This is a genomic window from Paenibacillus sp. SAFN-117, assembly GCF_051966115.1.
GTDB classification, from domain to species: Bacteria; Bacillota; Bacilli; order Paenibacillales; family NBRC-103111; genus Paenibacillus_L; species Paenibacillus_L residui.
Genome location: NZ_JBQCLK010000019.1, coordinates 57,672 through 111,641, shown reverse-complemented (window position 1 = coordinate 111,641; position 53,970 = coordinate 57,672). Strand labels below are relative to the sequence as shown.

The 53,970-nt window shown below is 49.5% G+C and carries 38 protein-coding genes (1 of these 38 cut by a window edge); 8 read left to right on the top strand and 30 right to left on the bottom strand.

Going from position 1 to position 53,970, the window contains the following annotated elements; translation table 11 throughout:
* Nucleotides 1–970 precede the first annotated feature (970 nt).
* From ACTHRH_RS14100 to ACTHRH_RS14075, 6 genes are all read right to left on the bottom strand, one after another.
* Entirely contained in the window at nucleotides 971–1,855 is an 885-nt protein-coding gene (locus ACTHRH_RS14100) for a carbohydrate ABC transporter permease (RefSeq protein WP_379287793.1), read from the bottom strand.
* 18 nt (nucleotides 1,856–1,873) lie between these two features.
* Nucleotides 1,874–2,824 (bottom strand): ABC transporter permease, encoded by a 951-nt coding sequence (locus tag ACTHRH_RS14095; RefSeq protein WP_379287797.1) that lies wholly within the window; start codon nucleotides 2,822–2,824, stop codon nucleotides 1,874–1,876.
* An 84-nt stretch (nucleotides 2,825–2,908) separates the two neighbouring features.
* Nucleotides 2,909–4,558 (bottom strand): extracellular solute-binding protein, encoded by a 1,650-nt coding sequence (locus tag ACTHRH_RS14090; protein ID WP_440416122.1) that lies wholly within the window; start codon nucleotides 4,556–4,558, stop codon nucleotides 2,909–2,911.
* A gap of 239 nt (nucleotides 4,559–4,797) precedes the next feature.
* Nucleotides 4,798–6,381 (bottom strand): stalk domain-containing protein, encoded by a 1,584-nt coding sequence (locus tag ACTHRH_RS14085; protein WP_440416120.1) that lies wholly within the window; start codon nucleotides 6,379–6,381, stop codon nucleotides 4,798–4,800.
* Nucleotides 6,382–6,476: 95 nt separating this feature from the next.
* Entirely contained in the window at nucleotides 6,477–7,073 is a 597-nt protein-coding gene (locus tag ACTHRH_RS14080; RefSeq protein ID WP_440416118.1) for a hypothetical protein, read from the bottom strand.
* A gap of 17 nt (nucleotides 7,074–7,090) precedes the next feature.
* Nucleotides 7,091–8,281 carry a S8 family serine peptidase gene (locus ACTHRH_RS14075; protein ID WP_440416116.1) on the bottom strand — a complete coding sequence of 397 codons (1,191 nt, stop codon included), beginning with the start codon at nucleotides 8,279–8,281 and terminating at the stop codon, nucleotides 7,091–7,093.
* A 1,058-nt stretch (nucleotides 8,282–9,339) separates the two neighbouring features.
* Between ACTHRH_RS14075 and ACTHRH_RS14070 the strand changes: the two genes are divergently transcribed.
* From ACTHRH_RS14070 to ACTHRH_RS14060, 3 genes are all read left to right on the top strand, one after another.
* Nucleotides 9,340–13,440: an FIMAH domain-containing protein gene (locus ACTHRH_RS14070; protein WP_440416114.1), complete on the top strand. Its 4,101-nt coding sequence runs from the start codon at nucleotides 9,340–9,342 to the stop codon at nucleotides 13,438–13,440.
* A gap of 347 nt (nucleotides 13,441–13,787) precedes the next feature.
* A complete protein-coding gene (locus tag ACTHRH_RS14065) occupies nucleotides 13,788–16,154 on the top strand; it encodes a twin-arginine translocation signal domain-containing protein (RefSeq protein WP_440416112.1) in 2,367 nt (788 codons plus the stop codon).
* Nucleotides 16,155–16,194: 40 nt separating this feature from the next.
* Nucleotides 16,195–17,595, top strand: coding sequence for an extracellular solute-binding protein (locus tag ACTHRH_RS14060; RefSeq protein ID WP_440416110.1), 1,401 nt, complete (start codon nucleotides 16,195–16,197; stop codon nucleotides 17,593–17,595).
* Nucleotides 17,596–17,638: 43 nt separating this feature from the next.
* Here ACTHRH_RS14060 and ACTHRH_RS14055 read toward each other — a convergent pair whose 3' ends face one another.
* From ACTHRH_RS14055 to ACTHRH_RS13995, 13 genes are all read right to left on the bottom strand, one after another.
* The gene (locus ACTHRH_RS14055; protein ID WP_440416108.1) at nucleotides 17,639–18,412 is read right to left on the bottom strand and encodes an SDR family NAD(P)-dependent oxidoreductase; all 774 of its coding nucleotides are present in this window, start codon (nucleotides 18,410–18,412) and stop codon (nucleotides 17,639–17,641) included.
* Nucleotides 18,396–19,661, bottom strand: coding sequence for a M20 family metallopeptidase (locus ACTHRH_RS14050; RefSeq protein WP_440416106.1), 1,266 nt, complete (start codon nucleotides 19,659–19,661; stop codon nucleotides 18,396–18,398). The genes ACTHRH_RS14055 and ACTHRH_RS14050 overlap by 17 nt, the downstream gene beginning before the upstream one ends.
* Nucleotides 19,662–19,745: 84 nt before the next feature.
* The gene (locus ACTHRH_RS14045) at nucleotides 19,746–20,903 is read right to left on the bottom strand and encodes a mandelate racemase/muconate lactonizing enzyme family protein (RefSeq protein WP_440416104.1); all 1,158 of its coding nucleotides are present in this window, start codon (nucleotides 20,901–20,903) and stop codon (nucleotides 19,746–19,748) included.
* Entirely contained in the window at nucleotides 20,900–22,234 is a 1,335-nt protein-coding gene (locus ACTHRH_RS14040) for an aspartate aminotransferase family protein (RefSeq protein WP_440416102.1), read from the bottom strand. The genes ACTHRH_RS14045 and ACTHRH_RS14040 overlap by 4 nt, the downstream gene beginning before the upstream one ends.
* Nucleotides 22,235–22,395: 161 nt before the next feature.
* Entirely contained in the window at nucleotides 22,396–22,545 is a 150-nt protein-coding gene (locus tag ACTHRH_RS14035; protein WP_440416100.1) for a hypothetical protein, read from the bottom strand.
* Between the two features lie 382 nt (nucleotides 22,546–22,927).
* A complete protein-coding gene (locus ACTHRH_RS14030; protein WP_379287817.1) occupies nucleotides 22,928–23,980 on the bottom strand; it encodes a zinc-dependent alcohol dehydrogenase in 1,053 nt (350 codons plus the stop codon).
* 168 nt (nucleotides 23,981–24,148) lie between these two features.
* Nucleotides 24,149–25,027, bottom strand: coding sequence for a carbohydrate ABC transporter permease (locus tag ACTHRH_RS14025; protein WP_379287818.1), 879 nt, complete (start codon nucleotides 25,025–25,027; stop codon nucleotides 24,149–24,151).
* A gap of 12 nt (nucleotides 25,028–25,039) precedes the next feature.
* On the bottom strand, nucleotides 25,040–26,011 hold the full coding sequence (locus tag ACTHRH_RS14020) for an ABC transporter permease (protein WP_440416097.1): 972 nt from the start codon (nucleotides 26,009–26,011) through the stop codon (nucleotides 25,040–25,042).
* Nucleotides 26,012–26,099: 88 nt separating this feature from the next.
* A complete protein-coding gene (locus ACTHRH_RS14015) occupies nucleotides 26,100–27,752 on the bottom strand; it encodes an extracellular solute-binding protein (protein ID WP_440416095.1) in 1,653 nt (550 codons plus the stop codon).
* Between the two features lie 453 nt (nucleotides 27,753–28,205).
* The gene (locus ACTHRH_RS14010; protein ID WP_440416093.1) at nucleotides 28,206–29,603 is read right to left on the bottom strand and encodes an extracellular solute-binding protein; all 1,398 of its coding nucleotides are present in this window, start codon (nucleotides 29,601–29,603) and stop codon (nucleotides 28,206–28,208) included.
* A gap of 926 nt (nucleotides 29,604–30,529) precedes the next feature.
* The gene (locus tag ACTHRH_RS14005) at nucleotides 30,530–30,700 is read right to left on the bottom strand and encodes a hypothetical protein (RefSeq protein WP_186328446.1); all 171 of its coding nucleotides are present in this window, start codon (nucleotides 30,698–30,700) and stop codon (nucleotides 30,530–30,532) included.
* On the bottom strand, nucleotides 30,697–31,713 hold the full coding sequence (locus ACTHRH_RS14000) for a TIR domain-containing protein (RefSeq protein ID WP_440416090.1): 1,017 nt from the start codon (nucleotides 31,711–31,713) through the stop codon (nucleotides 30,697–30,699). Before ACTHRH_RS14000 ends, ACTHRH_RS14005 begins: the two co-directional genes overlap by 4 nt.
* Nucleotides 31,714–32,162: 449 nt before the next feature.
* The gene (locus tag ACTHRH_RS13995) at nucleotides 32,163–33,671 is read right to left on the bottom strand and encodes a LysM peptidoglycan-binding domain-containing protein (RefSeq protein WP_440416088.1); all 1,509 of its coding nucleotides are present in this window, start codon (nucleotides 33,669–33,671) and stop codon (nucleotides 32,163–32,165) included.
* A gap of 261 nt (nucleotides 33,672–33,932) precedes the next feature.
* On the opposite strand from ACTHRH_RS13995, the gene ACTHRH_RS13990 reads away from it, so the two are divergent.
* Nucleotides 33,933–34,946 (top strand): NAD(P)H-dependent amine dehydrogenase family protein, encoded by a 1,014-nt coding sequence (locus ACTHRH_RS13990; protein ID WP_440416086.1) that lies wholly within the window; start codon nucleotides 33,933–33,935, stop codon nucleotides 34,944–34,946.
* Between the two features lie 247 nt (nucleotides 34,947–35,193).
* Here the strand turns inward: ACTHRH_RS13990 and ACTHRH_RS13985 are convergent, their stop codons facing one another.
* The 8 genes from ACTHRH_RS13985 to ACTHRH_RS13950 all read right to left on the bottom strand — a co-directional run bounded on the left by ACTHRH_RS13985 (nucleotide 35,194) and on the right by ACTHRH_RS13950 (nucleotide 45,340).
* Nucleotides 35,194–35,682, bottom strand: a complete 489-nt coding sequence (locus tag ACTHRH_RS13985; protein WP_440416084.1) for an NUDIX hydrolase — start codon at nucleotides 35,680–35,682, stop codon at nucleotides 35,194–35,196.
* A gap of 344 nt (nucleotides 35,683–36,026) precedes the next feature.
* Complete coding sequence (locus ACTHRH_RS13980; RefSeq protein WP_440416082.1) at nucleotides 36,027–36,395, bottom strand: YxeA family protein; 369 nt, start codon at nucleotides 36,393–36,395, stop codon at nucleotides 36,027–36,029.
* A 328-nt stretch (nucleotides 36,396–36,723) separates the two neighbouring features.
* The gene (locus tag ACTHRH_RS13975; RefSeq protein WP_440416080.1) at nucleotides 36,724–37,029 is read right to left on the bottom strand and encodes a hypothetical protein; all 306 of its coding nucleotides are present in this window, start codon (nucleotides 37,027–37,029) and stop codon (nucleotides 36,724–36,726) included.
* A gap of 138 nt (nucleotides 37,030–37,167) precedes the next feature.
* On the bottom strand, nucleotides 37,168–39,069 hold the full coding sequence (locus ACTHRH_RS13970; RefSeq protein WP_440416078.1) for a 3'-5' exonuclease: 1,902 nt from the start codon (nucleotides 39,067–39,069) through the stop codon (nucleotides 37,168–37,170).
* Nucleotides 39,070–39,297: 228 nt separating this feature from the next.
* Nucleotides 39,298–41,730 carry a TOTE conflict system archaeo-eukaryotic primase domain-containing protein gene (locus ACTHRH_RS13965; protein WP_379287830.1) on the bottom strand — a complete coding sequence of 811 codons (2,433 nt, stop codon included), beginning with the start codon at nucleotides 41,728–41,730 and terminating at the stop codon, nucleotides 39,298–39,300.
* 547 nt (nucleotides 41,731–42,277) lie between these two features.
* Complete coding sequence (locus tag ACTHRH_RS13960; RefSeq protein ID WP_440416076.1) at nucleotides 42,278–43,465, bottom strand: SLC45 family MFS transporter; 1,188 nt, start codon at nucleotides 43,463–43,465, stop codon at nucleotides 42,278–42,280.
* Nucleotides 43,466–43,469: 4 nt separating this feature from the next.
* Complete coding sequence (locus tag ACTHRH_RS13955) at nucleotides 43,470–44,207, bottom strand: glycerophosphodiester phosphodiesterase (RefSeq protein ID WP_379287834.1); 738 nt, start codon at nucleotides 44,205–44,207, stop codon at nucleotides 43,470–43,472.
* A 269-nt stretch (nucleotides 44,208–44,476) separates the two neighbouring features.
* The gene (locus ACTHRH_RS13950; protein ID WP_440416073.1) at nucleotides 44,477–45,340 is read right to left on the bottom strand and encodes a GNAT family N-acetyltransferase; all 864 of its coding nucleotides are present in this window, start codon (nucleotides 45,338–45,340) and stop codon (nucleotides 44,477–44,479) included.
* Between the two features lie 259 nt (nucleotides 45,341–45,599).
* Here ACTHRH_RS13950 and ACTHRH_RS13945 point away from each other — a divergent pair, with 259 nt between their 5' ends.
* The gene (locus ACTHRH_RS13945) at nucleotides 45,600–46,130 is read left to right on the top strand and encodes a nitroreductase family protein (protein ID WP_440416071.1); all 531 of its coding nucleotides are present in this window, start codon (nucleotides 45,600–45,602) and stop codon (nucleotides 46,128–46,130) included.
* Nucleotides 46,131–46,729: 599 nt separating this feature from the next.
* On the opposite strand, the gene htpG is transcribed toward ACTHRH_RS13945, so the two are convergent.
* Nucleotides 46,730–48,622: a molecular chaperone HtpG gene (gene htpG, locus ACTHRH_RS13940; RefSeq protein ID WP_440416069.1), complete on the bottom strand. Its 1,893-nt coding sequence runs from the start codon at nucleotides 48,620–48,622 to the stop codon at nucleotides 46,730–46,732.
* Nucleotides 48,623–48,740: 118 nt separating this feature from the next.
* Nucleotides 48,741–49,766: a PTS transporter subunit IIC gene (locus ACTHRH_RS13935; protein WP_440416067.1), complete on the bottom strand. Its 1,026-nt coding sequence runs from the start codon at nucleotides 49,764–49,766 to the stop codon at nucleotides 48,741–48,743.
* A gap of 802 nt (nucleotides 49,767–50,568) precedes the next feature.
* Here ACTHRH_RS13935 and ACTHRH_RS13930 point away from each other — a divergent pair.
* Nucleotides 50,569–50,949, top strand: a complete 381-nt coding sequence (locus ACTHRH_RS13930) for an ATP-binding protein (RefSeq protein WP_440416065.1) — start codon at nucleotides 50,569–50,571, stop codon at nucleotides 50,947–50,949.
* Nucleotides 50,950–50,968: 19 nt separating this feature from the next.
* Complete coding sequence (locus ACTHRH_RS13925; RefSeq protein ID WP_440416063.1) at nucleotides 50,969–52,495, top strand: ATP-binding protein; 1,527 nt, start codon at nucleotides 50,969–50,971, stop codon at nucleotides 52,493–52,495.
* A gap of 117 nt (nucleotides 52,496–52,612) precedes the next feature.
* On the opposite strand, the gene ACTHRH_RS13920 is transcribed toward ACTHRH_RS13925, so the two are convergent.
* Nucleotides 52,613–52,768: a hypothetical protein gene (locus ACTHRH_RS13920; RefSeq protein ID WP_440416061.1), complete on the bottom strand. Its 156-nt coding sequence runs from the start codon at nucleotides 52,766–52,768 to the stop codon at nucleotides 52,613–52,615.
* Nucleotides 52,769–52,958: 190 nt separating this feature from the next.
* Between ACTHRH_RS13920 and ACTHRH_RS13915 the strand changes: the two genes are divergently transcribed.
* Nucleotides 52,959–53,970, top strand: the start of a protein-coding gene (locus ACTHRH_RS13915; RefSeq protein WP_440416059.1) for a PAS domain S-box protein. It continues 1,847 nt past the right edge of the window; 1,012 of the gene's 2,859 nt are visible here — the first part of the coding sequence; the start codon lies at nucleotides 52,959–52,961; its stop codon lies off the right edge, out of view.

Below are 53,970 nucleotides of genomic sequence, written 5' to 3'. Positions count from 1 at the left end.
TACGACCTACCTTCGCCAGCCGTAAAATAATTATAGCGTACAACCCTATTTTCATCATCTGATGGTGCCGCGGTCAGCAGCATGGGGGTCTACCTTGAAAATCCATCCATTTTCATCATCTGATGGTGCCGCGGTCAGCGGCATGGGGGGCTAAATGGATTTCATCCAGCTAGAATGCTCCTTTAGAGCGTTATATGAAAACTAACAGGAAAATATCTCCACTTAGTTTCGTTATTTTTACAGTTTGGCTCATTTTACCTGCATAAAATCCAGCTAGATCATCAGCAATAAAGATCACTTGGTTGTAAATGTGGTAAAACTTTTCCGCACCGCGCGAGATCCCATTGCGCGGTGTATGGCGTCGCATAACGGTGGTCAACCACCTTATGGAGCCACTTTTCCCTGTGTTAGGAGGCAGCTATGCCGTTAGGAATCTTTGGTTACTCACCCTGTGGTAAAAAAGACTGCACAGTCCAAGCAAACCGCTTAGACTGTGCAGTTCATTTTGAACGTGATACCTTCGCGGAATCCCCACAGGCGACTCAGCGTGGAAGGCAATGCATCCGACACCGCGTGGACGAAAGTGCGAGGCAATGTACCCGACACCGTGTGGACGAAAGTGCGAGGCAATTCATCTGACGCCGTGAGGACGAAAGTGCGAGAAATTGCAGTGCTTCCGAAGAAGTTGAGGACGAAGATGCGAGACCTATGCTGTGCAAGCGAAGAAATGCGACAATGAGTGCGGCCTCTATCCAACTTGGCCATGCCGTGTAACCGAAGAAGTGTGCCGAGAAGTGCAGACAATAAGCGCAGTATCCGGTCTAGCCATTGTAATGCACCCGCAGGAGCGTGGCCGATGAAATGTGGACCATAAATCGAAGGCTATCCAGCCAATCCAGTGCGACCGAAGGAGCGTGCAGAGAAGTGTTGACGATCAACGAAGCCGATACACATGCCGTGCCTATTACGCTTATCCTTTCACCGCTCCGACCAGCTGACCGTGTATGAAGTATTTTTGCACGAAGGGATAGACAATGATAATAGGCAGGACGGTCAGCATTAGCGCTGCCATTTTGATATTCTCCGGATGAACACGCGGTTCGCCTCCGATGAGGGCCTCCTGGGTTTGCTGATCGATAAATTGAGAAGCACTGATCAGAATTTCCCGCAATTGCAGCTGAAGTGTCCATAGTTGGCGGTCACGGATATAAATCAACGCATTGAACCATTCGTTCCAATATGCGACAGCGCTGAACACGACGAAGGCCATCGTCATCGGCAGAACAAGCGGCAGAATGATATTCCACAATATACGCCATTCACTGGCCCCGTCTATTTCCGCCGATTCCATCAGCTCCTGGGGCAGTTGATTGATCTGGTTGCGAAAGACGATGATATAGAAGATGCTGATGATTTGCGGCAGCACAAGGGCGGCGTATGTATTGGTCATCCCCAGACCATTGACAAGAAGATAAGTCGGAATCAAGCCGCCGCTGAAATACATCGGAATAATCAAATAAATGAACAGCGCCGATCTTCCCAGCAGATGCTTGTGAGCCATCACATAACCTGCCGCAAGCGATAAAGCAATCGTCAACACGGTATTCACCACAGTCAAGCCGACGGTATTAAGGAAGGTCCGCAAAAACTGCTTGCTGTAAGCGAGCTCGTGATAAGCTTTCAGCGAAAAGCCTTTAGGCCACAAGCCTATTTTTCCAGTGGCGAGGGCTTCGTAGTTACTCAACGAAATAGCTATCGCGTTGATAAACGGAACGAGAATCGAAATAGAAAAAGCAATGAACAGCAAGTAATTAAAAATAATAAAAATTTTGCGCACCGGTGATAGATAGCTCATCGCTTAGCCCCCGCCTTTCTAATATAGTCCCAATCCGACGAGCTTCTTGGAAATCCGATTTGCGGAAATAAGCAGAATGAACCCGAGCAAGCTCTGTACTAAGCCAATGGCTGTCGTCAAGCTGTACTGCGCCTCCACCAGACCGATCCGGTAAATATACGTGCTCGTTACATCGGAGACATCCAGAACCAGCGGATTCTGCAGTGTAAAAATCCGGTCAAACCCTACGGAGAATATGCCGGAAAGCCGGAGCAGCAGCAGTAGTACAATCATCGGCACCATCGCCGGAAGAGTGATATGCCAGATTTGACGAATGCGGCTCGCCCCGTCCATCATTGCGGCCTCGTACAAGCTTGTATCGATTCCCGCAATAACCGCAAAATACAGGATGGCGGACCAACCGACATTTTTCCAAATTTCCGCAAATACGGCGATTCCCCGAAACAACCCCGGCTCCGTCATGAAGAAGATCGGTTCGATACCGAACCATCCCAGAAGGGTGTTCACCATCCCCGCCTCCGGAGACAGCATTTGGTAAAATACGCCGGAAACAACGATCCACGACAGGAAGTGCGGCAGATATGAGATGGTTTGAATGATTTTTTTGAACCGCATGTGGATAATTTCGTTCGCCAATAAAGCAAACAGGATCGGTGCGGTAAAGCCGAAAGCAAGATCGTAAAAGCTGATGATCAGCGTATTTTTCAGTACCTTCCAGAACGTATCATCCTGCAAAAAATAGACGAAATGCTTGAAGCCCACCCAGGGGCTGCCCAAGATCCCTTTGTAGGGTGAAAAATCTTTAAACGAAATAATGATGCCATAGAGAGGAATGTAATGGAAAACAAATAATAGAAGGATAGTCGGAGCCAGAAGCAAATATAGCGCAAAAAGCGTTTTTTTATACACCCTCTTTTTCCGTATCGGAACGGGCGTGGCGGAAGATTGCGGTGTGGAATTGATAGCCATGATCCCACCTCCAATAGAGAATTCAGTCCGCAGAGCAGGCAGGAGACACTTGCCATGCGGATAAGCTTAGGATTTCGTCTGCCGTTACCAGTCTACCTCTTTCACGCCAAACCCTCTTAGTTTTTCTTTGTGATCATTCATGTATTTGGTATATTCCTCATAAATAAACCCGTACTTATTGCCGAATTCAGCCACCTTCTGGTCAAACTGCTCCATCGTAATGCGACCCATGATCGCCTCGAACGTCGCCTGTGAGATGAAATTATTCGCTTCACCCCTTTTTCGGTTGGCCTCGTCGGACAATTGGGCGAAATGGCTTAATCGGCGCCCCTTATCTTTGGCATAGCCTTCCCAGGTTTTCAAGCCTTCCATCCTTCTGTCAAACTCTTTTTTATTCATGACCTGTTGAGCAGCGGCTATACTGGAATCCTTGCGGTCGCTGAAACCGAAGAGAATGGCGAGATGCAGCTTATAATACTGGGTCTTGTCGGATAGACCCTTGCCTTCAATCGGCACCTTCTTATCCCCCTGGACTGTATAGTCCTCGCCTTCCATGCCCCAGAAGATCATGTCGTGGAGTTCCTCTGAAGCCAATGCCTCTATAACCTTCCAGGCTTCGTCAGGATGCTTGGATTGGCTGGAAATGTAGATCCCGTGATCGGTAATAGGAAGTCCTTCGTAAGGTTGAGCATATTTCGGGTCCTTCAATACGGCCGGGTATTGCTTGAGGGCCGGGGATAACTGCCATTCCATATGCTGCTCCTGCGGCAGTTTCGCCTGTCCGGTCGGAATAAATTGATCTGCCTGATTGTATTCAAACAGAACGTCCCTGTTTCTTTTCTTGTCTCCATATTTCACGTTATCGTTCGTTGCAAATTCTTTATCGAGAATACCTTCTTCATACAACATCTTCATGGTTTGTACAGCTTCACGATATTCCGGAAGCATAAAATTGCTGATCACCTTGCCATCCTGTACGCGATAATCATACGGAAGCGCACCGTACCAGAAGAAAATAGGCAATCCGCCAAAGCCGAGCGCGGTGTCGGTATTGGCCACGCGATTGGAGAGGATTAACGCGTTCGGTTCAGCCTTATGCACCTTCCTCATAAACTCTATCCAACCATCCACTGATTCCGGATATTCACCGTCATTGTATTTAACCAGCATGTCATAGCGTACAGCGACTCCTGCGCCTTGGGGCGAGCTTGTATTGCGCATCGGTATACGGTAGTAATGTCCGCTCGGTGATTTGGCCAGCTCCATCATTTCCGGTGTAATCACTTTTTTCACAGCCTCGGATTGGTCGTAATATTTCTTCAAGTCGATAAGACCGCCCTGATCCGCTGTCCGGTAAGCTTCCGTCGGATACCAGCTATGAACGAGATCGGGCAAGGAACCGGAAGATAGCATCAGATTATACTTGGTTTTGAAATCCTGATATCCGGGCACCTCGAGCTCCAGATCAACCCCCGATTTTTCCTTGATCAGGTTGATATACGGATTATCGCTCGGATTGACGCCATCGGGATGTGCCATTCCGGAATTGCCCATGAAGAGCTTCAGCTTGACGGGTGCCGACGTTTTCGTCTGGGGGCTGGCTCCCGGCTTGGATTCGTCCGGTGTCGATGTAGCGCTCGGGCTGCCGGAATCCGAACATCCGGAAATCGTCATACTGCACACCAGGGCCGCCGCGGTCAACAGAACATTGGAATGCTTTTTGAATTTTGCCATGCTCAATAGACCTCTCCTCTCGTCTGTTACATGAATGTTTGCGCTTTCATAATATAGATAGAGGAATGTTATGCTATTCCAAGTACTATTATGACTGAATATGAAAGAAGGAACTGCTATGGCGAATCGTTAGGACCAGGTAATCATTTTGGTTTTCGCTCTGCGAATTTGGCAAAAAATAACTGCACAACCTAAGCTAACCGCTTAGACCGTGCAGTATTCTTTGAACACTTACGTTGCTATTTGGGCGACTCAATCTGATATCGATCGATTTCATACCCGACCTCGTCATACAAAATCACTTCGTCGTCTTCGCCGTCCCATATGCTCTCGGTAGTCCAGATAAAATATCGATTGCTAAATACCGTCCCGCTGCTCTCCCTTATCCCGCGAACAGCACTTTCTCCGGTCATGATAATCATTCGACTGGCTGAACCTATTACAGTACCTTCAGGAAACTGAAACGTTGCTCCTCCCTTGGAACTGACCAATGTCCAGCCGGAAAGGTCTTTTTCGTCCATTTCGGGGAAGTTGGAGATGATGACTGCCCCATCGGCATCTATTCGCGAGATTCCTACCGGATGATACATAGAATGTACCCCATCCAAGAGCTTTTCGCCATTCACACCTATTTTTCTATCTATCGCTTGCCAGTTCAGTTCATCCAAGAAGGAATACCAGATAGAGCTGCAGCAGACTGAACTCGCATACCCGCTGGAGATCATGGACGCATCGAAAAATGTGCCGTCTTCCAGAAAGACAAAGCCTCGGGGGATATCCAACGGCTCCTCCTTCGATTCTACCCATTGGACCCAAACCACTTGATTATCTAAATGCTCTTTGGTGTATTGATAAGCCTTCTGGATAGCGATCTCTCCGTAACTACTTTCCATCGATCCGACATCGACACCGGCTAACCTAAGCTTTTGTTCTTCCCCGTTCCAATCCACCAGCAATGTAATTCCGTCTATAACCTCTTTCACCTTGACTTTGGTTTTAGGAGCGCAGCTTCCTACCACTTTATAAGCCTTGTCTTCCCAGCCTACCAAACAGCCTAACGCATCCCCCAGCTTCCTGACCGGAATATAGGAAACTCCATCTCGTATTTCTATCGGAAAATCCATAGGCTGACCGTTTCGAATCGCCAAACCTTGCTCTATGGAATAACGGATGACGCTTTCTCCCTTAGTTATTTCGATCTCATGAGTCGATGCTTCCCATGTCACGGTGGCTCCCATGGATTCTCCCGCCTGTTTCAGAGGAACATAGGTCGTTCCGTTCTCAAGAAACGGAGAGCGTTCGAACTCAACTTGTTTACCGTCCACATACACAGTCGGAGGCCTTACAGTCCCATAATCGTTCGGGTTATACAAGGGCGCCTCGAAATCAACCGGGCTGATGAGAATCATTTCCTCCCAGGTTAGAAGCTGGTCCATCATCTCCTTGGTTAACCGTGTATGGAAACGGATAGGATGTACTTTGGCCAATGCAGGCGAATCCCCGAAGACCTCTCTGAATTTTCGCTCAAATTCCGAAGCCTTCGCTTCTCTTACGATCATGGCGGCTTCGATGGACTCTTCATCTTCTGCTGATTCCGCCCATTTTCTTAATTCCTGGCTAAGGAAAGGCTTCGAGTAATATTCGGGGTCCGCCCATCTGAATTGATCTATTGGAGTCACCTCGAGCTTATCCGAAGGAATAATTTTGCCGTAATCTTCAATGATGATTGATTGTAACGGCCCTTCTTTCGCCGATGATGCTTCGGGCATAAAGGCAAGGCCGAACAAAAGGGTGACTAAAAAAAACCTAAACTTGAAGAACAATTCTATCTCGTCCTTTCTATATGAACTTGCTCGAATCCTGGGAAATGTTTAAAACAACCTGCCCCGTTTTTCCTCAAGGCAGGTTGTCTTATCTATTAAGGACGTACTTTTCCAACGATATCCAGGGAAATATGGGAATCGGTCCTAACTTTCACCCCAATGGTATAAATCCCAGGTTTAGGATTGGGAATGCTGACATGTCCATAAGGGTTTTCACGCGATTGTTCTTCATTTTCCGTGAACTTTGGATCTTGGAATATATCTTGGCCAGGTTCCCATACAACCAAATCAGCATCTCCTGTATATTCTGTAGAATTTAACATGGTAATATTTAATGGAACGGAAGTATCCGTAACTTGCATTTGAAGGGTATAGCGATATCCAGATTGCCCCATAAACTCCAATTTATATAAATCCCGGTTATCGTCAAAAGACCCAAATGAATATCCACCGGATTCTTTTACGGAATCATATACGAGTAGATTGCCGTTTCCATAAAACACATCGAATCCAGATGGTCCCATATCTCCTACAACCAATTGGGGGATCGTTCCTCGCTTTATTGCTGCGGATTTCATAAGTGCATATGTCCCGGCTACCGCTGGTGCAGACAGGGATGTTCCGCTTCGAGAAAAGTATCTGTTGCCAGATCCGGCAAGTGCAGCTTGGATATTTTCTCCGGGTGCAACCAATAATGGCCCCTCCGACCCTATGCCTTTGCCCGAAAATTCACTTCCCCCCATCCCCCAGCACTTGGGTCTTTAATACTTCCAATAATGTAGCGAGTTGTTTTGGCTATCGGGTTGATAGTGTTAAAAAATTTGCGCCCATCTACGGATCCCTTCTCGCCACCGAAATTACCGGCTATCACGAAAACAGGAATTCCCATATCATTAAGTTCATTGATAAGAGTACGAGTATATCCTAGATTAGGATCCGTATAATCTGTGTGTATACTAACGTTAACTGCGTCGATACTGTATCTGTCTGCATTATCTCTTACCCATCTTAATCCAGAATCAAGATGAATAGTGGAGGTTAATTTATTCTCTTCATTTAACACTTTCACACCCACTAACGCCGCGCCTGGCGCATATCCGGCCGCATTTGAATTACCCTTGCCCGTACCGGCAATGATACTTGCTACCGCTGTTCCATGACCGTGTTTATCGTTCGGGGAGCCTGAATTACCGACGGGATCAAACCAACCAATAACTTTTCCGTTACCTAGATCAACATGGGTTGTGTCAATTCCCGTATCAAGCACAGCTATGACGATATCTCGGTTAGAATAAGAATTTTCGTTTCCATCCAAATTTCCAGTAACACCAAAATCCGTACGTGCTTGTCTTGCTCCTGTAAAAAATGTTGATTCGTACAGTTGCATATCAATTGAATCTTGTTCAAAACCAGTACCATCCACCATGCCGTAGTTTTGAGATGGAATGTTGTCTCCAATGAGCAAAACCTCGGACCACGTCAAAAGCTCCTTGATCTGTTTCTTATTTAACGTAACATTATATTGTAAATCATGTACTTTTTCGAATGTAGGCAAGTCCCCGAATGTTTCCTTAAATTTTTTCTCGAAATCTTGTGTGCTCGCATCATAGTCCCAATGCAGCATAATGATGGATTCGATGGTATCTTCGTCAGATGCATGTTTAAACCATTCCACCAGCATTCCGCTTAACGCGGGGTCAGTTGAACCCGTAATGTGCAATTCATCAGTAAATTTGTTCCATGATTTTATCGGAATCGTCTTGTTTTCTACCTTCTTCAGGCTATCTTTATCGATCATGATTACATTTGAATGCATGTCTTGAGCTGTTGCGGCTGTTGGCAAAATAGTAGCGCTAAACAAAATGACAGATAGTAATAGAGCTTTTAGCTTATTCAACAATTAATCTCACCCACCTACTAGAATTTATCAATTTGATTATTTGAATGCTGGCCAGCAGTTCAAACAAATAAAATTGAAAAAATAGTAAGTACATGCAAGGCAAGAAAATAATAAGCACTATGCGTTCATTGGCAAGTTAATTCATATCCCACTTAATTGGAATATACCATATATATTGAAAATTATCCCACAAATTTGACAAATTTGTTACAGTTTTTATCAGAACTTTCTAGAAAATTCTACAAATATATTCTATATCAAAATGCTTTTCCTTACGAAACCTGGAAAGGTTATTCGGGCAAAACAAGCTATTCCACTTTCTAACGAAACTGCATATCGCTATTCATCAAAATTGAAGATCATAGAGCAGGTTTTCGCCCAAATAAGGATTGTGAGTTTCGTTATATTTGAAATGGTATCGTTTTTAAGGCAAATAACGTTACCCAGATTCGTTAGCGAGATTGAAACCGGATGGGAGCCGGGCAGATGACCACCATGCCCCCGGCCGCGGCACCATCAGATGATGAAAATAGATGGATTTTCAAGGAAGTTATTCCGGAGATAGAAAATCAGGCACTGATTTCCAGGTTGAGCCTTAAAGCCTTGCCACTCAATGATCGGCAATGCTGTCCATGCTGCGGGTCCGATCAAGCGGTCAGCCTTTTCAAAAGATAACCCCCCCTAATCCCTATCAACGCTATAGATTAGGCCTTTCGAAACAAAACCAGAAGACTATCTTTGTAAAGATTTGTTATATTTCCATCAACAATGGTTGACGGAAGCCCGATCCAATAATATATTAAAGGTAACCAAGCACAAGCCTAATTTGTGGTAATATAGTAAATGACTGCACTACTAATTGCATAATTCGAAGGTGGAGACCATGAGAAAACCTTTGAAGCCAGCTTCTTCTCTTTTGGATGGAGACGGTTTCTTTGAATTTCTTATGGTCTTTTTTGTAATGCCTTTCCTATGGACGACCAAGCTTCGAAAGGGGGTGACGGCAAGATCAAGCAATACCGTTAGCAGTAAGAACCATTAAGCCGAGGAGGTAGAAAATGATAAGAACAAAATTCAATCGATGGCTGTCTTCCGCACTTGTATTGTGCATGGTATTTTCCCTTCTGTTTTCTTTTTCCCCTGCCGGCTATGCATCCGCACAGCAGGTTCAGCCTGCAGCTCAGACCACGGTCGACCATGATCAACTGCCGCACTTTCTGATTACGGAGATCGTCCCCGATTCATCGAATATTGACGGGGCCGACGGCTATGAATTTGTTGAAATTTACAACAACACGGATCAGCCTATCAACTACAAAGATTGTAAGCTCATCTATCGCTACCCGAACGGCCTGGAGTATGACCAGGTATGGAAGACTATCCCCGAAGAAGCGATCATTGAACCGGGAGCCACCCTGGTCCTGTGGATTACGAACAATGCCAATCAGAATGCGACAGTAGCCGATTTTAATGCCAACTATGGAACCAATCTGGTTGAGAACAAGGACATCGTCAGGACTGAAGTGAGCGGCGGAATGCACAACAGCCGCGAGAGGACAATGATCATCGCCACCAATACCGGTTACGAGCTTGTCCAAGCCAGCTATAACGTAGGAGTGAAGGATACGGCGCCGGATAAAGGAATTTTCTACAAATATCCGGAAGACGGCTCCACCACCATGCAGTTGATCGGCAGCGCGACAGATCCGGCCACTCCCGGATCCGTCAGTCCGGAACAAATTCCGCCTGAACCAGTCAAGATCAAGCCAGATAATGTACCTCCGGTCATCGAAAATCTCACTGACCAGACGGGGATCGGAGACGCCCAAGACATTCAGATCGTTGCGAATACCCGTGACGATGTCATGGTTCTAACTTTTACCCTGCATTACAGAAGCGAGAAGCAGAGCGAATATACCAGCGTCAATCTGAAAGTGAGCCGGGAAGACTCCCTGTTCCACCATACCATTGATTTCCTGGATTTCCTAGGAAGCAGCTATGTAGAGTATTATTTCACGGCTTTCGACGGAACGAACGAAACGGTTAGCGATATTTACAGAATAGATATTGTTCAGGAGCTTCCCAGCCCGAGATTGAATTGGCAGGACGGGGACATTCTGACGGGCCGCTCCACCATTGTAGCTTCCGCCGACGGGGTCAGCCCGGATGATTTGAAGCTGTTCATTGACGGGACGGAAGCGAACGATACTTACCGGTCCTTGGAGAAAAACGCCTATTTCGCATTTGAAGCCGACGGCATAAATGCCGGTTACAAAAACTCGGTCAGCTTGGGAAGCGACATCATCCGCCTCGTTGACACGGATATTAACGGCTTTGAAACGGTCATTGTCCCGGTGGCCCCGATCAAGTTTCATCAGAATAATAACACCGTGACGCTTCGCGCCGGCTCTACCAAATCCGCCATCGAAGAAGATCCGCAAGAAAATCTCGATGATTTCGATGTGCGCAATGTCCGGCTTATTCTAAGCGATGGAACCGTTGTCAGAGACCCCCGATACAGCGATCCTAACGAAATTCTGGATATGGGGGACAATGGAAGATACCTGCCGGTGGTCGACTTCACCTTCGACATTCCGCAGGACAAGCTGACTTCCAAAGCTTATGTATGGGATACCTCTGCCATATCGGAAGGCGGTCATCTGATCCGGGTCACGACTCCGGAGCAAGGCGAAGCGACAGCCCGCATCCGGGTTGATAATTCCGCTCCTTTCATCCAGACGACTCTGGAAGAGGGCAAGCTGTACAAAGGCGCCTTTACTATCGACGTCACCGTGACGGATAAAGTGGCCGGGGTCGACAAGGTAGAGATTCTGCTGGACGGCCAACCGATCGAAGTTCCTTACGCGACCTCCTCGGCGGCTATGAAGCCTGGCGAGCATTACCTGCAAGTTTCCGCCCTGGACAAAATAGGCTTGAAGAGCGAAAAGAACGTTCGGTTCTCGACGGTAGAGGAAACCCCGCATCAGCCTGAACTGATCAGTCCGCAGGACGGGGCCGCGAATGTAGATCCTCGCCCGACTTTAAGTGTTAAAGTATCCGATCCGACGGATGACGAGTTGGACGTAACCTTCTATCAAGGTTATAAATACAATGCAGTCACCCCAGGCAAGGTCCGGGTATATAAAAATGCTACCGATACGGAGCCTCCCCGCTCAGCCGCTCCAGACGGCGAAGTAGCCTTGACGGAAGCGGAGCTCGCGACCCTGGCGTCCGTGGATCAGCAATATGTCACTCTGGACTCGACTACCCAGTTTCCTTACCTGCGCTTTGAAGTCGAGTTGGACGGCAATATGACTGCACAGGATACGGTAGAGGTGGTCTGGAAAGGAAATTCCTTGGCCAACCGCAAAGTGACGATGTATGCCTGGAATTACACGGAAAACCGCTGGAAAGCCGTCGATTCCTTCGTGACCAAGTCCGAGGACGATTTTACGCTAAGCGGCACCGTTGACGTTAACGATTACGTGCGTGAACAGAAGGTCAACGTCATCGTTCAGGATCAGATTCCGACGCCGGACGAGTACGATTATACCTTCGTGTGGATGACGGATACCCAGTTCTATACAGAGGTATTCCCGGGGATTTACGAATCCCAGGTTAACTGGATCGCCGAGCAGGTGGACAACATGAAGATCGATTATGTGATCCATACCGGAGACATCGTCAACGTGCACGATTACGAAATCCAATGGCAGCGTGCCGATCAGTATATGAAAGTGCTGGATCAGGCCGATATTCCGTACGGAGTGCTGGCCGGTAATCATGACGTCAAGGATTTGGGTAACAACGAGTTCGACTATTCGAACTATTATCGTTACTTCGGGGAGGATCGTTTCCAAGATCGGCCTTATTATGGAGAGTCGTACAAAAATAACCGCGGTCACTACGATCTGATTTCCTCTCACGGCAATGACTACATTATTGTCTACATGGGCTGGGGAATCGGAGAGGAAGAAATCGCTTGGATGAATCGGGTGCTCGCGGAACATCCGGACCGCAAAGCCATCCTTTGTTTCCACGATTATTTGACGGCTAACGGCAGCCGGGCGGAGATTGGCGACATTCTGTACGACAGGGTGGTTGTACCGAATGAGAACGTCGTGCTGGTGCTGAACGGCCATCGCACCGGCAGCACGCTACGAACGGACGAAATCGACGATAACGGAGACGGAATTACAGACCGTAAAGTGTATCAAATTTTGACGGATTATCAAGGGCATGGCGAAGGCGGCGACGGCTTCATGAAGCTGTTCCATTTTGACACGGCCACGGATACCATCTATGTCAATACGTACTCTCCTTATAAGGAAAAGTATAACTACTATGACCCGATAGAATTTCCGGGTAAGGACGAATTCACACTGGCTCTTAGCCTGGAGCCGCAAATCAAGCGGGTAGCCACCGATTACTTCGAAGTCAACCTTTACTCCGATACGGTAATCGGAACGGCGAACGGAATACCGAGCGGACAGACGGCCAGCATCGAATGGGATGGACTGGCTGCCGATCAAACCTATCAATGGTATGTAATCGCGGCGGATGCATTCGGAGGCCGGATCGTTTCCGACATCTGGAGCTTCACCACCGGAGCCGGTTCGGAGCTTCCCGCCCCAAGCCACCTGAGGGCAACCGGAACGACAAGCACCACCATCGATCTGGCTTGGGACCCGGTAAGCAGCAGCGGCCGGAACATCCATTATGAATTATATAAAGATAATCAGCTGCACGCTGCGGTCACAGAAGCTGTATATACGGTGACCGGGCTGGCTCCGAATACGGAATACCGTTTCTACGTGGTGGCTGCGGATGACCAAGGATATAAATCCGCGCCCAGCGAGGCGATTTCGGTGAAGACTTCTCCTGCCGCACCGGCTGACGGACTGCCTGCTATACGCCGGTTAGTAGACGACTATATCGCTTCCGGCGATTTAAGCGGCCCGTTGGCCAAGCAGTTGAGCAATACTCTGGACCAGGCCCGGCAGCAGTATGATAAGGGACGGTTGGAGCAAGCCGCCAGAGATCTGGAGAAATTCCTGAAGCATTTGAATAACAAAGCCATGCAGCGTCACATTTCAGAGGAAGCGAAGGAGCATCTGGAGCGGCAGGTCAACTCGTTGCTGCAGCAGTGGCGTTCATAGTACGTTTGAAAAAGCCGGGGAAGCAAAGCTGCTTCTCTGGCTTTTTTGTTGAGTGCGGCATCAGATTCTGATTGTTGTGGTGTCCGTTTCTAGCTACGTTTTCTTGTATCTCGATTGTTTAACACAAGTTCGAAAGTCCCATTGACAACGCTTTCAAACAGTCCGTATACTAAATTGTAAACCAGAACTAAATCAGGGACATTTTCCGATTGACGGTTATTGCATCATTCAAGAAGAGACGGCTGTCGCCCCTTGTCCAAGGACGTACGGTTTCTCGAGGAAGTATAAGAACTTTAAAAAAGCTCCTGACGGAGCTCTATAAATATCCACTGGGAGGTATTCAAAGAATGGATAAAGAACAGCTTCCACATGGCTTGGAAAAAGATACTAACCCGCAGGAAATCCCCTCTCCCTCCATCAGCCGAAGAAAGGTGCTGAAGGCCCTCGGCATGGGAGGTGCCTTGTTGGCGGGAAGCGCCGCACTCCGTCCGGGACTCGTATTCGCGGATAATCCGGATTCGTCCGGCAATTCCGATGCCGCCGCTCTGTCCGGAGGCAATCAGGCCCGTTCGGTGCTTCATGTGCCGAATGTAAAAACGCTTCTTGAGCTTCCCAAGGGGCAGCTCAAGGATGGCGTGAAGGTGCATGTAGGAGGATATTATTCAGACGGTGATGGAGGGGCCAAGCTGGTTCGCTGGGCGGCCTCGAGCACCAAGGCCGATAACGGGGGAACCGTTCACGCGCCAACCGGCACAGGACAACAGCCCGGACGCTGGGAAACCGTGCATAACGGAGTGGCGGATTTCCGCTGGTTCGGTCTGTTCGGCGCGGACAAGAATGCCGATGCGGCCTTGGATGCCATGGTGAACGACGCTTCCATTCACCGGATCGAAGCTCATACCGATCTGAATTTCGCCAAGCGCCATATTTTTCACCGCAGCGGCGTTGAAATCGACTTCCATGGACATACGATCACGACGGAAGGAATCGAGCTGAATACGAGGGATAATCCGTTCGGAGCCGTTCTCTTCTTCCAGGGCACGGCAACCGGAGAAACCCAGACGGTAACGCTGAGTACGGATCTGGCCGAAGGAACGGACGTGCTGGAAGTAGCCAATGCCTCTGCCTTCCAAGTGGAGGACTGGTGGCATGTCCAGGTGAAGAATCTTCCGCAGGGCAGCGCGCAGCGCGAACTGGATTATTTGCTCAAGGTTACCGAAATCATAGACGGCACCCACATTCGGGTCAATTACAAGCTGGGTTGGGCCATTGCGTCCGGCCGGCAGGTTACTTACCGGAAGATGGCCCCGGTCTTCCGCTGCAATGTGAGAAACATGAGGTTCGTTGGCATCGCCGTCCCTCCTAATGGATCGACTAACCAGAGACCGTTCGATACCTGGGACCAAATCGGCTCCAATCCGGTCGCCTACGAATTTGCAGTGGAATGTGATGTATCCGGTATTCGGGCCACCAAGGTGTTCTGGCCGGTGATTATGCGGCGATACTGCTCCCACTATGTGACAGAACGCTGTGAGCTAATCAACCCGGAAGAGAGAGACTGGGGAGGAACCGGCTATCTGACCCAGCAGATCAATGTGCTGTATGGGCACGTCAGAGATTGCAATACAAGTAATGCCCGTCACTTGAACGATTTTACCTGCGCCGCGTACTGCCTCGTAGAGAACTGCCATGGGGACGGCGATGATTACGGGCCGTTCGTTACTCACGGACAGTTTGAACACGATCTGTTTTACATAGGCAATTCCGGGCTGCTCTCTTTCGCCAATAGCGGCACGACCTGGGGAGACAGCGCCAAGCGGATCACCGTCAAGAAGCATATCGCATCGAGAATCGTAGCTAATAAAAGACTGACCGACCTCACCCTGGAAGACTGCCATGCCGTAATCAAGGAAGGCCTGTCCAATTCCGGTTCCATATGGGTAAATGTCGATGGCCTGAATATGAGGGGCTGCACAGCCGAGGCTATGATTACCCTTTCCAAGGGCTCCTCCCGTTCAAAGAGGAAAAATATATTGGACAGCTGCGGTTTCGGCATGCTGAAAGGGTACGAAATTGCCCGTCCTATCCGTAAAGGAACCGAGTCTGTCGGCTATACGCCGATCAATGGAGACCTTCTGATCCAGAATTGCGAATTTTACAATGTGGAGGAGGTCAATATCGGCAGTATTAACCGCCTTACCCTGATCAACACCTGGTTCAAGGGCCTGCCCCAGACTCAGGGCATCATCAACATCGGCAGCAGGGAAATCGTCATATCCGGCGGCGGATTGATCGATTGCGGCTTCGTGCTGACCGGCGCCTGGGACAAAACAAACCGGGACGGAACCAACCCGGAACACAAAACCGACCAGTCCATTACTATCGGCGGAGGGGCCGTGTTCAGCGGGACGAATGGGGAGAAGGCTTTTCTGAAGAGTATTGATCCGACCAATGTCATCCGTTGGAGCTTGGGCGATTACACCAGCAAATCCTCCGACCCGGATACGGCGCACTTCCATATACAGGGCGGCAGGCATCAGTTCAAAGCGGTAGGCTCCAGCTATATAGGCGGCAAATATGTCATTCTCGAAAGCTCCTTCAGCCGCGATCAATATTTCTTCATGACATCCTGCATTGAGCAAAATGTCATCCGTGCATTGCTTCCTGCGGAAACGGAGAGAGTGAAGCACACCGAGGGAAATATGATATTATAGGCTGGAGATCGATCGGCTAGAGAAGGGTGTTTTCATACTTATGGAAAAACAGAACCAGCGCGAGCAGTCGCGCATGCGGTTGAACAACTTTATCCGGAGCTTGAGGGAGGATATTGTTTCCGGCAAGCGGCAGCCCGGCGAGCATTTGCCTTCCGAGAAGACTCTCTCGCAGCAATACGGATTAAGCAATATAACCATTCGCAAAGGGCTGGATAAGCTTGTTTCGGAGGGGCTGATCGCCAAGATTCCGCGGGTCGGCAATGTCGTCATCGGCTCCTCCGGGAGCCCCCTCGTTACCGTCAAGCTGGGAACCCATTCCTCGGTTGCCGCCGAAGCCAGGCTGGAGCATCTGTTAGAGCTGTTTCATGAGAGGTTTCCGCACATCCGGGTTCAGACGGTACCGATTTCCAGCGAGAGCTATAGACAGCTTCCCGACTATTTGACGGGCGGCATTGCAGATGCCGTCATGATAAACTACACGAGCTTCCAGATGCTTATGGAAAAAGGCCACGGCGATCTGCTGGCCCCGCTGGAGCGTGAGGAGGACATCTATCCCTTCTTGTCCGACGGCTTCACGTACGACGGGGCTCTGCTGGCTCAGCCGTTTATTTTTTCGCCGCTTATTCTTTGCTATAACAGGCAGCACTTCGCGGAGAAGAACATTCCGGAGCCGGACGGCCGTTGGCAGTGGACGGATATCATCGCTAATTCCACCCGTCTAAGCGAGCCCGGCGAACGAATCGGATTCCATTGCGACCTGCTTTCCCTTCACAGATGGCCCCTGCTTCTGCTACAGACCGGCGCAACCTTCGAACGCTACGGGGATGGAAGGATTAAGCTGGCCGGAACCGCCATGATGGAGGCGATCCGCTTCTGCCGGACCCTGATCCGGGAGCTCCCCTTGTTATCGGCGGGGGTAGTGACGGGAGAATCGGAACTTCTGCTGGCCCAAGGCAAGGCATCCATGATTATGACGAGCTACTTTTATTTAAACTATTTGCGTGAAAAGTCCCTGCCGTTCGATATCGCCCCCGTCCCTCACCAGGGCATGCCGGGGACTCTGCTGCTTAGTACCGGCCTGGCGGTCAACAGCCGCTCCCCGGTGAAGGAAGCGGCTGTCCAATTGGTTAAGTTCCTTATTTCACATTCATCCCAGCTTATCATCCGGCAGCATACATACAGTTTGCCGGCCCGGATAACGGCTGCGGAATGGTCCGGCCGGGAAACGCTCTATCGGCCCTCCCGCTTTGCTCTGTTCCGCGAAACGATCCCGGAATCCCGTTATTTCTCGGCCTTGCGCATCCGTGCATCAGAGCTTGCCGCCATCCATCAGGAAGCCAAGCTGTACTGGGCCGGTCTCGAAAGCGAGGAAGCCTTCTGCAAGCGGGTGGAGCAAATGCCGGTGCCGCCTGGGCAGCATTGGAGTCCAATGGATTTTTAATCCCGGAAGGAACTCCTTTTTTGTATAATTAGGCACCGCAGTCTTAGAAGTCCGCGGCATTGGCCAAATGGCCTCCATCCACTAAAATGGTTGTACCTGTGACATAAGAGGCTTCGTCAGAAGCCAAGAACAGGAAGACGTTGGCCACCTCCCGGGGCGTTCCCAGCCGCTTCATCGGAGTGCGGGCCGCCAATTCACCGAGATTCAAGGCCTGTTCCCCATCCTTCTTCAGATCGTCATTGATGGAGGTATCGATAAAACCGGGGGCGACCGCGTTCACGCGGATCCCATACGGGGCCAGCTCCGCCGCCATCGAGCGGGTAAGCAGTTCCACCGCACCTTTGGATGCATTGTAATGCGCAAGATAAGTACTCCCGGCCAGACCGTTCTTGGAGGACATATTAATGATGACTCCTCCCTTTTCCTGATGTGCCATTATGTTGGAAGCCCATTGGCTCAACCGGAACATGGCGCCGACGTTGACATTCATAATCCGGTCCCAGTGATCTGCCGGAATTTGCAGGAAGGGCTCGCGCACGGCAATTCCCGCGTTGTTGACGAGAATATCGAGTGTTCCCCATTCCTGCTCGATGGCATTCGTCACACTGTCGACCGAAGCTTCATCCGTCAAATCGCAGACGGCCGTTCGGCTGCCGCCTGCCGTAAATCCGGGAATCGCCTGCAGAGAGGACAGCTCTTCCTCCCTGCAGTCCAGGACGTATACCCTCGCCCCCTCACTGACAAAAAGCTCCGCGATCGCCCGCCCGATTCCCCTGGCACCGCCGGTTATGACCGCTTTTTTATTGCATAGCCGCATCGTTGTCCCCTCCGGTCCACCCAACATATTTGCCGATGAGCGTCATATATACCTGGGCGGTCATTTCAAGCTCCCGAAGCTCCACATACTCCGTCTCTCCATGAGCGGACGTTTGGTCCGGGCCATGGCACAAGGCGGGGATTCCCCATGCGTTTACGAAAATTCCCGCATCGGTCACCAGCTTCTTGCCCACCTTGGGAGCTTCTGCGCCTCTGACTTCACGGATCGCTTCGACCAGCGCCTCGACAGCCGGACTCTCCCGGTCTATCCGGTAACCGTCACGCACCTTCTCGATAGCGAGCCGGATATCCACCTGATGCCGGTCGGCTACCTGCTTGACCATCTCGCTAAGCTCCCGTTCGATTTCCTCGAACCGCTCCTCCGGGCCATAGCGTCTGACGCCTTCCATGACGGCCCGATTAGGCATCTGGTTATAGAATTCCCCGCTGTGAAACGAGCCTACGAAATAAGATGCCGTCCCAATGTCCGCTATTTCCCGTTCCGCCAATTCCGCGTTACGCCGGTTCAGCGCCAGGATCATCTCCGCCGCTACGGTGATCGGATGGGGAGTTCCCGCCGGCGTATGAAGCTGGTGGCTGGGCTCTCCCTCCCGAACCACTTCGATACGGAAGGTGGCAGAGCCCATCTGGGCGACGGTGCATTCGGTGGTGGCCCCTTCCATCACTACAACCGCATCCGCCTGCCAGTTGAACCGGCGGGTCAGCTCCGTCAAGTCTTCCCCTCTGCCTCCGGGACTCTCGTGCAGGCTGTTGGCAATGACCATCAGTTGTCCGTTCAACTGAAGCTTGTTGACATGGAGGACTCGCAGCACTTCGACAATGGCGGCCAGAGAGCCTTTCATATCGCAGCTCCCTCGGCCGTACAGGCGACCATTCTCGATTTTGGCCGGCGTATGCGGCAGCGGCACGACATCCATGTGACCGTTGAAGACCAGCTTGCGCCCCTTACCCGGGCTGCCAAATTCAGCGACCAGGGTAGGGTTTCCGGGATACAGCTCGTGACGCTCCACCCGGCAGCCGACAGCTTCCAGCAGGCTTTGATAAAATTCGGATATAGCCACTGTATTTCCCGTAATGCTATCGATATTGACCAGATCCAGTGTATTTTGAACGATCCGGTCTACTTGGATCTGCGACAGCAACGATGCCATCCGTGAGGTGTCACACTTGCTCTGTTCGTTGCCGGGATTTCCTTCGCGGTGATTCCCTTCCGGCGATTCCGGTTTCATCCTGCAGCCTCCTCTCCATTCCGGCTTCTCTTAGGCTTTTCCAATTTGAAGAAGCTAGGCAAATTCTCTTAATCAGCCGGTATTTTAAGCTTCTTCCGGTACAGCCAATCTTTTCTCCCAACCATCCCTGAACAACGGCAGAAAATGACCCGGATTATACGGATGCTGCTCCGCCAGCTCGATATTCAGCTCCGCTCCCCAGCCCGGTCGATCGCTCAGCTCGATATAGCCGTCCTTCACTTCTACCGGATGGCTGATGATCTGCTGCGTCCAGTCGCTATTGAAGTCGTCGAAGATTTCATGGATAAAAAAGTTCGGCGTCGCCGTATTCAAATGAGCGCAAACCAGGGAGCATAGCGGACCTTGCGCGCTGTGAGGTGCAATTACGCCGTTATTCGCATGCGTCATGGCACAGATTTGCTTGGCGGCTGTAATGCCTAAATACTGGGGCTCCAGTTGGATGATATGCACGGCATTATGCGCCAGCAGCTCGGAGAACTGCTCCCGGCAGTAGTAATCCTCTCCGCAAGCAATCGGAACCGGGCTGCGCTTGGCCACTTCCACCATGGACGAAATTTTCTGCGGAGGAACCGGCGCTTCGAACCAGGTCGGCTCGTATTTCTTCATCGCATCGGCGAACTGGAGCGCAGTATGCACGCTAAACCGGTTATGGCCTTCGATCAAAATATCGGTATGCGGCCCTACCGCTTCGCGTACGGCCGCGATGATTTCCAGAGCAAGCTGAAAATCTTTGCGGTCGACGACTCTCCACGCCGAACCGAACGGGTCGAATTTCAGGGCGGTGTAGCCTTTGGCCACCACCTTCTTCGCCTGTTCGTAGAAGCCTTCGGGGGTGCGAGCCGTACGGTACCAGCCATTGGCGTATACGCGAAGCCGCTCGTGGCATTTGCCCCCCAGCAGCTTGTAGACCGGAACATTCAGTGCCTTGCCCATAATATCCCAGCAAGCATACTCGATGCCGGACAGTGCCGCCCCATGAATTTGGCCTCCGTCGGAATAGAAATCCCGGAACAGCTTCAGGGAATGCTGCTCTACGTCGAAAGGGTCCTTGCCAATAACAAAACGCTTCAATTCATGAATAGCCGCTTCCGTCGTTTTGGCAAATCCGTTCAATGTCGCTTCTCCGAGCCCGGTGATGCCCTCGTCTGTTTCTACCTGAGTGAAGACCCAGTTCTTCCATTCGTTTCCGACAATATAAGTTTTGACGTCCGTGATTTTCATGCTTTTCCGGCCTCCGTTCCTTGCTTGTAAGAAGATTTCAATTCTTTCAGCACGGTCTCGATCATTTCCAATGTATAGTCGATGTCCGCTTGCGTATGACTGTAGCTGATATGATTGCGTTTCAGATTCATCGGCAGCTTGAAAATGCCTTTCTCCATCAATTTCTTGCGGTAAGCAACATAGAACTCGGCATCGTTATGCTGCAGCTCTGCGTAATGCTTGGGCTCGAAATCCATGAAGTAAGTGGTCCATACCGAGCCGAAGCCGCTGACCACACCCTGGATGCCCAAGCGGTCCAGAATGCCTCTAATTTCCGAGCGGACATGATCGCCCAGCCTGAAAATAGTCTCATGAACCGGCTCCTGCTCCATCAGCTCAATAGTAGCTATCGCCGCTGCAGTCCCAACCGCATGACCGTTATAAGTTCCGGCGAACCATACGTCTCCGCCCGGCTTCGTGTTGAAGCGTTCCATATACTTTCGCTTGCCGGCGACAGCGGCGATCGGAAAACCGTTGGCCATCGCCTTGCCCATCGTTGTCAAATCCGGAGTAACCCCGGCCACCTTCTGGAAGCCGCCGATATCATGCCTGAAGCCGGTAATGACTTCATCGAAAATAAGCAGCGCGCCGTGGGCTTCGCACAGCTTCTTCAATCCCGCCAGGAAGCCTTCGCGCGGCAGGATGCAGCCAATGTTATGAGGAATCGGCTCGACGATAATGGCCGCCACGCTGCCCTCTTCCCGCTGCAGCGTCTGCTCAACATCCGCCAGATCGTTGTAGGTGCAGATCAGCGTATTGTCCAGCGCTTCCTCAAGCATTCCGGCCGAACCCGGATCCCGCTTGCCGACCATATCCCAGGCGCTTAACATATTTCTGGCTACATAGTCATGCCAGCCGTGATAGCAGCCCTGGAACTTGATCAGCTTGGGCCGACCGGTTACCGCCCGGGCAAGGCGGATCGCATGGTAGGTCGCCTCTGAGCCGGAATTGCAGAACAGCACCTGCTCGGCGGAGGGCACATGCTTGCAAATTTTCTTGGCAAGCTCAATCTCCAGGTCTGTCGTTCCGTTGCCGAACAGATCGGTTCTCTGCAGCGCCTCCATAACCTTCCCGTTAACATACGGGTGGTTATGGCCGAGGATATACGGCCCGAAAGCCGCCTGATAATCGATATATTTATTGCCGTCCGCATCATAAATGTAGGCCCCTTCGGCTCTGGTGAAGACCAGGTGGGGCTCCACATTGCGGATGGAGGTGTGGACTCCCCCCGGCGTATAAAGGTTTGCTTCTTCGTACAATGCCTGACTGGCTTCGGTTTTCAACTGGATCACCGCTTGTTCCTCTCCATTCATCCTAAATTTTTTTTAACCAGGGCGTGGCGGTAGTTCACAATATTTGTTCGTATTATCGTACCGTACCGGCACATTCTTAGGCTTCCATCGCTCTAGTCATGTAAAATCCGGTTCCCCGAGACCGCCGCTGGCGCAATGCCTTAAAGACCGTCTTTTTGCCCGAATTCGATCAATCCCGGAAAAGACGAGCAAAACTGCAGGTCTTTCACCGCAAAAAACGGAAAATCAGCAAAATGGCGAAAAAGACCTGCATATTTGTTTGTCTCTGGCCGATTTTTACTAAAATCCATCTGAAGACCTGCATTATCGCTGGTCTTTTGGAGCTATGGGCGCTTTGGACACTTTGAGCGACGAGCTTTACAAGGGTACCTCATGCTTTAGGCACTTTAGGTACTGCTACAGGTGCTTTTGGTGCTTTAGGCACTTTAGGTACTGCTACAGGTGCTTTTGGTGCTTTTGGTGCTTTTGGTGCTTTTGGTGCTTTTGGTGCTTTTGGTGCTTTAGGTACCTCATAATGCTCCAGGAGCTTTAGGCGCTTTAGAAGCCTTTGGAGCGTTATAAGCTTTATTTGCTTTAGTAGATTTAGTAGCTTTATCAGCTTTAGAAGCTCTTCCAGACAGTCCCGTCACAATTGCAGGTACTTGTCGCGGTGTACCCCAAGCCTAATCACCGTCATCTCTTCCCGCCGGCTGACGCTTCTTCCTTGCCGCCTTCCTGTTGAGCGGCCGCCGGATACTCCAGCACTGCGCCCAGTATATCGTGGGGTGCCTCGGCATACCGCCGAAAAGCGGCCGAGCATTGTTCGATCGGATAAACATCCGTAATCAGCGGCTCTACCCGGATATCTCCTTCAGCCATAAGACGAATATATTCCGCCATGTTCCTGCCTTCCGTCCAACGAACGTAGCCGATCGGGTAATCCAAGCCCCCCTTTTCATACAGCGGGTCATAACGCCCCGGCCCTCCCGCACGAGAGATGAGCACCTGAGCCTCCTTGGCAAACAGCCGCTCGCGGGAGAAATCCATCTTCAAGTCGCCCACCACCAGCACCTTGCCGCGATCCCGGATCCACTCCAGCGACTGATCCATCAGTTCGCCGGTCTTGCCTCCGGCACAGAGAAGCACCGCATCGACGCCTTGGCCGTCTGTAAGCAAGCCTATCGTCTTCTCGACTTCCTCCGCACTCCGGCATACATGCCGGATGCCCAGTTCCTCCGCCTTCCGGCAACGAGCCTCCAGCAGATCGTGAACAATGACGCGATATCCGGCCGCCCGGGCAATCTGGGCCGTCAGTTGTCCGAGGATTCCCGCGCCGATCAAGAGCACGCTTTCTCCAAACTGGAGAGATGCTTGTCTAAGCGCATGCACCGCAATAGCACCCAAGCCGACCGTAGAGGCTTCCTTGAGGGTGACGGAATCGGGAACCGGAACGGCCAAATGCTTGGGAACCGCCAGCCATTCCGCATGCTTGACATAGGGGGCTCCATAACAGGCGACTCTCTGTCCGACCTCCAAGCGGGCATCCTTCCCGACCTTCCGGACAACTCCCGACGCACTATAGCCTAATATGGTAGGTGCAGCGTAATTATGCCCGTTCATCATCAGCTCCGTTCCCGGACTGATTGCTGAATATTCCGTCTGAACCAGCACGAACCCTTCTTCCAGCAACGGATCGGGAACGTCTGCCATGCGGATGCTTCCTTCGTGTGATACAACAGCTTTCATGTGGTTCTCCCCTTTCCTTTTCTGGACGAAAAGCTACCTGCACGAGTCTTTATCGGATTTGAGTTAAATCTAATCAGACTGTTGAAAAAGTTCCTTCGGGACAAGACTATGCCTGAAAATGCAAATAAATACAGGTTCACTGCCGTCATTTTTACGGAAATTCTCGATCTATTCCTTGAGCGCCCCGATCATCACTCCCTTGACGAAATATCTTTGCAGGAAAGGATAGATCATCAGGATAGGCACGGTGGCCACAATGATGGTGGCGTATTTAATCGATTCACTTATGCGGTGGACCTCATCCTGCGTCGCATTGGTCAGCATGTTCTGGGCCGATGACTGAATGAGAATCTCCCTGAGAATGAGCTGAAGCGGAAATAAAGATCGGTCCTGCAAGTAAATCATGGCCGAGAACCAGCTGTTCCAATGTCCTACCGCATAGAACAGCGTCATCACCGCCAGCACGGGCATCGACAGCGGGAGAACAATTTTCCACAGTACTTTGAAATCATGCGCTCCGTCTATCTTCGCCGATTCGATCAAGCTGTCCGGAATGGACTGGAAGAAGGTTCTCATGACGATCAGGTTAAAGGCATTGACCGCCCCGGGCAGAATCAAGGCCCAGCGAGTGTCGAACAAGCCCAATTCACGAATATTGAGGTAAGCCGGAATAAGCCCCCCGCTGAAAAACATCGTAAATACGATAAAAGCCATCACGAAATTTCTTCCGTGTAAATTTCTTCTGGATAACGGGTATGCGCCCAGAGTGGTCATAATCAGGTTAATGATCGTTCCAACAACCACATAGAAAATGGTATTTCCGTAAGAAGACCATATATTTTGATCGGAGAACACCAGCTTGTAAGCATTCAGATTGAAGCCTACAGGCAGCAGCTTGACCTGGCCCGAAGCGATCGCGTATGCATCGCTGAAAGAGGAGACCAGCACATACCACATCGGATATAGAAATAAAATGGAGCACAAAAGCAAAAACAGCAGATTAAAACCGTCAAACAACTTTTCTCCCCAGCTTTTTTTAACAACCAATGGAATGCCCCCTCACCATAAACTGCTCTCGGTCGTTTTTCTGCTGATGCGATTGGCGATCACTAACAGTGAAAAATTGATGACGGAGTTAAAAAGTCCGACGGCCGCCGAGAAGCTGTAGTCCGCCTCCATGATCCCTCTCCGGTAGACAAAGGTGGAAATGACATCCGCCGTATCGTAGGTGGCCGGGTTGTACAGCAGAATGATTTTGTCCCAGCCGACATTCAACAGCGTTCCCACATTCAGAATCAGCAGGATCAGCACGGTAGGCATAATGCCCGGAATCGTAATATGAATCAATTGCTTCCAGCGCCCCGCGCCATCCACGACGGCCGCTTCATACAAGCTCGGATTGATGCCGGACAGAGCCGCCAGATAAATGATCGAGTTCCAGCCCACGCTCTGCCACAAACCGGAGCCGACATAAATCGTCCGGAACCATTCGGGAAGAATCAGGAACTGAATGGGCTCCTGAATGACACCGATCGCCTGGAGCATCCCGTTAATAATCCCGTCCGGCTTGGTAAAATCGATAATCATTCCGCATATGACGATTAGCGATATGAAGTGCGGCAGATAGGAAATCGTCTGTACCACCGATTTGAACGCTTTGATTCGGATTTCATTTAGCAGTAAAGCAAAAGTGATTGAGGCCGGAAATATAACGATTAGGGAATAGAAGCTCATCAAGAACGTATTTTTCAACAGACGCCAAAAATAATAGCTTTCAAAAAAGCGCTGAAAATGCTTAAATCCCGCCCACGGACTGTCCCATATTCCCTGATATGGATTGAAGTCCTTAAAGGCGATGATGGCGCCATACATCGGTTTATATTCAAAAATAATGAAATAAAGGATAACCGGAAGAAGCATCAGGTATAAATATCGATTCGCAATCAGCGGCTTCATTCGGCTAAGCATCGGCTTTTTCCTCATTGCAGGCTTGGCGCTTCCGATTTTCTCCACTTCCGTCGGTGATGCCATGAAGATGGTCTCCTTTCCCGGCAGTACTTCTTAATGAAGGAGGAGGACCCCCCGGATTCGGGGAGCGCCTCTGTTGCCAACTCTCGTCTTATTTTCCTCTGAACCGGTCATAGGCCGACTGATACTGCTCCAGCACCTTCGTAATCCCCATTTTCTCCAGTTGGCTGATGACATTGTCGTAGCTGTCCACCGGAATCCGGCCCATAATGATCCCGTTGATCGTTTCGTTCACATAAGTATCAATGTCGGCCATCATCGGCACGATCACGTCATTCTCCTGCGGAGTGAATTGAACGGGCGGCAGCTTGGCGTCGAAATCGATATACTTTCCGTAGAGCTCAAGCGGATTTTCCGTCTGGCCGTTCGCTATACGGATCTGCTCGGCATAGCGGGGATCCGCTATCGTCGCCCACGTTCCTCCACCGATCGTATGATTCAGCAGCGCTTGGGTGTTGGTCAATCCGTCCTCCGGATGAGTGACCTCTTTCTTGTAAACGGGCTCCCCATTAACCAAATCGTAGGATTTCCCCTCTACTCCGAAGTTGTTGAGAAGAACGCCTTCCTCCGAGTATTGATAATCGAGCCATCGGATCACTTCCTCCGGATGCTTGGTCTGGGAGGAAACCGCCAGACCCACTCCGGCAGCAGGCCAACGGAAGGAGACGTGTCTTTGGTCCCCGCGAGGCCCCTTGGGAGGCAGTGCGGGAGCGATTTCAAAGGTCGGATGCTTGCCTTCCATCAGAGTGGTGAAGTTGCCCATATAGGAGCCGGACCATCCGAACCAGGCCCCTGCCAGATCGGTGGTGACTTTCTCGGTCAAGGTCTGGAAGGTGGTATCCACCAAATAGTTGGGATCGAGCAGCTTCTCGTTGTACAGCTTGTTAAGGAATTCGACGACTTCCTTAAAGCGGGGGTCATGCGGACCGTATTTCACCTTGCCGTCCTCGACGAAGAATCCGAATTCCACCCCGAAGGCCGGAGCGAAGGTCATCATGACATTGTTGAGATTGACGGTGACGAACGGAATTTCATCCTGCTTGCCATTTCCGTTAGGGTCCTGCTCGCGGAACGCCTTCAGCATTTCGTACCAATCATCGATCGTTTCCGGCATCTTCAGCCCCAGCTTATCGATCCAGTCCTTCCTTACCTGCGGGAACATCTGGGTCAAATTCTCCGAATCCAGAACGAGGTTGGGAAGATAGAAGATATGTCCGTCCGGAGAAGTGATCTGCCCGCGGATCTCCGGATTCTCGTCCAGAATTCTCTTAATATTGGGAGCATGCTTGTCGATCAGGTCCTCCAACGGAAGCAGGGCTCCCTTCTGACCGTACTTGCCGGCTTCCCTGTCCCATGCTTCATTGAAGATCATGTCGGGAAGCTGGCCGGAGGACATTAACAGGCTGAACGCTTCCGCACTGGCTTCGGTAGAGTGCTGGAACTGAATGTGAATGTTGGTGTTTTCCTCCATCTTCTGAAAGGACAGCTTCTCGTTAAAATCCTTCCCCCTGAAGTTGCCACCGCTTGGCGCCCACAAGGACAATTCCAGCTTCTTATCTGCTATCGGCAGTTTAAGTCCGCCTACATCCCTTTTTTCGCTCGCGTTTTCCTGGCTGTTCCCCTGATTAGGTGTCTCTTCTTTAACCGATTCAGCCTTGCCGCCCGAACATGCGGATAATATAAGTACGAATACTAACAGGACAGCAATACTTAGATGGCTCTTGCTCCTTCTTCCGGTGCTCATCTGTTGACCTCCCTTAATCCTTATGTGGATGGTAATTCACACAAACATCAGTAAACATTAGAAATACATTAGGTCTGTTTTAAAGCGCTTACCTGATTGGCAGTTCCTTCTCTTCCCCGACCAACGACATCGCTCCCCGCTCTAAGCGGCAGCAGGCTGGTTCCAGCCGTCTAGGAAGCGTATCAATCGTTCTCAAACCAGACACAACGTCTGGAGAAGAACACCTCCCCTACTCAAAAAGTCAGCAAGTTGTATACAGAAAGAGAAATATTGATTCCAATTTGATTCCCACAATCGTTATTTTTGGGCAATATTATCCCATATCTGATATACAACTGATTTACATTGATTATATTTTGATAAGTAAGCGTTGTCAACGAAAACATCCAAGTCCCCGGCGCAAAAAAAAGAAGCGATAGCGGTCTTCCTTCACCGCTATCGCTTCGTCATCTGTCAAATTAATTGCTTCGATTTCCTCATCCACTTACTCAATTCCCGATGCAGCTCTTCTTCATCAATCATATTGGACCAATAGGCGTTCAGGCTTTTCCGGAAGCTTTTCAACGCATGAATGGGCAGGCCCAGCTCCCGGTGATAGTAAAACGTCGGAAACATTTCCCGGTACATCAAGTAGCGGGAAGGACGGTTGATATCGTTGTCGACATTCATTTCGGCCATGCTTTTCCGTGCGGGAATGCTGACCGTTCTTTCCCTTATTAACCTCTGCGCTTCCGGAGAGATGAGGAAATCAACTAATTTCCGGGCGGCTTCCTTCTCCCGCGAATTCGCGGCAACGGCCGCTCCTATCGTAATGATGAGCGTCTTCTGGGGGTCCCGGTGCTTCAGGGTCGGCAGAGGCGCCAAATCATAGTCCAGCGGCAAATGCTTGATTTCGTTCAGGTTAAAGTAAGTGGTCAGAATCATCGAGACCTGCTCCTGCTCAAACAAAGGGATGGTCGCATCCTCGTAATCTCCGGCCAAATATTTAGGAAAAATCGTATGATTGTTGACCAGCTTGCTGTAAATTCTGAGGCTGTTCGCTGTTTGGGCAGCCAACTCCCCGTCCTTGACCTCTTCCGCGCAGTCCAGCCCGCTTTGAAGCAGGAAGACGGAATAGCGGTTTTCCGAGGCGGGGACGAAATAAATCGCATGCCTCCCCCGCTTCTCGGACAGCTTAACGGCGGCATCGATCAGATCCTCCCACGTCCAGTAGCTGTCAGGCTCAGGCAGGCCCGCTTCCCGGAAGTGCGCCCGGTTATAACAGAGCACCACGGGCGAGAAGGAGATCGGGTAGGCCAGCAGCTGGTCTTGATGGATAAAGGCTTCATTGGCGATCGGATAAAGGGACGTGTCCTTCTCCAGCGGCTCGAGCAATGAATCGAACCCGCTCTCCACCATTTCCTGAAACTGCAGACTGTTGAAGGAAACCACATCGAGGAGCCCGTTATCCATCAGCTCGCCTGCCGATTGAACGTGATCGAACCGGTTCAAGGTGATGGGCCGAACATGAATACCGGGATTCAACCGGTGGAATTCCACAAGCAGCTCGTCCAGCATGAAGTCGCTGGTCAATGAGGAGTTGCAGCCGAAATTAATTCTGATCCTCTCGCGCGCCGTTTCCATCACCATACTGCCTACCCGGTCGATTTTGACAATCAGGCCCTCTTCCACAAGCTGCTCCAACCCTCTGCGGACCGATTTATTGCTTAATTGGAACTGCTTGGCCAACGCGCTCTCGGAAGGCAAATAGGTTCCAGGCTGACGAATGCCGCTCAATATGTCCGTCCGCAGCTTGCCCACCATACGGTCCAACCGTTCCTGGAACGATTGGCGTCCTGATTTACTATTCATGTATGAAAACTCCCAACGGTTAATAGTTTTACATCAGATACCCTTATTTTCTACAAACGAAGATAACCTGTCAACTGATGGGGAGCGGTGGCGTATAGAAGGAGCTTGCCCCCCTTAACCAGAAGCCGATCGCTTTCCCCCAGGGAGCGGTGGCGTATAGAAGGGGCTTGCCCCCCTTAACCAGAAGCCGATCACTTTCCCCCAGAGAGCGGTGGCGAATAGAAGGAGCTTGCCTCCCTTAACCAGAAGCCGATCACTCTTCCCCAGGGAGCGGTGAGACGATTCCGCCCGTAACCGACATTGATCTTCACGCCGCCCGCAGCACCACCCGTTGATGCAAATTATGGCTGATTAATGGGAGCGATATTTTCCATTTTCGCATGAGGGGAGTTGAGGGGAGCCATCGGGCTGGATCTAACTGGATTTTATACAGGTAGAATAAAGTGAATGGTAGAAAAGGATTAAACTAAGTGGAAAATATACAGTTAGAATCGAGAATTTTAGCCAATTTGCCACTTTTTATAGAAAATAGATGGAGGTTTTCCAGTTAGTTTTCGAATTTCACCCTAAAAGAGTAAAACTAACTGGATGAAATCCATTTAGACACCTACGCCGATTCCCCTGGCACTCCGACCTGTCAGATAAAGTGCACGTCCCGAAAAAGGTTACTAGAAAAATCGCTGCCTCCGCCGGAAAAATTAAAAAAGCTCCAAACGGAGCCCTGGAAAAAACCCCACAAGTGACGTATGACCTTCGAAGCTTATTCCGGGTACTTTGCGGGAAGCCCCTCTCGAAGATGAGTAACCCGGTATTAGCGGAAGCTTTTTATGCCAATAAGTTTGTTCTGCATCACACCTACACTGTACAGAACTTAAAGCTTTCCTATGTAGTAAAACACCGCATCCTCGCGGATGCGGCTTGATATCTTACTTGTATATAGGTTTTCCGTATTCCGCTTTCTTCTCAAATAGGACGGTATACATCTCATCGTGTCCGTCTAAGGAAGGTGCAAGGACAATCTTGGTTCCCTCGTCATGCTTGAGCGTGGAAGGCTTAAGTGCAGATTTCCTGAATGCCTGCCTTGGTTTATGGCTCATGTTGATTCCCCTCCTAATAAATCATGGATTGAATCCAACAAAGGTTTATTGAGATAGCAGATTTCTTCAAAATGCCGGGGTGTAACCTGAGTGGTTCCTCTAAGATGAATAGTAAAGACGTATCTCTTAGCTAAAGGATAACATAAGATGTATTCCTTCACAACAGATTTGCGGTTGCGCTGGCTGAACGTGACATTTCCATTCGTATGAACGTCCACAACGTGGATAATTTCATCCCCGGGCTTCTTGTCTTTGTTGGTATTAAGGGAATATTCCAGCCCGATCCGGCCTACCCCGTCGCTTCCGACCTGCCGGATGACGTCCTCGAACGCTTTGAACAGGGCGGCTCCGCTCACGGTATAAGGGCTGGACAAGAAGGAAAGCCGGAGGGCTCTGCACATTTTATTATATAACGCCGTATCCAAGGCTGCCTTATCATTCAATTCTTCAAAAAAACCGATGATTTTCAATAATCGGTCCCTCTCCTCCTCGGATTCCCGAAGAAGCACTAACGGATCAGGCTCTTTGCAGCCGAGCCGTTCGATGATTCCGCCGATTTTCCCGCAGGCTACGCCGACGGCGGCATTCCAATTCTGTGAATGAAAGGGATAAGTGAGAGTGGTCATGCCGAATAAATCGGAAGGCGTTCGGAAGCCTTCAATCCGTGATTCATCACCGTCCTCCTGCTCGGGAATATCTTTAGGGACGAGGAAGAAGACGCGTTCTCTGCCCAGCTTGCTCCAGAACAACCCCATTTCAAAGACCGTGTTATCCCTCGTAGTATAATACAGCTTGCCGCGGAAGTTGGTGACATCGTCGGGATGAAAAACAAACACGGCAAAATCACTCTCTTGCATTTGCTGCTCCAAATCCTGCATCGTATAGCGATTCACTTGAAAGACTCCCCGGTGCCACGGAGTGACAACCGCGAAATGCTCCAGCTCCTCCTGGACGGCATTAACGATAGGAATCGCTTCCTTGGATGATCCTATAAATACGGCCGGTTTGCTCATACGCTCCCCCAGATAAGGTATGATCTACTTTCCACATTATAACATAAAAAGATTGGACAGGACCTTAGAATGAGGGGGAAGCGGCAAAGGCCTGCAAAAGTGCAGGTCTTTACCAAGGTTTGGGTTATTTTGGGCCAAAGACGAGCGAAGTGCAGGTCTTTACCAAGGTTTGGGCTATTTTGGACCAAACACGAGCGAATGTGCAGGTAAATTTGGCCGTTTGGCAGATTTTCCGTATTTGGCGGGAAATGACATGCATTTTTGCGCGTCTTCTGCGAGTTTTACCGGATTTCCGTCAAAAGACATGTACTTCCTCTGCATGTCTTTTAACAATACGCGCCTCTCCCGGCCCTCGTTACGGCTTGGCAAGATGCGGTCTTCTCCAATTTAAGGGGCGACAACCCCTACTTCATTGTGGAAACCGACAGGAGCAAGTTAACCGGCGAACCTTACGGTACGAAGGCCAAGGTGGAAGAAAGCCCGGCGATATGCCCCCTATCCGCCCACAAGATAAAATACGGATAGACAGTCCCTCCGATAACAACCGGTCGCGGGTACCTGGCAATTAGCGCGCTCTGTCCTTTCATCTCCGCAGGCTGGTCTTTGGAGGGAAGGATGAAGCAGGCTTCCTGTCCGCTCACCCGCGCTTTAATGATTCGAGGCTGGGAGCCATAGGGCCTTAAAGGATGAAAGGCTTCCCCGCGGCACACCTGACCCAGATCAGCCTCCGCGGAAATGGCCGACACTTGAAAGAACCCGTCCGGCCCCTCATATCTTTCATCGCTTACCCTATGCCAATGCGAAGGATACAGCAGTCTGATCTTATAGACCGGACTGAAATAAGTGATTTTCTCCGGGCGTTCGACGTCAGCAGACGGCGACCACTGCAGGGCGGTGATCCTGATTCCGTCCAGCCATCGGATAGGCTCGGGGTGCCGAAGGTCGACCACCCACATTTCGTCAGCGAATTCCTGCTCCGTACAACCGGACAAATAAGCGATCTTCCGTCCATTCGGCGACCAGGAGACCGGTGTGGCAAAACAATCGGAGACCGCCCTTACCCGATCATTGTCTCCCCGGCGTCCTACGGTTCGGATCTGCGAGTAATACCCGCGCCCTTCTTCGAATGCGGTGGCGCTGTATGCAATATGCATAGAATCGGGGGACCATTCCGGGAAGTAGTTTTTGGCGAGCGGCCCCCCTTTCACTTCATACACTCGACCGGTCGCTAATTCCACAGTATGAATAATCGAAATACTTACGCCGGGAGTGGTATACAGAGCAAAAGCCCCATCCGGCGAAAGCCGGACATTGTGAAGAGGGCCTTCCGTATTCCGCGTTATCTGCTGCTGACCCGTTCCGTCCGTGCGTATTTGGTATAACTGGCTGATGCCGGAAGCATCCGGAGCCTGAAACAATAGCCAGACGCCGTCAGGGAACCATTGGACGTCCGTTGCCCCGGGCCGCTGAATGCTGTGCGCTTCATGTGTAGCAACGTCATAGATAAGAATGCGGTCCCGCTTAGTGTAGGCCAGCTTCCGGCCGTCTGGCGACCAATCCAATACGCCCCCCTCTCCTTCATCCAACTGATCGATGCCGGCAAGTGAGCCGGTTGTGACTCCAACCACATAGACGACTCCATTCTTGCCCGCGAACGCTATTCTACGGCTGTCCGGCGACCATACCGGAGTGGAGAAGGAAGCCCCCAATCCGTTCGTTAACGGCCTGTTCGCCCCGGTACGGGGATTAAACAACCATAGATCGTCATGCCCGCCGCGACTGGAGAAATAGGCGATCAGCCCTTCGGCTCCAGAAGGAATGGAGAGCCGCTGGCCGACGTAAATCGTGTATGGCGAGCTTAGCAGGTTTGCCGATATAAGAGACTCCACCGGAATCTCCCACCGCTTGGCAATCTTATATAAGGTATCTCCCGAACGAACCCTGTATGATAACTGCATGGATCACATCTCCCGATGGTTTATTTGCCCATATACTATTCGTTCGGTTCGTGTCGGGTTCGAATATTCGGCTCTGTCATATGCAAGTTATATTAACCTATCATTTTTTCATATCGATGGCCGAAGAATAACCGGAAATGATATAATGGGAAAAAATGGGATAAAAATCCTCGTAGCATTAGATTGTGGATACTAAACCATGCGATGAGCCGTTTGCAAACATTGCTGCCGAACGTGCTCTTGGGAAAGGGGAATTAGCGAATGCCGTCTGAACCTATTCAAGTCCTGCCCTACGGCCTGGGACCGATCGGAATCAAGATCGTCGAGAATTGCCTGCTGACTCAATCCGTCCGCCTGATTTCCGCGGTCGATATCGATCCTGTCAAAATCGGGCGGGATGTCGGAGAATTAGCCGGAAGAGAGCATGCCGGCATACCGGTTGTGGCCACGGTAGAAGATGCCGGGACTCCTCTGATTCGCGGCCGGAGGATCGCCCTTCATGCAACCGGTTCGAATCTGGTTAGCGTGTGGCCGCAAATTAAGCAGCTGTTGGACCACGGGTATTCGGTAGTTTCAACCTGTGAGGAATTGTCCTATCCCTGGCATCGTTATCCTGAACTGTCGCGGGAAATCGACCAATACGCCCGCGATCGCCGGCAAATCGTCATTGGGACCGGAGTTAATCCCGGCTTTGTCATGGATTCCCTGGCCCTGTTCATCACTTCAGTCACCCGAGACATTTCCGCAATCCATGTATCCCGCCGGGTGGATGTGGCCAAGCGCCGAATTCCGCTGCAGAAGAAGGTGGGGGCCGGTATGACCCCGGAACAGTTCAAGCAGCTGGCGGAACAAAACCGCATCGGGCATGTCGGTCTGGAAGAATCGCTGAGGCTGATTGCTTACGGATTGAATCTCGGCTTGTCCGATGTGACTAATACTATCGAGCCGGTCATTGCCGAGGAAGACATCGAACTGGCTGCGGGGCCCGTCAAGAAAAATGAGGTGATCGGCCTCCATCAAATATCCCGCGGACTGGCCGCGGGTCATATTCCGATCGAGCTGGATCTGATTATGTGTGCAGGCGCCAAGCAGGAAGACCGGATTACTCTGGAAACTACAGATATGGGCAAGCTGGATATCGTCGTTCCCGGCGGCATCTTTGGCGATACCGCGACGGCCAACATCGTCGTCAGTACCGCAAGAACGATTCATTCGTTCGCGGGAAGCGGGCTGCTGACCATGGCGGATATCCCGATAACGAGGAATGTACGGTAATCTTCTCTTCGCCAAGAAATTTGTGCGTGAAGCCAATGTGAATATTTGGAACTATGAACTGCTATTTTCCTAAGGCTGTGTTGAACTCTTTAATGTTGATTTTCTACCCAAGGATAAACGGTTATCGCTGTCCTTTGGACAGGCGCGTTTACCGATGAAATGTAGAACAGGTATATAAGGTGAAACTTGTACTTTCTTTTTTAAAAAAAGAACCGCCCCATAAGGGCGGTTTGTTCAGTTATCGTTTCTACTTCGATATATATGTTTGGTGTTTTATTATGAATTCCGGGTGCGTTACATACTCCATATAATTTACCGCTCCATTAAAATCCAAATAAGCCTGATAGCGAGTACGAATAGCTGGATGTGTAATGAAATCAAGAACTTTATCTTTCGCCACCCAGCGGCTATCGGTTGTTTCTTCAGAAACGGTCAACTCTCCGCCAACAGGTTTACATACGAAATCAAAAATAACTTGTGTAGGAACTTCAGTCACGCCATCATACCATTTAAAAGTCCCGGTATTCGAATAAACACCAATTAAGTAGCTAACAATGGCGTCAATTCCGCTTTCCTCTTTAATTTCGCGAACCAAAGCATCCATCAGATTTTCTCCAACTTCCACTTGTCCACCAGGGCCAACCCAGCCACCGTCACGAGTTTTTACTAAAAGGATATTTCCTTTCCCATCTTCCACAAATCCACCTGCAGATACGATATGCGTTGGAAATGGCATATATTACGACCCTCCTTATGCGTCAATTTTGTATATTTATTCCACAGCCTTCTCGCACTTTCCTGCCCGATAGGCTCAAAGTAACACAATCGTCGAAGTCTCACGTTAGCATCCTTCACAGAAAACAAGCACGAAGACACCAACATGTTTTCTTATTAACGCACGTTGTGGTTGCTTTACCGATAGTGAAAAACTTGTAAACACAAAAACAGAGCCACCTCAAATCACAGCCTACACGCGGTCAAATATAATCCGAGGAGTTTTTGTCGCCCAATCTAACGGTAACACGGATCCGCTGCGCCATATTTGTAAGCTCATCCTCTCCCCTACATCGCTGCTGCCGATCAGATCGATGAGCTTGTTATTTCTTGAAACTTCTGCTGCACCGCCCCGGGCAGCTCCTCGAAGGCAACCTCTTCCCAGTAAGTGACACCACGAATCCATGTGTAATATAGCCTGATATAAGCTCCTTCTCTCAATGGCTTTCCAGCCGAAAACTCAATGTTCTTTCCCTTACCTTTCTCATTGTAGGCAGTAAGCTCATAATCGTACCGTTCATTCTCATCTTGAACGCCGGGACTGGTTATCCTCGTGTAATAGACGGTTTTTCCCGCTGGATGGTCAGGTGTCAGCTTCTCAGGACTGAAGAAGAACATCCACAAGCCTGCCAAAATTACGATGATGAGCCCCAGCACCAGCCATATTTTTCTCATCAATCATTCCTCCTAAGCTCAAACAGGATGAGACAATATCTTTGTCCAACAATCGCTTTTCTTGGCTCAGCACGCTAATGCCAATGGTTTGCATCCCTGTTTCAAATGTAATGAACCCACCTTTCTCCAGTCTAAAGAGGACCTTACATCAACCTTAAATTAAAAATCACCGTATCCAAACAGAAAAACGATTTGGAAAACAATAAAGCCGATTATTCCCAAGCTAAGGAATGATCGGCTCTTACTTTTATTGATTGACTTCATTTACGAGAAGAGAAACTTTTTTAAATAGCCCTTCTTTCGGAGCTAACGGAACTATGCAGCGCGGCTACAACCCTCCTTCCAGCATCCTTGTCAAATAAACTTCGGGCTGAACCAACAACTCGCCAAAGGTGCACAGGTCCACATATTTCCTATGCTCTTCATCGTAGCAGCCGATGCATCGGGCCTTCGGATTCCAGACAATCGCGATATGGGAGTAGTTGTCGATTTTCGCAGACAGGCGCAGCAGCTTCCGCCGTCCGATTTGCATCTCCACGGTATCGGTTAAGGTGAAGAACTGTACGAATGCGATGTCGTAATCATTGTCCGGCAATTCGAGACGCAGCTTGTCTCCCGTCAGGAAGTCTTTCACTTCTTGGGACAACTTATAGGGTCGCAGAGCAAAACAATCGCTATATCAGGCAGCGTTTCGAAGAGGCCTACATCTTTCAGCTTAATCATGCAGTTCCTCCTATCGCTTTGGGTTTCGGTCCTCGAAGCGCATCATATTTTACCCAGATTGTGTCTTCGACGACGCTTGCTGATTCCGCTGTTGAACCACCTTATCCAAATATTGAGTGAATTTGGATTCGCCGCTGTAAGTCAGAAATAACCATTCCAAAGCCCGGGTCATGCCGATATAAAATAAGGAGACCTCTCTTTCTTCCTCTTCTTCGAGCGGAAAGGGCATGCTCTCCACATTGACGATAAAAACGGCTCGAAAATCAAGCCCTTTAGCACTATCGATAGTGGAAATCTTGATCGTATTTTCCTCACGGACAAAATTCCGCTTGGTCTCCGGATTCTCAGTAATCCACGTATATGGCAAATCATGCTTGGCCAAGCTTTGTTTAATTTCATCAATATATGAAGTATGGTGGCTGTTCTTGACACGATACAGGATAGCTATCTCGTGATACGACATCTTCTTTTCCCTATGGAGGAACTTTATCGATTTGGATACGAAATTCATTTCCTCCTGTATATTTCTAAATTCCTTGATAATCGGGTCAGGACCTTTTCTCTTCGTAGATTGTGGGGGGATGATCTCTACACCCTCTATAGTTCCTTCCCGTACTTTATTCTTTAATAGGGAATATTCCTGGTAAAACTCCCAAGCAAACTGAACAATTTGCGCCGTATTCCGGTAATTGATAGACAGAATTTTAGAACGTCCCCGGAAATCCAGACCAATATCCTGGGCTAAACTCGTCCTTCTCTTGAAAATGGACTGGGCACGATCTTCTACCAAGAGCAGCGATTGCGTGTCCGGATTCAAACAACAGCTTAACAGCTTGAGCCAATCGGGTTCAAAATCCTGTCCTTCATCGATCAGAATGGCATCATAGGTCGGCAGGATCGCTTCTTTCCTATCCACTTTATCCAGCAAAGCGGGGATCTCGCTGTCCTTCAACTGCAGGCTGTTCCTCAACCATTCATGAAAATTATACACTTCTACCTTGGCATGTTTGTCCGCCGAAGAACCGTTTATTAAATCCAGCAGATCATCCGGCTCTTCCATCATTCGCGCGATCATCTGTTTCAAATGCCGGGATAATGGAATTCCGTAGCTTAACACAAGAATTTTCCAGTTTGGATAAGTTTTGGCCAGAATTTTAGCCCGGCTAGCCAGGACAAGAGTCTTGCCGCTTCCGGCGACCCCACGGATGAGCCTATGCTTATCACCAAGCTGTTTCGCCATATTTTCCTGATGGAGGTCCATGGTTTTAATGTTATGCAGCGACAGAAGAAGCTGATCCTGATGAGTCACAGGCGGCTTAAATTCCGCACTAATTCGCACCTCAGGGAAAAGGTGAAAGCGGATGGCTTGAATATCTTCGTTAGTTAAAATATATTTTTTCCGATTCCAGACCGTAAACATATTATGTATCTTGTCGCACAAGGTTTCAGGCGAGAAGGCTTCATCATCGGGATCAATTTCATCTCTGCATAATACAAACTGAGGCTCTATTACTTGATATAGATCGTATTTGATAAAATCCTCCTGCTTAAGTCTGGTAAAAACCGTCCCAAAACCATAGGGAAACTTTAAATAGGAACCGTTATCTTGAACGAGGTTTTGGTCCTTTTTCAGATGGTTTGTTATTAATCGGGCATTATCCCTCGCTTGTTTCAGTGGACTTTTGGCAGTCACCAATTCCCCGGCTTTATTTCGCAAAATCCATTCATCCTGATTGATTTGATAAATCGTACCCTTGGTGTAGTCTTTAACCTCCAAAATGACCAGCCCCAAATCAGGGCCTATAATCACGAAATCCGGTCGTCTCCCCCGAATCTCGGGTTCATAGTAAACGATATAATCACTAGGCAAATGAGCCTTTAGAGTTTCGAATAAAATACGTTCCCCGGAGGTCGCTCCCCTTGGAATGATTTCTGGTACCATGTAAGCCATATCCGTCTCTCCTAGTATTTTTTACCTAGAACCTATTATAGTACTATTGTACTGGAAAAGAGTATACAAATATTTATAAAAATTGCTGCAAAAACAGATTTATGGTTATAGGTTAACGCTGTTTCTCCCGCATTCTATTTCAGAACAAAAAAGAGACCGGGGCTTCATGCCCCAGTCGTTGGATTCTAATGGCGGTTATGAAAGTCTAATACCAAGGGGACTTACGATCTATAACTCCGCCCCTTTATAACCCATCGTACGATATCCTTTAACCCGTTTCTTGTACATGGCCATTAATACAGGAACCTGCATATCGACATAATCATAAATTTGTACTTCGCTCTTGTTGATGTGAGAACGGTGCAATCTGCCTGCATACTGTTCCAGCTTGCCTTTCCATGAGATGGGGTGAACAAGAAACAGTGTATCTAACCTGGCATCATCAAAGCCTTCGCCGATTAGTTTGCCTGTCGCAATAAAGAGACGTTCTTCATGGTCAGGAATACTGTCGATTTGCTTTCGAATATGTTCCCGCTGTTTCTTTCCCATTCCGCCCCGAAGAACGATCACATTTTTAGCAAATTTCATAAGCCGCTTCTCAAAGTACTCCACATGTGCCGTCCGTTCAACAAGTAACAAAGGGGAGCGTCCTTGATCCAAACAATGCAGTAAATCGTTAAAAATCATCGTGTTTCGCTCCTCATCTTCCACAAGCCGCTGAAAAACTTCTTGAATTCCCAGCTTCTCCGAATGGAGTGGCAACCGGAAGGAGGTGTAACGAGGATTGACGGTTAAAGAAAAGCTTCTTGAAGCGGCCTGCATCTTGGTATCTATTCGCATTCGTACAGGCCCCAATTGCATCATTACGATCGCTTCATGGCCATCCTGCCTCTTCGGAGTAGCAGTTAATCCAAATACGTATTTCGCTTTGGCTTTGACCAACACTTGTTCGAAACTGAAAGCAGAGATATGGTGGCATTCATCTACGATTATTTGACCGTAATCGCTAATATAATCCTTTACTACCCCTTTTCGGTTTAAGCTCTGGATAATGGCTATATCCACAATTCCCGTGCGCTTATCCCTGCCGCCTCCAACAACTCCGATGGATTCTTTCGGTAAATCAAGAAAGGTTTGCAATCTCTGTTTCCACTGATCCATCAGTTCCCGACGATGTACCAAGATCAAGGTGTTTACTTTGCGCTTTGCTATAATATTGGCGGCTACAACAGTTTTTCCAAAAGCTGTTCCTGCCGATAGAATCCCAGTATCATGCACCATAATGGACCTTGCAGCGGCATCCTGCAGCGTTGACAGCGTCCCGCAAAACTCCGTTTTTATTAAGGTGCCTCCAAACCTTTCATCCTTAATCTGAGTAAAGACATGATTTTGTTTAAAGAATTCTATAATCTGCTGCAAGCATCCTCTGGGTAACGCTAAATAATTTGGAAGATCCTCAGCACAACAAATAACCCTAGGTTTTCCGAAAGTGGATAGTCGCATCGCTTGTGCTTTATAAAAATCAGGGTTTGCAAAAGAAGCCAGCCTCATTAATCGATTGATCACATTCGGAGAAAGATCCTTTTTGCATATATATACTCGATTAGAAAGAACCAATTCCACCATTTCAGGCATTGACTCATGGAAATGAAAGTTTGCAGGCTTGGCTTCCAACTCCTGCAACCGTGCTTCCTCGTCTGAGTCCACCATGTCTATTTGAAAGAGGTCACCCTCCAAATCGTTCATTCGTAAAAATTTCAATACATCTTTCTCATTCATTTTCTCTAATTCCGCAAGAAATTGCCATTGGTCCTTATAGGGTTGAAAGGCTTCGTCCACAAAAACACTGTTTCCACTTTTCCGTGGTCCTCCTTGGAGCGGAAGGGCAATCAGATTGCCGAATCCTCCTTTCGGAAGCGTATCCTGGTTTGGAAACAATCGATCATAAGAATCTAGTCCCAGTTGATATCTGTAATTCATTGTAAGAGTCAATAGAGCGGTGCCAAGTTTTCTTGCCAAACTTGCAGGAATCGGCTCTTGGAAAAAGATCCAAATATGTCCGCCATTTCCGGAACGTGAACGCTCCAAAGCAGCAGGTATCTGCCTTTCTTTACAGACACGCATTACAGCTGCTGCATCTTCTTGCCAATTATTTTTATCAAAGTCAATGGCCAAAAACCAGCAAGTTTCATCCGGAAGCATAGGGTAGAGCCCTATGGTTCTGTCAGCCCTAGCATCCAGATGATTGGATATTACAGAATCAGTAATGGGCAAGAAATCCTGATGAGGACAAACCGAGCACTTCACTTTTGGCTTTTGGCAAACCGTGGTCCATTCATTACTGCACGCGGGTGAATAACCCGATTTCCCCTGTTTATTCTGCCAGCGTATGGGATAAACATCTTCACGGCCGCGAAAATAACTCCGGAATAACTCTATTTTATCTTCCGCTGGGGAGAACCGATGAACACCCTTTGGCTCTAATTGCTCATAAGAATAATTCATTTGATCAGTCTGGTTTATGTGTACGGTCTGGCTTATATCTTCAGATATCTTCTTCGGTATCATTGCTTTTAATTGACATCTAAGCTCTTCATTTTCCCGTTTAAGCTGTTCGATTTCTAGCCGCGCGAGTCGAAGCTGTTCGTGCAAGTTGTCCAATGCGACTCCCCATCCTTGCAATTCATATAGTAGGTAATTTCATTGTAACGGGAATTTTGAGTAATTGCCAAAGCAGCTGACCACTTATACATTTATTGGAAAAGGGAGGTTTGTTTAAATATGGTCAACCTTTAACTAAAGCTGGGAATACAACACTACTCCACTGCTGCTGGTTCCCAAAGTCATTTCAAAACTTACATGCCGATACTTTTTAGATCGTTCTTTGGCTTTCAGGTTTCCGCTGCCGTTCTCGTTTGCTATGTAAAAAAACTGCGAAAGTGCATCTTTTTGCAGGGAGTCGCTCGCCATTGGCTGAGAACCTGCGAAAGTGCATCTTTTTCTACGGTTCGAGTGATGGAGGGCGGTTATTGGCAAAAATTGCTGCATTTTTGCAGGCTTTGCTTCTTATCCTGCAAATTCTCTTCATAGTTGATGTATTATCGCAGGAATTTGGCTATTACCTGCCGCCTAGCGAGGGACCCGTCCGAAGCCGGGCCCCGTCGGCTTGAATAAATACGAGCCTATGAGTTCATATGGCGAAATGTCGCTAAACAGCCTCGGTCTTGGAAACCGAGGAGCTTCCGTTATGCTTGACGAGCAGCAGGCACAGCAGGGCCAGCAGCATGCTTCCGGAGGCGCATAAGAAGAGAGAGCCGTAACCGAAATGGTCGATGGCGAGACCCAGCAGCGGCGGAGAAGAAATGGCGGCCAGCGACGAGACGAGGTAGTACAAGCCCGTCCGGGTGCCGATGCTTCGTCCGCTGCCGGTGGCTACGACGAACGGATACGAGTTGATATTGATGCAGGCCCAGCAAATCCCGCCGAGCGCCAGCATGACCCGCAGCATAACCAGCGTTTCGATCAGCGGAATGGCGGCGAACACCAGAAATAAGCCGATCACGCCGATGAGGATCATCGTTTTTTTGCCGAACCGGTTGCCCAGCCAGCCGCTTGGAATCGCAAACAGGACGAAGAACAAGGAAAAGAACGTTAACGAGAACGCAGACGCACTCTCTTCCAGCCCCATGTGATGCTTTCCATACAGTGTAAACAGCGCCTCTACCCCCTGATAGGAAACGAACCAGAAGAAAATCGCCGCCAGCAGCAGAACCGTTGTGCGGTCCAATTCCCCGAGCAGCTTGACCCGCTCCGTATCCGCAGCCGCCCATGTAATGGAATCCCGCTTCTCCTTAATAAAACGGTACAAGATCAATAACGACAGCAAAGTAATGGCGGCGGCCGCCACGAAAGGAAACGACGGGTTGGCTTTATACAGCATCGATCCTCCGCCAAAAGCGATAATCGCCCCGACCCCGCCCATGAAATTAATGATTCCATTAGCCTTGGTCCGCTGCGCTTCCGGTGTAATATCCGGCATCAGCGCAATGGTCGGAGAACGGTACAGGCTCATTGCCAGATTCATCAGCACCATGAACAGCACCAATGTAATGAAATTGGTATGAAGCGGAATGAGGATCATAAACAAAGCAGCAAGCGGCATTCCGATCAGCAGATAAGGCATCCGCCGGCCGAATCGGGAGACCGTCTTGTCGCTGCGGTTGCCGATCCATGGCTGCAGGAACAAGGCACAATAATTATCGAGCGTCATCATGAAGCCGATCAAGGCCGTGCTTTGCAGGAACGGATCGAGGAAGAACGGGACGAAAGCATTATACAGCGACCAGGTAATGCTAATGCTGAAAAATCCGAAGCCCAGCAGCCAAGTCTTTTTCATACCCTTAATCCTCCATTGTCTTCAGCAGTTCTGCCAGACGGTCAGGGTAGTCCGTTATGATGCCGGCTACCCCGGCCTGAATCAGCCTGCGCATTTCGGCCGGCTCATTGACCGTAAACGGATGATACGCCATTCCCCGTGCAGCCGCCTGGGAAACCCACTCCGGGATAACCGCATAATGATACGCATGAAGCGCAGACGCACCGAATCGCGCCGCATACTCCCACGGCTCGTATAAGCCTTCCATATAGAGAATGCCGGTCCGGATCTCCGGGGCCAGCCGCTTGCAGTGCGCCAAGGAATAATGGTTAAAGCTCGAGAGGATCACCCGGTCGCTCATTCCAAACCTCCGGGTCGCTTCTATAACGGCCTCCTCTATACCGGGATACTGCACGACCCCGTTCTTCAGCTCGAGATTCACCTGGAGGGAACGGGATTTAACCAGCTCGAACAAATCCTCCAGAGTCGGAACGCGCTCCCCCTTGAATGCCGGACTAAACCAGGAGCCCGCATCCAGCTCCCACAGCTCATCCCCTGTCACATCCTTCACCAGTTTGGGCAAGCCCGTCGTCCGCTGCAGCGATTCATCATGAATCAGAACCAATCGGCCATCCGCCGTCATTTGTACATCGGTTTCGATCGCCGTCGCACCGAGTTCGATACACCGTTCGAAAGCCGCCATAGTGTTCTCCGGACAGTAACCGGATGCTCCCCTGTGGGCAATGTTTAAAACCGCTTTCAATTCACAAGCCTCCATTTCGCCAATACCATTTTCATCCATTATACAACAGATCAAATCGGGAACCAGCCGTAATTTTGTAAAAAAAGCTCCTAACGTAGCCTTGGCGAAGACGAATAACCCGGTATTAGTGGTAGCTTTTTATGCCAATAGGAATCTTTGGTTACATCGTATTATCATGAGGAGGGTGAGCTTCCTCTATCTATACTGCGACCTATTTGAGCTATCCCGATTCGATGCCCCTCTTGGCGGCAATTTAAGTGAAGCCCGATTCAAGCTTGAGAAGTAAGGGGATGCTTGCAATTTTCCGGCCAGCGGTTATTTCCGTTTGCCTTTACGAACAATACCTCATCTCCATTAAACAAGCGGCTTGTTATCCCCATTCCTTGGTCGTCGGGAGTGTAATGGAACACGATTTCTTGAGTGTCTTCATCCGAAATTTGTGCAAGGATGGCTTCCAGATTGATTTCTCTTCTTCCGATCAAGTCGTAAAGATCGATTTGGCCTTCCCTCCTCTGAAGGATAGCCATAATTTCCTCCTGTTCCAAATAATAAATATCGTTATTAAAAATATTTCGGCAATAAAACATTAATATACCATGGGCACGTTCCGTTCCAAACCGCCGGGAAACCGGAATTCTCTCCGAGGTAAAATGAGTAAGTAAACGAACATGTTCGCTATTATTCATATCCAGCTTGCGGATGCCGTTCCCCTTCTTTGGCCCTGCGGAATAATCCAAAGTAAACTGGTGCTCCTCTACGGGCTCAAAACCAAACCTGGGGTAAAAATCCAAAACGTTCCGATTAGCAAATAAATAGATGTAATCGCATTTGTCCCCGTATTCATCCAAAACCCGGTTCATTAAACGGGCAGAAAGCCCCCGCTTCCGATAATCCGGATGGGTCATTACCGTTCCGATTTGCAGTGCGCTTCTTCGCTCGCCTTGGATAATCAGATCGAGCAGATTGATCGATACATTCGCCGCGACGGCCTCTCCATCCACATAAGAAAAAGGAATGTACCGGTTATCCCACTCATTCAGATTTATGCCGAAAATTTGATTGGCAAGCATCGTCAGGCTCTTTCCATAGGGTTCATCCGCCTTGTAGCCTTGGACAAATTTTAAATTATTCATAAATTGATACCCCTTCTTTTATTCAGTTGATCAAAGGTCCCCTATGGACTATATTTCTTGACGCTGGTTGAAGATACCTTCTTGCGTTAAAAAGGTGTCGTTCTATTAGGGTTTTCCGCCATTTTGTTTCTTTTGACATCTTTGCAGAGCGGCAGTAAACTAAAAGGAAATCCGCATCATTCCATAAATATCTATAGGATAACTCGTCATTAAACTCCGAGATTGCCTTAATAAATTTATGTTAGGGAGGAAGTAATGTATGGATGTACTGCAAGCAATCCAGCTTCGCCGGGAAATCACCCGATTCAAACCGGATCCCATTCCCAGCGAGGTGCTGGAGCAGTTGACACAGGCGATGTATTATTCCCCCACCGGCAAAAATTTGCCTTCTCGCGAATTCATTTTGGTGACTGATCCCGCTATGCTTGCCCAGCTAACGCCAGCCACTCCTTACATGAAGTGGCTGGAGCAATCGGCGGCCGCTTATGTTATTCTCGGCCATCCAGGGGAGAGCAAGTATTGGCTGCAGGACGCCACGCTCGCCGGAGGCTATCTGTGGCTTGCCGCCGTTTCCCTCGGATTGGGGGCGGCATGGGGAGCGATCTACCATTCGGAGGACAGCGACGAATCTTCCCGGCGGGAGAACTTCATTCGCGAGAAGCTGGCCATCCCTCCGGAGCTGCGTGTCGTCGCCATTATCGGCCTGGGGTACCCTGCCGTTCAGCCGCCGGCCAAAGAGATGTATCCGTTGGAGCGCGTTTTTCACAAGGGAATCTATAAGGAGAATTAGATAAGAGAAAAGCGGACTGGAGAAACGATAGGGTTGTGCTTCACCCGGTCCAGCTCTCTGTTAGGTGGGGAGGCGGTCCTCCTCACTGCCATGCAGCGCCCCCGGCACACGCCGAAGAAGGTGTCGCCAAGAAAGCAGGAAGCTTTACTGTTGCATATGTAAGCCGACTTGGCTGGCCCGAGACTGTTGCTGTCGTGGAAGTTCAGGACCGGGCCTCCCCTTACAACTCTCGCTCGCTGCAACTCAACGGACCATCACGACATTTACACGGCTGCCCGGATGATTTTCGTACAAAAGCGAGATCATCGTGACATTTACTCAGCCGTTTGTACGATTTTTCATACAAACGCACTCGTTCGCTCCGCCCCTACAAAAAAAGCAGACTCACGCCTAATCGCGTAAGCCTGCCTATCCTTCACCTATTGAAGGAACTTATTGATGATCTCCGGCTTCGTTTCTTCAGCCAGCGAATACACTTCTCCGTCCATTCTTCCGAGGGGTTTTGAACCCCTTTTGCCATCCTAAGGGCTCCAAGGTTCATGGAATCCTGTAAGTCCATGCTTCCCCGCCCCGCGTTGCTGCAGCTATGCCGCTGCCTTTTACTTGGCAGAAGAGACCATGATCTTGCAGATATCATTGGTGAACTGTACAGGGTCCTCTACCGTCAGCCCCTCGATCAACAGAGCTTGATTGTACAGCAGATGGGTGTACAGGTCCAATTTTTCCTTATCGTTGGCAAAGGCATCCTTTAAAGACTGGAACACTTCGTGATTTTTATTGATTTCGAGAATTTTCTCTGCCTGCACATTGGGATTGTTCGGCATCGATTTTAAAATTTTCTCCATCTCAATCGTCACTTCGCCGTCCGTGGAGAGACATACCGGGTGCGATCTCAACCGCTTGGATACTCTAACCTTCTTGACCTTGCCCGCTAGCAGCTTCTCCATATGCTCGAACAGCTCTTTGTCCGCTTCGTCCAGAGAATCCTCTTGCTCCTTGTTATCCTCGGTCTCGATTCCCAAATCACCGCTGGACACCGACCGGAATTCCTTCTCCTTGTAGCTCATGAGCATCTTGACGGCAAACTCGTCGATATCCTCGGTGAAATACAGGATTTCATATCCTTTCTCGGCGACGAGCTCGGTTTGCGGCAGCTTCTCGATCCTTTCGACCGATTCTCCGGAAGCGTAGTAAATATACTTCTGGTCTTCCGGCATGGCGGATACATATTCGTCGAGAGTGACCAGCTTCTTCTCTTTGGAAGAATAGAACATCAGCAGGTCCTGCAGCTCCTCCTTGTGGCTTCCGTACTCGCTGTATACTCCGTACTTTAATTGTCTGCCGAATTGTTTATAGAACTGCTCGTATTTCTCTCTTTCTTCCTTGAGCATGCTTTGCAGCTGATTCTTAATCTTGTTCTTGATATTCTTGGCAATCAGCTTAAGCTGCCGGTCATGCTGAAGCATCTCCCGCGAGATGTTAAGGGATAGATCCTCCGAATCGACCATCCCCTTGACGAAGCTGAAGTAGTCCGGCAGCAGGTCCGGGCATTTGTTCATAATCAGCACGCCGCTGGAATACAGCTCCAGTCCCTTTTCATACTCGGCGGAATAAAAGTCGTAAGGAATGTTCTCGGGAATGAACAGAATCGCATTATAGCTGATGGTGCCCTCCACGCTAAGATGGATATGCTTGAGCGGCTTGTCGAAGCCGTAGCGCTTCTCGGTGTAAAAATTGGCGTAGTCCTCCGGAGTCAGCTCGCTCTTGTTCTTCTTCCAGATCGGAACCATGCTGTTGATCGTCTGCTCTTCCTGATATTCCTCGTACTCGTTCTCGCTGCCCTCTTTAAGCCGGGAGCCGGTTACATCCATGCGGATGGGGTAACGGATGAAGTCGGAATATTTTTTGATAATCGCCCGTAAGCGGTATTCTTCCAAATATTCGTCGTACTGATCATCCTCGGTGTTCTCTTTGATCTTCAGAATAATGTCCGTTCCGACCGTTTCCTTCTCACAAGGTTCAATGGTGTAGCCGTCCGCGCCCTTGGATTCCCACTTATAGGCTTCATCGCAGCCCAGGGCCTTACTGATCACGGTGACGGAGTCCGCTACCATGAAAGCCGAATAGAAGCCGACACCGAACTGCCCGATAATTTCGTGCCCGTCCTTCACTTCGTTCTCTTTCTTGAAGGCGAGGGAACCGCTCTTCGCAATGACGCCAAGGTTGTTCTCCAGCTCTTCCTTCGTCATCCCGATTCCGGTATCGGAAATCGTCAGTGTCCGATTCGCCTTGTCCGGCTTCACCTTTATGTAATAGTTGTCTTTATCGAACACCATTTGCTCATCGGTCAACGCTTTGTAATAAATCTTATCTATGGCATCGCTGGCGTTGGAGATCAATTCCCGCAAAAAGATTTCTCTATGAGTGTAAATAGAGTTGATCATCATTTCCAACAGTCTCTTCGACTCGGCTTTAAATTGCTTTTTGGCCATGGTTCTCTCTCCTTTCATGCTCTTGTACTATGGTCAACCGTTTTTAGCACTCTCATGAATAGAGTGCCAATCACTTGTTTTATAGCATTTCTTCCGTATAAAGTCAATATGGAACAGATTATCCGGACGGACGGTCCCCGGTATAAATCCGCATCTGCCCAGGCTGAATCCAGCCGCGGCTCCGCATCCATTCCGACACGATCAAGCTGATGACCGCCGGGCCGATAAAATGAAGCACGGCTATCTGAATGAAGACCGCCGGGGAGAAGCCCATCGTCGTAAAGGTCATGATCTGGCCGACCAAACCGCTGGTGCCCATGCCCGCCCCTGCGGCATTGTTCGACATGGGCCAGAGTGTGGCTCCGATCGGGGCCAGAATCATTCCCGCCACCGTCGGCGGAATCAGAATAAGCGGAAAGCGAACGATGTTCGGCACCTGCAGCATAGAGGTGCCAAGCCCTTGCGCGAGCAGGCCTCCCACCTTATTCTCCCGGTAGCTGCTGACGGCGAAGCCGATCATCTGCGCACTGCAGCCGATGGTCGCCGCCCCTGCGGCCAACCCGCTTAGATCCAGCATGAACGCAATGGCGGCACTGGAAATAGGCGCGGTCAGCGCAAGCCCCATTAAGGTCGCCACCAGAATGCTCATAAGGATGGGCTTCTGCTCGGTCCCCCATACAATCCAGCTCCCGAACGCGGTCATCGCGCCCGAAATTGCAGGCCCGACAAATTTGGCCGCGAGGAACCCGGTGATGATCGTTACGAAAGGCGTAACGATAATGTCGACCTTCGTCTCCTTGCTGACCAGCTTGCCGAGCTCGACCGATACTAACGCCGCCACGTAGCTTCCGGCGGGTCCGCCGAACTCCGCTCCCGCGGCCCCCGTTGCCACAGCCGCAAAGATCACCAGCGGCGGCGCCCCCAGACCGTAAGCTATCGCCGCTCCAATGGCCGGCCCCATCAAATTCATGGCGAGCTGACCCATCTCCGAGAAGAGCGGCCAGCCCAACTGCTCGCCGATCGTACGCAGAATCAGCCCTATGATTAAAGACGAAAAAAGCCCCAGCGCCATATAGCTAAGCGCATCAATGATATAGGCTTTTGCGGTAAGCTGAATTCCTTTCCGTTTCAAAAAGCTGCTCATTTCGCTTCCTCCAGACGTAACGGATAAATTGCCACCTTTCCTTTTCCACAACCTGGCTGCAAAACCCTTCTTTCGCTATTGAAACAATAGGAAGGCTGTTCAGGCTGTTGAAAAAGCGTTTTTAGGACAAATGCATGAAAAAAAGCATGTAATATTAGGTTTTCGTACCACTTTCTTTGCAGAAAAACGGGGGTTCTCGACAACCTTTTGTTCAGATTCTTTTTTTGATTCAGATTAACTTTCGCAAAGGGTGCGAATCGCTAGATTTACGGCTATCTTAGTTGTCGTTTTCGCGCGAGAGAAGTTGATCTAACTGTATTTTATGCAGGTAGATTGGGGCCTTTTGTAGAAAACGACTAAACCAAATGGAAAAACTGCATTTAGAATGGATGACTTTGGGCGATATCCCCCATTTTGCACAAACTAGCTGGAGGAAATCCAGTTAGTTTTTCGCTTCCCGCACCAAGAGGGCAAACTAACTGGAGGAAATCCAGTTAGACGCGCCATTCCGTTTGAACGGCACCTGCAGAAAATGAAAATAGACGGATTTTCCAGTTAGACCCCCATGCCTCTGGCCGCGGCACCATCAGATGGTGAAAATGGATGGATTTTCAAGGTAGTTTTTCGCTTCCCGCACCAAGGGGGGCAAACTAACTGGAGGAAATCCAGCCACGAGGCTTCCAATAATGGAGCTAGAACTTGACTTTTGGCATCAACATAGAGAGATAGCTTCATAGAAATGCAATGTCGCAGAAGGTTTTCTACATCTTCTTGGCGAATTGTTCCTATAGGTGACAGGAAAATGATGACACAAATAGTGCAGTCCGAAGAAGATATTTGGGACGCAGTCTACAAAATAAAATACTTGTTAAAAGGCCTGCCTTTTTCAGAAAAAGATACGCAGTGCGTCATCGTCAGCCTGCTCGAAATTGCGCACAATGTGTTGGACCATGGAGGAGGTATGGGGACCGTTATTGGCAAGAGAGTAGACGGAGGAATTTGTTTCATTGTATCCGATCAGGGGCCTGGAATCCCTTGTGTAGACACCATCCTGAAGGGACAATATACGTCTCATTCAGGATTGGGCTTAGGATTAAACGGAGCAAAACGATTAATGGATGAACTGAAGATTGAAACATCTACGAAAGGAACGAGAATCATTGCCATTAAACGATATGTCTGATAAACGGGATGAACACAACTTGCGACTGGCTTCTGTAGGACAAATTGCCGCTGGTATTGCTCATGAGGTCCGAAATCCACTGACTGCGGTTAAAGGCTTCTTGCAATTGCTGCAAGAGCAAGCGCCGCATAACTATATCGATATTGCTCAGCAGGAATTGGATAATGCGATCTCCACTTTGCAAAATCTCCTTAATGTATCCAAGCCGGACGCGGAAGATGAACCGGTGACCCGATTCAGCTTATGTGCGGAATTGGAATCCCTGTTAAGCTTATTTCAAGACCAAATATACCGTGTAACGATCGAAAAGTCATTTGAACAGCCGGAGGTTGAAATTTCAGGCAGGAAGAACCAGCTTAAGCGGGCTTTTTTTAACATTCTGAAAAACTCCTTCGAAGCCATCCCGGGGAAAGGAACGATTCGAATCAGTCATTCCTGCGACAACAATATGGTTTATGTCTCGATCTCCGACTCCGGAGTAGGCATTCCGCGGGAAAAGCTTATGCTGCTTGGAACGCCCTTCTTTACGACCAAATCGGAGGGAACCGGGATGGGGCTGACCTATGTCTATTCAACAGTTTATCAGCATGGCGGCTCGATCAGAGTAGAAAGTGAGGAAGGGCAAGGAACGACATTTCTGTTGGAATTTCCTCTGAATGTTCCGGTTGATAAAGGAGTGGTAGTCATGGACCTGCAATACGAACAAGGGATTCAGCTCAAGGATTTTCTCAACATCAACAAGGATGAATTCGAGCAGCGGCTGTTGAACGAAGCCGTTAACATTAGAGATATCATCCAGGAGATCAAGACGATAGGAAATATCGATCTGTTGAGCAATGCGCAGAAATTGGTCCATCTGATGATTGACCATAAAGATTTGGAAATCGTCAACTTCGCTCAACAGGAAGGCCAGCTTTGGGCTCGGCATTCCTCCCTCAACTTGGCGGTCAAGCTGGAATGGTTCCAGGCTATCCGGAGAGTATTGTGGGATTTCATTTATAATTACGAGCGTCTTAGCAAGCAGCAAATTACGCGGGAGCAATTTTTCGCACTGGAAAGACAAATCAATACGACGCTGGATATTTTCCTCCGCCACTTCTTTATGAGCTATACCCGGTTCAAAGATGAATTAATTCAATCGCACAAAGAATTGATAGATGACTTGTCTGTGCCGATCATCCCTCTTTCCGCATCGGTTTCCATTCTTCCTCTGTTGGGAACGGTCGATACACACCGGGCTAAAGTGATTCAGGAGAAGGCACTGCACCAAATCGGGGCCTCCAAAATCAGGACCTTGTTAATCGACATGTCGGGTGTCGCTTTCCTGGATACGATGGTGGTCAAGCATTTATTCAAAATAATGGACGGCGTCAGTTACATGGGCTGCAAAGCGATTGTCACCGGGATCCGCCCGGAAATCGCCAGTACGATTGTCGATCTGGGCATCTCCTTCAGCGATAAAGTGGAGACGAAAGGAACGCTGCAGCAGGCCTTGGAGGAATTGGGGCTGCAAATCCTGGATTCCGAGACAAGAGGTATATCTTAGCTCCAGGCAGCTCCGGCTTGCAGCGAATCGAATGATCGCATACATAAGAACCCCTTCAGCCAATCCGCCTGGAGGGGTTCTGTCATTCACACCGCACACAGACGGCAAGGATGCTTGTTACGGGGAACGCTGCAGCAGAGCTTCCGTTTCTTCAACCAGTCGGCGGAGCATTAACACGCTTTCCCTGATTCGCTCTTTGTCGGAAGATATCAGGCTGACGGCCCGGTCTATTCGGCTGCACATAAACAAAAAAATACAGACCGATCCGAGCATTTGCTAAATCCCTGAACCAACATTCTTCTAAATGGCCATGCAGGAAAATTATATTTTATGTAGAAATAATAGGATATTTCAAACTGGGCCCATACCAATAACTGTTGTAAGGAAACTACTCCGGATTGTATAGAGCAACTGGTAAATCATAAACGCCGATGGATCACATTATTGCATTAGGGGGAAATTTATGTCGTCCACAAACAGATTCTATACTTTCAGTTATCATGGGGCTTCCAACGATAAGCTATTGATCGAACAGGAATGGGAGAAATTCGTGTCCGGTTGTTCTGCGCCGATTAATGTAAGGCCTTTCATGTTCCATTCCTGGAAACGGTGCCTGGAACAAGGGATCGATCCGCACCTTATCCAAATTCCATATAGCTTGGGGACGGATCAGATCCAGGAGTACGTCACCTCCGATCCGTTATTCCGGATGGTCAAACCACTCTTGATCAAGCTGAAGCAATACGCCGGAAATACCGGTTATCTTGTTACTTTCTCCAATCCTGCCGGGGAAATGGTCTACTGCGACGGGGATTTGTCCCTAAAGCTGAAAGCGGAAGACATTCACTTGTCGCCGGGTGCGAATTGGAGCGAGAGCAGTGCGGGAACGAACGGGATTGGTACTTCTCTGGTTACCGGGCTGCCGTTACAGGTGTTTGCCAGCGAGCATTTCTGCCAGGAAATTCACGAATGGACCTGTTCCGCAGCTCCTATCCGTGATCCCGGTACGGGCAAAATTGCCGGAATCGTCGATTTATCCGGGTTCTGGACGGCCAACGATCCGAGAACTCTGGCAGCCGTAATCCGCACGGCTCGGGAAATCGAGAGCCTGCTTTATAACCAATTGAGAATAGAGCGTTTAAGGCTGGCTCAATATTTTGTGGATTTAACCCATAGGACGACACTGCCTCTTGCGGTTTTGGACCGGGCGGGACGGGTCGTCAAGGCTTCCCCTATTCTGTATGAGAAAGGATGGATTTCCCCTGAACATTCGCTAGAACCTCCCTCTTTCGCCAAAGAATCCTTGTCCTCAACAACAACCTGGGAAATGACGGACAACCTTGAGAATAAGAGGTGGCTCTTCGAGCTTTCGCCCTACTATTACGGGGGAGAAGCCATCGGATCGGTTGTTCATGCCCTTCCGCCGGAGATTAGGGTCAGCCCTTCGTTACCGGACTTCCGTCATTTTCCGACAT

Coding starts and splice junctions, on each gene's coding strand:
- ACTHRH_RS14100 (WP_379287793.1), bottom strand. CDS start 1,855: ATGAGCTATCTATCACCGGTGCGCAAAATTTTTATTATTTTTAATTAC.
- ACTHRH_RS14095 (WP_379287797.1), bottom strand. CDS start 2,824: ATGGCTATCAATTCCACACCGCAATCTTCCGCCACGCCCGTTCCGATA.
- ACTHRH_RS14090 (WP_440416122.1), bottom strand. CDS start 4,558: ATGGCAAAATTCAAAAAGCATTCCAATGTTCTGTTGACCGCGGCGGCC.
- ACTHRH_RS14070 (WP_440416114.1), top strand. CDS start 9,340: ATGATAAGAACAAAATTCAATCGATGGCTGTCTTCCGCACTTGTATTG.
- ACTHRH_RS14065 (WP_440416112.1), top strand. CDS start 13,788: ATGGATAAAGAACAGCTTCCACATGGCTTGGAAAAAGATACTAACCCG.
- ACTHRH_RS14060 (WP_440416110.1), top strand. CDS start 16,195: ATGGAAAAACAGAACCAGCGCGAGCAGTCGCGCATGCGGTTGAACAAC.
- ACTHRH_RS14055 (WP_440416108.1), bottom strand. CDS start 18,412: ATGCGGCTATGCAATAAAAAAGCGGTCATAACCGGCGGTGCCAGGGGA.
- ACTHRH_RS14050 (WP_440416106.1), bottom strand. CDS start 19,661: ATGAAACCGGAATCGCCGGAAGGGAATCACCGCGAAGGAAATCCCGGC.
- ACTHRH_RS14045 (WP_440416104.1), bottom strand. CDS start 20,903: ATGAAAATCACGGACGTCAAAACTTATATTGTCGGAAACGAATGGAAG.
- ACTHRH_RS14035 (WP_440416100.1), bottom strand. CDS start 22,545: ATGGATTTTAGTAAAAATCGGCCAGAGACAAACAAATATGCAGGTCTT.
- ACTHRH_RS14030 (WP_379287817.1), bottom strand. CDS start 23,980: ATGAAAGCTGTTGTATCACACGAAGGAAGCATCCGCATGGCAGACGTT.
- ACTHRH_RS14020 (WP_440416097.1), bottom strand. CDS start 26,011: ATGGCATCACCGACGGAAGTGGAGAAAATCGGAAGCGCCAAGCCTGCA.
- ACTHRH_RS14015 (WP_440416095.1), bottom strand. CDS start 27,752: ATGAGCACCGGAAGAAGGAGCAAGAGCCATCTAAGTATTGCTGTCCTG.
- ACTHRH_RS14010 (WP_440416093.1), bottom strand. CDS start 29,603: ATGAATAGTAAATCAGGACGCCAATCGTTCCAGGAACGGTTGGACCGT.
- ACTHRH_RS14005 (WP_186328446.1), bottom strand. CDS start 30,700: ATGAGCCATAAACCAAGGCAGGCATTCAGGAAATCTGCACTTAAGCCT.
- ACTHRH_RS14000 (WP_440416090.1), bottom strand. CDS start 31,713: ATGAGCAAACCGGCCGTATTTATAGGATCATCCAAGGAAGCGATTCCT.
- ACTHRH_RS13995 (WP_440416088.1), bottom strand. CDS start 33,671: ATGCAGTTATCATACAGGGTTCGTTCGGGAGATACCTTATATAAGATT.
- ACTHRH_RS13990 (WP_440416086.1), top strand. CDS start 33,933: ATGCCGTCTGAACCTATTCAAGTCCTGCCCTACGGCCTGGGACCGATC.
- ACTHRH_RS13985 (WP_440416084.1), bottom strand. CDS start 35,682: ATGCCATTTCCAACGCATATCGTATCTGCAGGTGGATTTGTGGAAGAT.
- ACTHRH_RS13980 (WP_440416082.1), bottom strand. CDS start 36,395: ATGAGAAAAATATGGCTGGTGCTGGGGCTCATCATCGTAATTTTGGCA.
- ACTHRH_RS13970 (WP_440416078.1), bottom strand. CDS start 39,069: ATGGCTTACATGGTACCAGAAATCATTCCAAGGGGAGCGACCTCCGGG.
- ACTHRH_RS13960 (WP_440416076.1), bottom strand. CDS start 43,465: ATGAAAAAGACTTGGCTGCTGGGCTTCGGATTTTTCAGCATTAGCATT.
- ACTHRH_RS13950 (WP_440416073.1), bottom strand. CDS start 45,340: ATGAATAATTTAAAATTTGTCCAAGGCTACAAGGCGGATGAACCCTAT.
- ACTHRH_RS13945 (WP_440416071.1), top strand. CDS start 45,600: ATGGATGTACTGCAAGCAATCCAGCTTCGCCGGGAAATCACCCGATTC.
- htpG (WP_440416069.1), bottom strand. CDS start 48,622: ATGGCCAAAAAGCAATTTAAAGCCGAGTCGAAGAGACTGTTGGAAATG.
- ACTHRH_RS13935 (WP_440416067.1), bottom strand. CDS start 49,766: ATGAGCAGCTTTTTGAAACGGAAAGGAATTCAGCTTACCGCAAAAGCC.
- ACTHRH_RS13930 (WP_440416065.1), top strand. CDS start 50,569: ATGATGACACAAATAGTGCAGTCCGAAGAAGATATTTGGGACGCAGTC.
- ACTHRH_RS13920 (WP_440416061.1), bottom strand. CDS start 52,768: ATGCTCGGATCGGTCTGTATTTTTTTGTTTATGTGCAGCCGAATAGAC.